At 44.0% G+C, this 57671-nt stretch carries 46 protein-coding genes, 3 tRNA genes and 1 pseudogene; 23 read left to right on the top strand and 27 right to left on the bottom strand.

What is annotated here, in order from left to right; translation table 11 throughout:
- Window positions 1–111 precede the first annotated feature (111 nt).
- Both BW976_RS26630 and BW976_RS26625 read right to left on the bottom strand, forming a co-directional pair.
- Window positions 112–600, bottom strand: a complete 489-nt coding sequence (locus BW976_RS26630) for a T6SS effector amidase Tae4 family protein (RefSeq protein ID WP_076378329.1) — start codon at window positions 598–600, stop codon at window positions 112–114.
- A 4-nt stretch (window positions 601–604) separates the two neighbouring features.
- Entirely contained in the window at window positions 605–1081 is a 477-nt protein-coding gene (locus tag BW976_RS26625; protein WP_139332436.1) for a hypothetical protein, read from the bottom strand.
- A 206-nt stretch (window positions 1082–1287) separates the two neighbouring features.
- Between BW976_RS26625 and BW976_RS26620 the strand changes: the two genes are divergently transcribed.
- Together BW976_RS26620 and BW976_RS26615 are read left to right on the top strand one after the other, a co-directional pair.
- On the top strand, window positions 1288–1908 hold the full coding sequence (locus BW976_RS26620) for a hypothetical protein (protein WP_245834791.1): 621 nt from the start codon (window positions 1288–1290) through the stop codon (window positions 1906–1908).
- On the top strand, window positions 1905–2207 hold the full coding sequence (locus BW976_RS26615; RefSeq protein ID WP_076378323.1) for a winged helix-turn-helix domain-containing protein: 303 nt from the start codon (window positions 1905–1907) through the stop codon (window positions 2205–2207). The genes BW976_RS26620 and BW976_RS26615 overlap by 4 nt, the downstream gene beginning before the upstream one ends.
- 11 nt (window positions 2208–2218) lie before the next feature.
- Here BW976_RS26615 and BW976_RS26610 read toward each other — a convergent pair whose 3' ends face one another.
- Window positions 2219–3757 carry a carboxylesterase/lipase family protein gene (locus BW976_RS26610; protein WP_084192365.1) on the bottom strand — a complete coding sequence of 513 codons (1539 nt, stop codon included), beginning with the start codon at window positions 3755–3757 and terminating at the stop codon, window positions 2219–2221.
- Window positions 3758–3936: 179 nt separating this feature from the next.
- On the opposite strand from BW976_RS26610, the gene BW976_RS26605 reads away from it, so the two are divergent.
- Window positions 3937–4248 (top strand): hypothetical protein, encoded by a 312-nt coding sequence (locus BW976_RS26605; protein ID WP_076378319.1) that lies wholly within the window; start codon window positions 3937–3939, stop codon window positions 4246–4248.
- Window positions 4249–4400: 152 nt separating this feature from the next.
- On the opposite strand, the gene BW976_RS26600 is transcribed toward BW976_RS26605, so the two are convergent.
- Entirely contained in the window at window positions 4401–6740 is a 2340-nt protein-coding gene (locus BW976_RS26600; RefSeq protein WP_076378317.1) for a glycoside hydrolase family 3 protein, read from the bottom strand.
- Between the two features lie 422 nt (window positions 6741–7162).
- On the opposite strand from BW976_RS26600, the gene BW976_RS26595 reads away from it, so the two are divergent.
- The 3 genes from BW976_RS26595 to BW976_RS26585 all read left to right on the top strand — a co-directional run bounded on the left by BW976_RS26595 (window position 7163) and on the right by BW976_RS26585 (window position 10795).
- Window positions 7163–8248 (top strand): Gfo/Idh/MocA family protein, encoded by a 1086-nt coding sequence (locus BW976_RS26595; protein WP_076378373.1) that lies wholly within the window; start codon window positions 7163–7165, stop codon window positions 8246–8248.
- A gap of 5 nt (window positions 8249–8253) precedes the next feature.
- Window positions 8254–8985 (top strand): 6-phosphogluconolactonase, encoded by a 732-nt coding sequence (locus tag BW976_RS26590; protein WP_076378315.1) that lies wholly within the window; start codon window positions 8254–8256, stop codon window positions 8983–8985.
- An 85-nt stretch (window positions 8986–9070) separates the two neighbouring features.
- Window positions 9071–10795: a GMC oxidoreductase gene (locus BW976_RS26585; RefSeq protein ID WP_076378313.1), complete on the top strand. Its 1725-nt coding sequence runs from the start codon at window positions 9071–9073 to the stop codon at window positions 10793–10795.
- Window positions 10796–11164: 369 nt separating this feature from the next.
- Here BW976_RS26585 and BW976_RS26580 read toward each other — a convergent pair whose 3' ends face one another.
- From BW976_RS26580 to BW976_RS26525, 13 genes are all read right to left on the bottom strand, one after another.
- Window positions 11165–11629: a phosphatidylglycerophosphatase A family protein gene (locus tag BW976_RS26580; RefSeq protein WP_076378311.1), complete on the bottom strand. Its 465-nt coding sequence runs from the start codon at window positions 11627–11629 to the stop codon at window positions 11165–11167.
- 110 nt (window positions 11630–11739) lie between these two features.
- A complete protein-coding gene (locus BW976_RS26575) occupies window positions 11740–12561 on the bottom strand; it encodes a TerC family protein (protein ID WP_076378309.1) in 822 nt (273 codons plus the stop codon).
- Between the two features lie 35 nt (window positions 12562–12596).
- The gene (locus BW976_RS26570) at window positions 12597–13517 is read right to left on the bottom strand and encodes a hypothetical protein (RefSeq protein ID WP_245834790.1); all 921 of its coding nucleotides are present in this window, start codon (window positions 13515–13517) and stop codon (window positions 12597–12599) included.
- 336 nt (window positions 13518–13853) lie between these two features.
- The gene (locus tag BW976_RS29610) at window positions 13854–14027 is read right to left on the bottom strand and encodes a hypothetical protein (RefSeq protein WP_175614186.1); all 174 of its coding nucleotides are present in this window, start codon (window positions 14025–14027) and stop codon (window positions 13854–13856) included.
- 57 nt (window positions 14028–14084) lie between these two features.
- Entirely contained in the window at window positions 14085–15233 is a 1149-nt protein-coding gene (locus BW976_RS26565; protein WP_076378305.1) for a toxic anion resistance protein, read from the bottom strand.
- A gap of 92 nt (window positions 15234–15325) precedes the next feature.
- Window positions 15326–15940 carry a TerD family protein gene (locus tag BW976_RS26560; RefSeq protein ID WP_076378303.1) on the bottom strand — a complete coding sequence of 205 codons (615 nt, stop codon included), beginning with the start codon at window positions 15938–15940 and terminating at the stop codon, window positions 15326–15328.
- Between the two features lie 6 nt (window positions 15941–15946).
- A complete protein-coding gene (locus BW976_RS26555) occupies window positions 15947–16501 on the bottom strand; it encodes a TerD family protein (protein ID WP_076378301.1) in 555 nt (184 codons plus the stop codon).
- Complete coding sequence (locus BW976_RS26550) at window positions 16491–17336, bottom strand: phosphoribosyltransferase family protein (RefSeq protein WP_076378299.1); 846 nt, start codon at window positions 17334–17336, stop codon at window positions 16491–16493. Before BW976_RS26550 ends, BW976_RS26555 begins: the two co-directional genes overlap by 11 nt.
- Window positions 17337–17442: 106 nt before the next feature.
- Window positions 17443–18147: an HAD family hydrolase gene (locus BW976_RS26545; RefSeq protein WP_076378297.1), complete on the bottom strand. Its 705-nt coding sequence runs from the start codon at window positions 18145–18147 to the stop codon at window positions 17443–17445.
- Between the two features lie 121 nt (window positions 18148–18268).
- Window positions 18269–18937: a TerD family protein gene (locus BW976_RS26540; protein ID WP_076378295.1), complete on the bottom strand. Its 669-nt coding sequence runs from the start codon at window positions 18935–18937 to the stop codon at window positions 18269–18271.
- A gap of 97 nt (window positions 18938–19034) precedes the next feature.
- Complete coding sequence (locus BW976_RS26535) at window positions 19035–19610, bottom strand: TerD family protein (RefSeq protein ID WP_076378293.1); 576 nt, start codon at window positions 19608–19610, stop codon at window positions 19035–19037.
- Between the two features lie 226 nt (window positions 19611–19836).
- The gene (locus tag BW976_RS26530; RefSeq protein ID WP_076378291.1) at window positions 19837–20298 is read right to left on the bottom strand and encodes a DUF1801 domain-containing protein; all 462 of its coding nucleotides are present in this window, start codon (window positions 20296–20298) and stop codon (window positions 19837–19839) included.
- A gap of 46 nt (window positions 20299–20344) precedes the next feature.
- Window positions 20345–20788, bottom strand: coding sequence for a DinB family protein (locus BW976_RS26525; protein WP_076378289.1), 444 nt, complete (start codon window positions 20786–20788; stop codon window positions 20345–20347).
- Between the two features lie 86 nt (window positions 20789–20874).
- Here BW976_RS26525 and BW976_RS26520 point away from each other — a divergent pair, with 86 nt between their 5' ends.
- The 3 genes from BW976_RS26520 to BW976_RS26510 all read left to right on the top strand — a co-directional run bounded on the left by BW976_RS26520 (window position 20875) and on the right by BW976_RS26510 (window position 24133).
- Window positions 20875–21729 (top strand): AraC family transcriptional regulator, encoded by an 855-nt coding sequence (locus BW976_RS26520; protein ID WP_076378287.1) that lies wholly within the window; start codon window positions 20875–20877, stop codon window positions 21727–21729.
- A 76-nt stretch (window positions 21730–21805) separates the two neighbouring features.
- Entirely contained in the window at window positions 21806–22498 is a 693-nt protein-coding gene (locus BW976_RS26515; RefSeq protein WP_076378285.1) for a ferredoxin reductase domain-containing protein, read from the top strand.
- Window positions 22499–22573: 75 nt separating this feature from the next.
- On the top strand, window positions 22574–24133 hold the full coding sequence (locus tag BW976_RS26510) for a DHA2 family efflux MFS transporter permease subunit (RefSeq protein ID WP_076378283.1): 1560 nt from the start codon (window positions 22574–22576) through the stop codon (window positions 24131–24133).
- A 1147-nt stretch (window positions 24134–25280) separates the two neighbouring features.
- Here the strand turns inward: BW976_RS26510 and BW976_RS26500 are convergent.
- On the bottom strand, window positions 25281–26861 hold the full coding sequence (locus BW976_RS26500; RefSeq protein ID WP_076378371.1) for a TROVE domain-containing protein: 1581 nt from the start codon (window positions 26859–26861) through the stop codon (window positions 25281–25283).
- Window positions 26862–26969: 108 nt separating this feature from the next.
- Between BW976_RS26500 and BW976_RS26495 the strand changes: the two genes are divergently transcribed.
- Window positions 26970–27311 carry a hypothetical protein gene (locus BW976_RS26495; protein ID WP_084192364.1) on the top strand — a complete coding sequence of 114 codons (342 nt, stop codon included), beginning with the start codon at window positions 26970–26972 and terminating at the stop codon, window positions 27309–27311.
- Between the two features lie 155 nt (window positions 27312–27466).
- On the opposite strand, the gene BW976_RS26490 is transcribed toward BW976_RS26495, so the two are convergent.
- Window positions 27467–27649 carry a hypothetical protein gene (locus BW976_RS26490; RefSeq protein WP_076378279.1) on the bottom strand — a complete coding sequence of 61 codons (183 nt, stop codon included), beginning with the start codon at window positions 27647–27649 and terminating at the stop codon, window positions 27467–27469.
- A gap of 507 nt (window positions 27650–28156) precedes the next feature.
- Between BW976_RS26490 and BW976_RS26485 the strand changes: the two genes are divergently transcribed.
- The 4 genes from BW976_RS26485 (at window position 28157) to BW976_RS26470 (ending at window position 30050) form a co-directional block, all read left to right on the top strand.
- Window positions 28157–28230, top strand: a tRNA-Pro gene (locus BW976_RS26485).
- 11 nt (window positions 28231–28241) lie between these two features.
- A tRNA-Ile gene (locus BW976_RS26480) sits at window positions 28242–28314 on the top strand.
- Window positions 28315–28526: 212 nt separating this feature from the next.
- Window positions 28527–28600: transfer RNA gene (locus BW976_RS26475), tRNA-Cys, on the top strand.
- Between the two features lie 457 nt (window positions 28601–29057).
- Window positions 29058–30050 (top strand): hypothetical protein, encoded by a 993-nt coding sequence (locus BW976_RS26470; protein WP_076378277.1) that lies wholly within the window; start codon window positions 29058–29060, stop codon window positions 30048–30050.
- Window positions 30051–30099: 49 nt separating this feature from the next.
- Here the strand turns inward: BW976_RS26470 and BW976_RS26465 are convergent, their stop codons facing one another.
- Both BW976_RS26465 and BW976_RS26460 read right to left on the bottom strand, forming a co-directional pair.
- A complete protein-coding gene (locus tag BW976_RS26465; protein ID WP_139332435.1) occupies window positions 30100–31707 on the bottom strand; it encodes a glycoside hydrolase family 99 protein in 1608 nt (535 codons plus the stop codon).
- Window positions 31708–32015: 308 nt separating this feature from the next.
- Window positions 32016–33518 carry an RtcB family protein gene (locus BW976_RS26460; protein WP_076378273.1) on the bottom strand — a complete coding sequence of 501 codons (1503 nt, stop codon included), beginning with the start codon at window positions 33516–33518 and terminating at the stop codon, window positions 32016–32018.
- 160 nt (window positions 33519–33678) lie between these two features.
- On the opposite strand from BW976_RS26460, the gene BW976_RS26455 reads away from it, so the two are divergent.
- Entirely contained in the window at window positions 33679–34740 is a 1062-nt protein-coding gene (locus BW976_RS26455; protein WP_076378271.1) for a helix-turn-helix transcriptional regulator, read from the top strand.
- Between the two features lie 35 nt (window positions 34741–34775).
- Entirely contained in the window at window positions 34776–36389 is a 1614-nt protein-coding gene (locus BW976_RS26450; RefSeq protein ID WP_076378269.1) for a rhomboid family intramembrane serine protease, read from the top strand.
- On the opposite strand, the gene BW976_RS26445 is transcribed toward BW976_RS26450, so the two are convergent.
- Window positions 36386–38191, bottom strand: a complete 1806-nt coding sequence (locus BW976_RS26445) for a cytochrome-c peroxidase (protein WP_076378267.1) — start codon at window positions 38189–38191, stop codon at window positions 36386–36388. The two genes, BW976_RS26450 and BW976_RS26445, sit on opposite strands and share 4 nt — an antisense overlap.
- Window positions 38192–38318: 127 nt before the next feature.
- Window positions 38319–39689, bottom strand: a complete 1371-nt coding sequence (gene acpA / locus BW976_RS26440; protein WP_076378265.1) for an acid phosphatase — start codon at window positions 39687–39689, stop codon at window positions 38319–38321.
- Between the two features lie 858 nt (window positions 39690–40547).
- Between acpA and BW976_RS26430 the strand changes: the two genes are divergently transcribed.
- From BW976_RS26430 to BW976_RS26405, 6 genes are all read left to right on the top strand, one after another.
- Window positions 40548–43688 (top strand): SusC/RagA family TonB-linked outer membrane protein, encoded by a 3141-nt coding sequence (locus BW976_RS26430; RefSeq protein ID WP_076378261.1) that lies wholly within the window; start codon window positions 40548–40550, stop codon window positions 43686–43688.
- Window positions 43689–43699: 11 nt separating this feature from the next.
- Window positions 43700–45517, top strand: coding sequence for a RagB/SusD family nutrient uptake outer membrane protein (locus BW976_RS26425; RefSeq protein WP_076378259.1), 1818 nt, complete (start codon window positions 43700–43702; stop codon window positions 45515–45517).
- A gap of 18 nt (window positions 45518–45535) precedes the next feature.
- Complete coding sequence (locus tag BW976_RS26420) at window positions 45536–46240, top strand: DUF3823 domain-containing protein (protein WP_076378257.1); 705 nt, start codon at window positions 45536–45538, stop codon at window positions 46238–46240.
- A gap of 21 nt (window positions 46241–46261) precedes the next feature.
- On the top strand, window positions 46262–46921 hold the full coding sequence (locus BW976_RS26415) for a hypothetical protein (protein WP_076378255.1): 660 nt from the start codon (window positions 46262–46264) through the stop codon (window positions 46919–46921).
- Between the two features lie 83 nt (window positions 46922–47004).
- Entirely contained in the window at window positions 47005–48000 is a 996-nt protein-coding gene (locus tag BW976_RS26410) for a family 43 glycosylhydrolase (protein ID WP_139332434.1), read from the top strand.
- A gap of 47 nt (window positions 48001–48047) precedes the next feature.
- Window positions 48048–49346, top strand: a complete 1299-nt coding sequence (locus tag BW976_RS26405) for a glycoside hydrolase family 99 protein (protein WP_076378253.1) — start codon at window positions 48048–48050, stop codon at window positions 49344–49346.
- 291 nt (window positions 49347–49637) lie between these two features.
- On the opposite strand, the gene BW976_RS26400 is transcribed toward BW976_RS26405, so the two are convergent.
- From BW976_RS26400 to kbl, 3 genes are all read right to left on the bottom strand, one after another.
- Window positions 49638–51902, bottom strand: coding sequence for a glycoside hydrolase family 3 N-terminal domain-containing protein (locus BW976_RS26400; RefSeq protein WP_076378251.1), 2265 nt, complete (start codon window positions 51900–51902; stop codon window positions 49638–49640).
- Window positions 51903–52047: 145 nt separating this feature from the next.
- Entirely contained in the window at window positions 52048–53328 is a 1281-nt protein-coding gene (locus BW976_RS26395; RefSeq protein ID WP_076378367.1) for a glycoside hydrolase family 99 protein, read from the bottom strand.
- A 743-nt stretch (window positions 53329–54071) separates the two neighbouring features.
- Window positions 54072–55259, bottom strand: a complete 1188-nt coding sequence (gene kbl, locus BW976_RS26390) for a glycine C-acetyltransferase (protein WP_076378249.1) — start codon at window positions 55257–55259, stop codon at window positions 54072–54074.
- A gap of 451 nt (window positions 55260–55710) precedes the next feature.
- On the opposite strand from kbl, the gene BW976_RS26385 reads away from it, so the two are divergent.
- Window positions 55711–56982, top strand: a complete 1272-nt coding sequence (locus BW976_RS26385; protein ID WP_217696299.1) for an alpha/beta hydrolase-fold protein — start codon at window positions 55711–55713, stop codon at window positions 56980–56982.
- 311 nt (window positions 56983–57293) lie between these two features.
- Here the strand turns inward: BW976_RS26385 and BW976_RS29605 are convergent.
- Window positions 57294–57671: pseudogene (locus BW976_RS29605) on the bottom strand (IS4-like element ISSysp3 family transposase); the annotation flags it as partial.

The following is a 57671-nucleotide window of genomic DNA, read 5'->3' as shown; positions in this document are numbered from 1 at the left end:
AAAATCATCATTAGAGATACAGGTAATATACCTTCACCGGACATTCCCGTAAAAGACACATTACCTGCACTTTAGAGTTTTTATAATTAATTTATTTGTAGCTACAAATAATCAACATTTCCACAGCGAAATAGCGGTGGTTTGTTTCATGGCAAAATAGTTATGATCGCCGCAATAAACACATGACAAGCCATCCCAAAACGTAAAATGCCCGCTCGCATCACTCCAGCCGCTTACATCAAATTTTATAATGCCACGTACACCCTGAATGGATTTCAGATCATATTCCCCGTCTTTTCTTTTCAACACCATTGTTGGCTTGCTGTATTGATGTTGCAAAAATGTATTAAACTCGCCTACCCTGAGCGCATAATTCAATTTATCACCGCCTTTAACAGTTAGCATGCCATGAAAATTGGAGGGTATATCAAAAAGACTCCCGCTATTGGCATAATTAAAAGCCCGGCTCATCCTGATTACACAAGTATTGGTAAAGTTTGGCGATTGTATTTCGCCTTTGATCAGCTCTTTAACCTGGGCAGCGCTGTATTCGCTCCCCGGGTAATTTGTTATTAAACTTTGATACGTGGGTAATAGCATGGTATTATTTAAGTTTTGAAATATAGTTCTTCAACGAATCGCTATATGTAAATTCTACGTTTGGTTCTGAACGCCCCCATTGTACACCTTCGTTATAAAGCTGGCGATCCTGGGTATTGGGTTTAAGAAATATGATGAGGTCTTTTCCTACAAATTCTTTGTAATCTCCTTCTTCTAAAAAAGCCTCGTATTTAATGGCCGCATTAGCCGGCTGTTTCCCTTTATAGGCTGTTAGTAATCTGGCGCTAACAATATATACCTCCTGACTTTTTACGGCATTAATCACATGAATTTTAGCTACCAGGCCAGACTTGACATACAGATCCTTCACCAATGGTTCTGAAAACTGCACAGAATCGGCTTTAACCGGATTTGCATTTACCGACTTAATGGTGTCTTTTACTGATGTAGATTTTTGATCGGGGCTCTTACAGGCAGTTACGAATAATAAAAAAACAGACAGGAATATAAAAGTGCGCATCTGATTGGTTAAAGTGTTTTCATGTAACATTAACCTTAAAGAAAAGTTTTGATACCAGCTTAACTCACTCCTATATACTTTAAGTATTGTTAATAAAATCATCCTGTTTTGCCTAACCGGTAACTACCACGGGTAATGGTTCTTTTCGCCGTTTATCACTAATCCTTTTCCAATCTCTCTTGCCATTTCCAAATATCTTATTAACTTTGAAAATCAAAGCACTTTCAATGGAAGAAAAAGACATTCACGCCGAACTCAGCTCCATCCGCGACCTGATGGAGCGTTCGGCTAAGTTCATTTCGCTTAGCGGCCTATCGGGCATTATGGCAGGCATTTATGCCCTTATTGGTGCGGGCATTGGTTACAGCCTGCTACAAACTGGCGACTATGAACATAACAACATCGTGTCCATCGCCGAGCTATTTCTGGTAGCCTTCGCTGTTTTGATTCTCTCCATTGGTACAGGTGTCTGGTTATCCTACAGAAAAGCGCAAAAAAATGGTCAGCCCTTCTGGAGCACGGGCAGTAAAAGACTGCTGATCAATATGGCTATTCCGCTGGTTAGTGGTGGCTTGTTTACTTTTATCCTCATTTACCATGGTCATTATGGTATTGTTGCACCGGCTACATTGATATTTTATGGCATGGCTTTGGTTGCCGGTAGTCATTACACCTATTCGGGCGTAAAGAGTTTGGGGATCATAGAGATTTTATTAGGTTTGCTCGCCGCACTGGTACCCGGATATGGCTTGCTATTCTGGACCATCGGCTTTGGCGTGCTGCATATTATATACGGCACCGTGATGCACTTTAAATACGATTCGTGAAAATATCGTTAGACCAGTTTGATAAAGCATTTGAAAACCGCATACGCCTGCAGATCATGAGCGTATTGGTTGCCAACGAAAGCTATGATTTTAACTCGCTTAAAGAGTTACTGGAGCTTACCGATGGCAACCTGGCTTCGCACTTGAAAGCATTGGAAAAGGAGGCTTACATGGAAGTGCAAAAAAGCTTTATCGGCCGTAAACCCAATACCCGCTACTCGGTTACCGAAAAAGGTCGTGCTGCTTTCAAAAAACATTTGCAGGCATTGGAAAATCTGATCAAACAGCAGAAGAATTAATTTACAATATTCTATTTTCCGCCCACCTCTTTTAGCATAAAATCCAGAGCGGCCTTATCAGGCAAAGTGGTCGCCGCTGGTTTTTCGCTCAATATCATGATCTGGTTATTATGCGTATTGTAGGCGGGCCACACGGGTAGCCCTTTCCCGTTGGGGTTACCCGTTTTGGCAAAGTTCACCCAATAGGCTGATATCGTCACCGCCAGCTGGTGATCAACCTGCTGCCATGGGCGGTTTAAAAACCGGAGGTTATCATAGGCATAAGCTACTTCGCCAGAGTGGAAGGCGCCGTATTTTACAAAATCTTCCGTAGCGGGCACTCGTCGGGTAAATCGATAAACATATACTTTTGACCGCCCTTTTTCGCTTTGCGTATTGGCCCAGGTATAATTTTGTGTTCCAAACAGCCGGTCGCGGTTTATCCTGATTTGTGAAGTTGCTGCATCAGCATCTGTATTTGCAGGGTAAAGCTGTATAAAAGCATTGGACCTGATCCCATATTGTTCCAATACTTCGGCCCTGTAATCCGTCGTGTTTTTCAATTTACCCACAAACGCATCGTCCTCGTTCCACCCAGTGAGTAGCGGCACATCGTTCTGTTTGCTTTCGGCAAAGATGCGCGCTATATTTTGAGGCAATACATAACCATCTACAATGGGACGGTTTTGCTGACCTTTGCCCACCAGTTCGGCTGCCGGTTTTGCCCTTAATTCGGCAATGGAATTAGCGCCCAAGGCCTGTGCTGTTTTTACGCCATTGGCTTCGGCCTCGGCCAGTTCGGAGTCTCCCTGACCGATAAAGCTGGCGCCGCTTTCGGCAATAGCCCTTTGAAACAGCCCTTTACCTAATGGCGAGGCCACCAGGTAATTTACACTTATGGAACCGGCAGATTGCCCGGCAATAGTTACATTATCCGGGTCGCCACCAAAAGCTTTGATGTTTTGTTTGATCCATTGCAATGCGGCCAGCTGATCCATCAACCCATAATTTCCGGATGCATTATGACCCGATTCTTTGCTCAGTTCCGGATGAGCCAGAAAACCAAATATCCCAACCCGGTAATTGATCACCACAAATATTACCCCCTTTTTCGCTGTAGCTTCGCCGTCATAAAGAGGTACCGCTGCCCCTCCTGTCGAAAAACCTCCGCCATAGATATAAACCAATACCGGTCGTTTTTCTGCCGATGATCTGGCGCCTGTCCATACATTTAAATACAAGCAATCCTCGCTGATAGGTTCACTGGGGATCAAAAACTCACGCGTGTAAACGCCAAACTCATGAGGTTTAGGCTGCATGGGGCTAGCCGAAAACGCTGTGCATTGTTTTACACCTTCCCAGGGTTGTACCGGCTGGGGCGCCTTCCATCGCAGATCACCAACGGGTGGCGCGGCAAAGGGGATCCCCTTAAATATATGTATATCTCCTGCAACATTGGTACTGCCCGAAACAAGCCCTGCATCGGTTTTAACGATGGTCAGATCGGCTTTTTGAGCGCTGGCCAAAGTGCAGTACAACAACATTACAGATAATAACAAGCAGTTTTTCATAATCATATGTTAAGGTTTACCATCAGCTAATTTATAGTTTTACCCCTGCCCTTTTATATTTAACCGCACGGGCATATTGTACTTTGTCGCAAAACACCCTGTAAAAAGTCTTTTTTGCCCGTTTTACAGCTGACATTTAGCCGTTATTTTTACTCATCTAATCATCCAAACCAATCATTATGAAAATAGTAAGAGTACATTACACCACCACGCCCGAGTTTGCCTCTATAAACCAAGCCAATATTGCCGGCATTGTAAAAGAATTAAAAGAGCTTAACCACCCAGGAATTAAATACGGTTGCTGGCTACTACCCGATGGCAAAACATTTATGCACTTTGATCAACTTGAAAATGAGGCGGCTCATGAGGTACTGACATCTTTAGCATCATTCAAAAAATTTGATACCGAGCTTTGGGCCAGCAATCTTGAAATTGAACCTGTGCTCGACCTGCTTTCCCCGGTTGCTTCTACTGAAGAATTTTGGGGATAAAGTAAAAACATTCAGAAGAGATAAAAAAGTTGTCATTTCGAACGAGGCACGAGGAGAAATCTTTTACGATTTGCAATTGAAGCCTTGCACAATGCAGAAGATTTCTCCTCGTGCCTCGTTCGAAATGACATTGAGTATTCTTAATATCTAATTTAAGGCTTTACCCCTGTCTTCTTATACTTAGCGGTACGGGCATCATTAATAACGCCTTTCCAGTTCAGACCGAAACCAAAATCATAAGTATTGCCTTGGTCATCTACATAACATTTCATATCATGGGGCACATCTTCAAACTGTTTTTCAACCGTGTGCATATCAGCAGGCATTTGCAGTGGCAGTAATGCTGATGGTTCGCTGTTGCCCGTCAGTATATCTAATGTCGCCTGTCCCTGCACACCAAAATCAACTACAATGGCGTTGGTATTTTTTTCAAACTCCGAAAACACCATCGGGTTGGCCATATTAACTGAGACAATCACCGGCTTACCTTTCATCTTGGTATAGGTATCGTTTACCATAGCCAGATCAGTTACATTGATGGCCGTTGCCGATTTATCTTTATAAGTACGATTGGTGAATTTTTCCAGCGGATCGCCGCCGGCTATACTGGTTGCGCGGGCATCAGTCGCAGTATATTTTTGGTATTGCAAACTTACAGGTACATAACCGTTGCCGCCATTTTTGGCATCGTCGCTGTTATAACCGCCGCCGCTGTTAGGACTGTTGATAAACACCAGCGCATAATCAGCTTCATCAGGATTTTCAGTCACTTTAAAATATTTCTTTACCGTTTCTATATTCACCGGGTATTCCAGTTTTTCGGGAGTTTGCATACCGAGGAAGTTTTTACCTGCAGGGGTAAATTGCTTAGGTACATATACCGTTTTGTTTTTGGTAAGCGGCAGCACATTGTTCTTATTCTTCAACATCACAATAGATTTCAGTTGTGCCTGGTAACCGGCATTCATAAAATCGGGATTACCTACAATACTTTTTGATACCTGCGGATCAAGGTATGGGTTTTCAAAAAGCCCGGTTCTGAACAGATTACGCAGCAACCTTACTGCCGACTGCTCAAACCTTGCCCGCATAAAGGCTTCGCCATGCTCTTTTACCCCCATCTGGTAGGCAGCCACCACTGGAGCCACTTCATTATTACCCCCAAATTGATCGACGCCTGCCATCAGTATTTTATAGTGTCGTTGCGCAACCGTAAGCCCTTCCACACCCCATGATTTGCCCGACAGAAACTGATCGACCGCGGTTTCATCACCGGTAACCAGCCAATCGGTACATACCACGCCATCAAAATGATATTTCTTTCGGAGCAGATCATTAATGATATAGGAGTTATAATTATTCGCTACATTTTCCTTGTTTTTGGTATCCTGATTAAAGGATATGGTATAGTAGGGCATTACCGATGCGGCCATGCCAGTTTTACCGTTCAGCTTAAAAGCGCCTTCGGTAAAGGGGATCAGATGTTGCTTAAAGTTGTTGCCCGGATAAACGGCGTACTTGCCATAACCATAATGCGCATCGCGGCCACCCTCACCAGCGCCACCACCGGGCCAGTGTTTTACCATAGCGTTCACGCTGCCGTATCCCCAGCCTCCGGTAATTTCCTTGTCGCCAACAGACGTTTGGAAACCATCAATATACCCCCGCGCCATATCGGCCGATAGCTGCGGATCTTCCCCAAAAGTACCACTCACCCGCCACCAGCGCGGATCGGTAGCGATATCTACTTGTGGCGAAAGCGCTGTAGCAATACCTAGAGCCCGGTATTCCAGCGCAGCGATATGACCAAAATCTTCTACCACCTTGGGATCAAATGTAGCAGCAAAACCCAGCGACCCGGGCCACATGGAGATTGATCCCCCCGCACCCGCATTAAACTCAGCCGTAGCCACGGTGCCATGCCGCGGGTCGGAGCTGTTATTATTGGGGATACCCAAGCCTAAACCTTCCACAAATGCCTGGGCATTATTGTTCCATTGCGCTGCCACCTCCGGACTTTGAACCGAGGTAATGAGCACATGTCGCACATTATCTTTTTCCAGAAATTGCTTTTGCTGATCAGACAGGTCATAAGGTTTAGCGCCGCTTTCGGCAAATACCTTACCGCCATACGTCCCGGCGAAAGGTCCAGCTGGTGCCGCTGGTATAGGCTGATGCTTACTGTACAGCATCAAACCGGCAATTTGCTCTACGCTCATTTTTGAGGCCAGGTCCTTTGCCCGTACATCAACCGGCAGGCGCCAGTCCTCGTACTTATCCAGCTTGCCGTTCTTGTTCAGGTCTTTAAAAGCGAAGCCATCCACCGTTAATATTTTTACGCCGGATGTGCTGGAATACCCCAGATTTTGCCCGCCGCTATTGGTCACCCAGACAACGTCGCCCGATTTGTTTTCTGTCCATTTGGTTTGACCCATTACTACAGTTGCAGGCAGCAGTCCCAGTAAAGCCAGGAGTTTAAATTGATTCGCCATAAAATTTATACAGGTTATGTACAGTTTATAAATGCCATGACAACAGATGATGCAGCACTGGCAGAGTTTTGGTTTATAAATATCTAATTAACAACAAATAACAATCATTGTGTCAATATTACACAATAATATGTATTAACTTTTTAAATTGCAAATGTTCATAAGCAGAAATAAGTTGGCGGATTGGTGTAAGGTCATTCAAATGCGGCCTGTTGCCGATGCTAAATCCTTTTTAAAACTTTAATTAGTTTTTTTGATTTAGTATTTAATTCAGTAATCTTGAATAAACCTAACAGTGCCTGGCTTTACAAGTATTGAGAATGAAGTTTAAATAAGAGACGCATGTGATGCGCCTTTACGCACTGTTTTTTTGTGGAGACGCATCACGTGTGTTTCCCGAACCAATTAATATAATTATGCCCATGAACAGAACCAAAGTAGCCATACTCGGAGCCGGTTTTATTACCGATATCCACATGGAATCATACCATCGCTTTATACCCGAAGCCGAAGTAGTTGCCGTATACGCCCGCAACCCGGATAAAGCCAAAGCCTTTGCCAAAAAACATGAGATAGCCCAATGGTTTGATGACATTGATCAGCTCATTGCCGAATCGGGTTGCGAGGTGGTGGATATCTGCCTGCCCAATTATCTCCATGCACAGGCCACCGTTAAAGCAGCCAATGCCGGTAAACATATCATTATTGAAAAGCCACTGGCTGTAACGCTCGAGGAGGCCGACGAAATGATAGCTGTCTGTAAAGCCAATAACGTAAAGCTGATGTACGCCGAAGAGCTATGTTTCGCGCCTAAATATGAGCGTGCCCGGCAATTGGTTAAAGATGGGGCTGTAGGGGAGGTATTTATGCTGAAACAGGGCGAAAAACATTCGGGCCCGCATAGTGATTGGTTTTATGATATTAACCTGGCTGGCGGCGGTGTTATTATGGATATGGGCTGCCATGCGCTGGGCTGGTTCAGGTGGATGCTTAATGATGCCAAAGTGAATAATGTGTACGCCACTATGAGCACCGTATTTCATAAAGGCCGTACCAAAGGCGAGGATAACTCGGTGATTATTGTGGAATTTGAGAACGGCGTGACAGCTGTGGCCGAAAACAGCTGGGCCAAACACGGCGGTATGGATGATCGCTGCGAGATCTATGGCACCGGCGGCGTTATTTATGCTGATCTGTTTATGGGCAACGCAGCCGTTACCTACAGTCGCGAAGGTTATGGTTATGCCATGGAAAAAGCAGACACCTCCAAAGGCTGGAGCTTCACCATTTTTGAAGAGGCCTTTAATCAGGGTTATCCGCACGAACTGAAACACTTTATTGATTGTGTACGCCATGATAAAACCCCGCTAGTAACCGGCGAAGACGGCCGTGCCGTGTTGGAGATCATTTATGCGGCCTATGCTTCGGCTGGGCAGGGCAAAAAGATTAACCTGCCATTTTCGGCTAAAGTAGCCAAACCTATCGATCTTTGGTTAAATCATCAATAAGCAGCATGACTATACAACGGTATAAAGATTACGATTCGTTATCATCCGCAGCAGCTTATTTAGTATGGCGACAGATCAAACAAAAGCCTGATTCACTGATCTGCTTCCCTTCGGGCGATTCACCGACGGGGATGTTTAAGTTTCTGGTACAATATGCCAAAGAGGGGAGGATAGATTTTAGTCGCGCGCATTTTGTGGGTTTGGATGAGTGGGTGGGTATGGATAAAAATGATGAAGGTAGCTGCAGCCATTATCTGCACAAGAATTTCTTTTCGCTGTTAAAAATAGCGCCGGCACAAGTGCGTTTTTTTGACGCGAAGGTTGCTGACCTTGATAGAGCGTGTCAAGAAATGGATGAGCATATTACTAATCTCGGAGGGCTGGATATGATGATTGTAGGTATTGGCATGAACGGCCATATCGGCCTGAATGAACCCGGTACGGATTTTAACGTTTATGCCCATCACTCCGCATTAGCTCCCGTAACCATCGATGTAGCCAAAAAGTATTTTACACAGCAACCGCGACTGACCGAAGGAATCACGCTGGGCCTCCGTCATTTGGCCGAAGCCCGGACACCGGTGCTGATTGCCAGCGGCTCGAAAAAGGCAGGCATTATAGCACAGGCCCTGAACGGCCCGGTAACAACTGATGTACCGGCTTCTATCTTTCAAAACCTACCGAACACGCAGATCTTTTTAGATCATGGTGCGGCAGAAAAGCTGAATAAAGAGTAAAATAAAAGAATAATTACACACCGATATCGACAAAATCTATATAAATAAATCATTGAATAGTTTTTACATATAATCACTAATCACCATGCCCGATCAATCAAAAAAACCACTGCAAACATCAGATCATTTAACTTATGATGCCATTGTTATAGGCTCGGGTATTAGCGGTGGTTGGGCTGCTAAAGAATTATGTGAGCTGGGTTTAAAAACCCTGGTGCTGGAGCGCGGTCGTAATGTGGAGCATATCAAAGACTATCCCACCGCTACGCTGGATCCCTGGCAGTTTAAACATCGCGGACAAATGACCCGGGAATTTCTGGGGGAGAATCCACTCATCAGTAAGGCTGCAGGTTTTGGTGAAGACGACGCGCATTTTTTTATAAAAGATAAAGACCATCCCTACATACAGGAAAAACCTTTCGACTGGATACGGGGATACCAGGTTGGCGGCAAATCGCTTACCTGGGGACGGGCCTGCCAACGCTGGAGCAAATATGAGTTTACCAATCCCGAGCGTTTTGGCTATGGTATTGCCTGGCCCATCGGTTACGATGATGTAGCTCCCTGGTACTCACACGTAGAAAAATTCATAGGCGTATGCGGTAATAAAGATGGCATTGAGGCCATGCCCGATGGTGAATTTCTGCCGCCCTTTGATATGAATTGCGTGCAGGAAGTGATCAGCAAGAAGATTAGTGAAAACTATCCCGACCGGCACTTGGTGCACGCGCGCTGGGCACATCTAACCAAGCCCAATCAGCTCCATCTGGATCAGGGACGAGGCAAATGCCAGGCACGCAATATATGTATGCGCGGCTGCCCGTTTGGTGGTTATTTTAGTTCGGTAAGTTCCACACTGCCCTGGGCCAAACGCACAGGCAATTTAACCGTCAGACCATTTTCAGTGGTTCACTCTGTTATTTATGATGAAAAACTGGGTAAAGCAACAGGCGTTAAAGTGATAGACACTAATACCAAAGAAGTAATAGAATACAAAGCAAAGATCATTTTCATGAATGCCTCGGCACTGAATACCAACCTCATCCTATTGAATTCAACCTCAGCACGCTTCCCTAATGGGCTAGGCAATGACAATGGACTACTCGGCAAATATGTGGCATTCCAAAACTACCGGGCATCAGTAACCGCCGGCATAGACGGATTTTTAGACCGATACTATTTTGGTCGGAATCCTACGGAATTGATCCTGGCCAATTACCGCAACTTGCAGCGGCAGGAAACTGATTACAAAGGCGGCTTTACCACCTTTATGGGGGCTTATCGACACCAGCATCCGGCTGAAACTGCTACAGATGAAATAGGCGGCGACTACAAAGATTCGTTAACCGAACCAGGGGGATGGCAGGTGTATATGTACCTGCAAGGCGAAACCGTTCCTAAAGAAAGCAACCATGTACGCCTCAGTAAAGATCAGAAAGATCAATGGGGTATCCCGCTCCTGATCACCTCGGTAGAGTACGATGATAATGACGAGCGCATGATACAGGATTTTTTAACCCAAAGCGCCGACATGCTGCAAAAAGCCGGCTGTACCAACATCGAGAAGCATGAGAACAAACAAGCACCCGGGCTCGACATTCATGAAATGGGCGGCGTACGCATGGGCAAGGATCCCAAAACATCACTGCTTAATCAATGGAACCAATTGCACCTATGCAAAAATGTATTTGTTACCGATGGCGCCTGCATGACCAGCACCGGCAACCAAAGTCCGTCGATACTGTATATGGCCTTAACCGCACGGGCCGCTAACTATGCGGCGGGGGAGATTAAGAAGGGGAATTTGTAATCAATTAGCAGATCGAATTAAAAATTAAAAAAGCTTGGGTTGTGCGATTCCCTTCCCTCGGGAAGGGAAGGTAGGGGTTTCGTAAGCATTCTGGGGTTCTATCGCACGTATAAACCCCTCCCTGCCAAAACATAATCCGACGCCCCCCTCACGTCAATGTCATTAAGTTAAGCACATGGATCCCCACCTAAATCCTCCCCGGTAGGGAGGACTTTAAAAAACTGAAGCTAAGTCTCCCCTTCCGGGGGAGATTATTACATGAGGGCTTCGCCGTTTAGAGGGGGCTTTTGCGGAATTTCTTTTGCGTTTCCCCTTAACTTAATGACATTGACCCTCACGTGAGGAGGGAATTATAGAAGGAATACGGACCTACCCACCAAACTTGAGCCAAAGCAGGTAGCCTACCCACACCAGTATATTGGAGTAAACGCCGGCCAGTACATCGTCCATCATTACGCCGGTACCGCTGGGCAGGGCTTCCATTTTGCGGATGCCCAGGGGTTTTACAATATCAAAAAAGCGGAACAGGATAAGCCCGCCAATCAGGGTATAAATATTCATGGGCACAAACACTACCGCTATCAGCATACCGGCAACTTCATCAATCACCACCCGCGAACTGTCTTCGCCCCAATCAGGCTCCACTTTGTTACTGACATATACACCCAGCAGGGTTATTATAATGGTAATCACAAACAGGTACCAGGGATTTTGCCATACCGGGCTTTGCCATAACAGCCAAATAAACCCGCAGGTTACTATAGCCGCATAGGTACCACCTCCTTTTAAAAAACCGATGCCAAATATGGAGGCGATTATTTTATTTAAGTTCATCTTTTTTGAGTCATTTGGTCATTGAGTCATTCAGTCATTAGTATTGGTAGCCATGATAAAATCATATCACCTAATTCAATGACCAAATGACGTAATGACTCAGTGAATAATTATTGCTTATCCAGCACATCTTCCGCTGCTTCGGCTACTTCCGGTTCGATGGTGTGCCTTTTAGGGAAGTTGAATAACAGCGATGTGAGCACTGGGATAATAAATACACCTACCGTAAATATCGAGGTGAAAATATCAGCTTTTTCACTCTCCATAAATTTGGAGAAGGACGACGTTTCATTAAAGTGTACAAACAATGATGCGGATAATTTAATCCCCAGAACACCGATCACGATAAAGGCCACGGTTTCCAAAAAGGTAAACTTTTCCATCAGTTTCACAAAGGCCTGGGCCACAAAACGCATAGCCAGTATACCAATGAATACACCGATGTATATCAGCACTACGTGGTCTGTAAAGGCCACGGCAGCAAACACGTTATCGATAGAAAAGGCCAGGTCCATCAGCTCTACCAAAGCGACGGTGGCCCAAAATACGCCAAACACACCTACGGTTGAGCGGTACAGCCAGTTCTTGCTTTTATCCACCTCTTCCTCTCCTCCTTCGCTATTGGCAGCCTGAATTTTACCCTTAAAATAATTAAAGCTTAGGTACAGCAGGTATAAGCCTCCAATAGGTTTTAACCACCAGATCTTTACCAGCCAGGCTGCTAAAAACAAGCATACCCCACGGAGTATATAGGCGCCTAATATTCCGTACCTTAACGCTTTTTTACGCTGAGCCGGAGGCAGATCCAAAACCATGGTAGCCAGTACCGCGGCGTTATCAACCGAGAGTAAACTCTCAATAACAATTAAGTTTAAAATGATGAGCAAACCGGCTTTAATATCGGGGCCCAGGATGGTGTGTAAGAAATCCATAGAACAGGTAAGGAATTAATTTGGGGTTAAATAAACTAAATTAAATCGGTATTCAACATGCTTTTTAAAATATTGGCCTGCACATCAATGTTACTGATGTTTTCCATAAAACTTATGTCTGATATCTTTTTATAATTGTCGGCCAGCAGGTTTTTGATCTCGGTGGGCATAGCTGCTTTCATGGCCGAAGCGTTACCTTCCAGCTTGTCGTTCTTATCCCGCAGTTCGTGTACCAGTTTTTCCTTTTTTGACATATTATTGGCCATGTCTATGCTGGCTATTTTTGCAATATCCAGAAACACGAACAAGTTATCCGACAGCGAATAGATCAGGTACCGGTCGTCGTCTACAAATTTATAGACTTCGGCCACCTGGGTACCCGCTTTTAATCCGCAGTAAAACTCGGTTTTGAATTCATACTTGCATAAAACCCCCATTAGCTTACGCTGAATAGTAGCATACTCATCGGTGTAAACGTCCTTGTCGTTATAGGCCGTTATCTCTTGCAGCAACTCGGGAGCAATAGGATAAAAAAAGTCGGCCGCAAACCTGGAGCTAAACGCGTTGATGTTTTTTGACAGCGGATTATCGGTCGAATTATCCGACAGTACCTGGAACAGCTTCCGCAGTGATAAATTGACTTTCAGCGCCTGCCGTTGCTTTTCGAGGTTGAAATTAGCCAGGGTATAGTAGGGGTCGTTCAGCCTGTCGATCATTTCCTTGTTGATCTGGATCTCATCGAAAAGCATGCTCACGTTGGTTTCGTTGTTCTTTTTGATCTTGCGGAGCAGATCGATGAGGCTTTGGGTAAATTGCAGGTGAAACAGATCGAGCTTGTTGATATCCAGCTCGGGGTTGGTTTCAAAAAGCTTGTGGATCACCTGGCTGCGCAGGTATATTTTATAAATGATATCATCACCAAAAAAAACAGAAAGCAATTGCAGCTTACTGAGCATTCGGTTTGACTGATTTAAAATATTTAACCTGCTTTCATCCATCAATTTGGCGACCTCAAATTTTGATTAAATGCAAAAGTGACTCTTTTATCCATCACGTCATTGCGAGGAACGAAGACAACCGACCAGCGGGAGCTCATTAATATCCTAAAAAGATAATTAACTACATTAATAATCCCCTTTATACAGGGCGAATAATGCAAGTCGTAGAGCGCTCAATTGCCGCTAAGGCTGTTACTTTTGTCTTGATACAAAAGTAACCAAAAAATCAAGTCAGCAGAAATGCTTCTTTACACTCTTGGCCTTTACCCTGCAAACAGGCAGAACCACGGGCTGCTAAACCTTACCTCTACTTCGTTCGCTCATTCCCAATGCTTCGGCAAGGTTTGCTAATGCCCCTGCCTCAACACAAGCCATCATGTTCTGCCTGTTTTCGGCCGAAGCTGTTCTGCTGACGGGGAAAAGATTAAAATAAAAAATGTCATTCTGAGGAACGAAGAATCTATTCACAAATTATGTTAATTGTAGAATAGATCCTTCCCTGCCGCTCAGGATGACAAATTGTGGTTACCCGTTGGTAACTGTTTTTTTCAGTTCCACTTCCAGGTTTTGCAGTTCGGTGTTGAGTGTTTTGCGGTTGGCGGTACCTTCTTCGTGAATGCGTTTAACCTCGGTAAGCGTTTCAATAAGCGACGCTGTTGTTATTTTCAAAGTATCCAGCGACACTACGGTTTTCTCATTTTCTCTGGCAACGTCAATACTGTTTTGTTTCAACAGTTCGGCGTTCTTTTGCAAAATAGTGTTGGTGGTATCCGATATCTTTTTCTGCATCTCCACGTTTTCCTTTTGACGGTTCAGGGCCACGGCAATGGTCAACTGGTTTTTCCAAACCGGGATAGTGGTTGATACAATAGACTGTGCTTTTTCGGCAATGGTGGTATTGTTACTTTGCACCACGCGTATTTGCGCCAGCGATTGCAGCATAATGAAACGTACCACTTTCAAATCGGCCAGGCGCTTGTCTAAACGGTTCACAAAATCGCGCATATCGGCAATTTCATAATCATTATAAGCCGATGGGTTGGCATCCATCTGTGCCAGCTGCTCGCTCAGCTCGTTGTATTTTAACTGGCCAGATATGATCAGCTCTTCCATTTGGTGGATATAGCCTACATTACTGTCAAACATGGTTTGCAGCGAGCTGTTATCCTTTAATGAATTAACACGACCGGCTTTGATCTTGTTGGTGATCTGATCAATGTTGTTAATTACCGTATCATACTTCTGGAAAAGCTTTTTGGCATCAACCACCAGCTTTTTCATAAAAGGGATGTGCGATATAAAGGAGGTGAACGCGTTTTGGTTCAGCTCATCCACATCAATATAGTTCAGTTCAGTAAGTAAGTCATTGATGAGGCCACCAACCTCGCCCGAGTTATAGGTACGTACCGAAGTAAGGAAAGTATTACTATACTTTTCCATAGAGTTTTGAACATCTGTACCATAATTAAGGATGGAGTTTACATCCTTGGGATTAAGTGCTTTGGCTACTTCGCCATATTTTTGCACCTCGGCCTGGGTAATATTGGCCAAATCAACATTACCTTCTTTATCAAGCAACTTCGCCGGTGTATTGGTATTAGTAGCCGGAGCCGGATTAATATCTAAATTAACCGGCGTTATATTTAGTTCGTTATTTCCTGGTGTACCTTCCATTGTATTGAGTTTTAATGTTGTTGGGGATCGTGGTTCGTGTTGCGCGGTTCGCGTTGAATAATACCCGAACCGCGCAACACGAACCCCGCTCTCTATAAATAATTTTGTGCCATGGTTTTAACCGACTCTTCCAGTTTCCTGTCGCGGGTTGGTTCGCCAATGGCGTTAAATTTCCATTCGCCGTTCTTTTTGTAAAATACGCCCATCGCCATTGATACATGGCCGGCAAAATCTTTGCTGTGCGCAATATCATAAGTAGCAAATACTTCATTTACCCGGGTTGGGGTACCTTCGTAAATGCGGATGGATGCAAACGGGATAGTCCCAAAATCCTGCCCGCGGAAGCTATTGAGGATAAAAGCCACGTAACCGACAGAGCTGCTCAAGGCCGACAGATCAACGGTGATCACTTCATTGTCCAAGCCGTCGTCACCAGCCATATCGCCGGTCAAATCGTCACCGCTGTGCCTTACCGCGCCATCCTTTGATTGCAGGTGACCGAAGTAAACTACATCTATCAGTTGTTTATTATCGTCATATAAAGCGCAGCTGGCGTCCAAATCAACCGCTTCTTTTGTAGTGCCAAAACCAAACAGGCCCTTCTTTTCAATAGCGCCCCAGTTAATGCCTACACAAACAGTTTGCAATTTGCTGCCGTTACTTTTCTCCAGACTAATCCGTTGTCCTTTTTGAAGATTGATAGCCATAGTATATTATTGGTATTTGGTTAAATAATCCTGTAAACCGCCTTTCATGCCAACACCTACAGCTTCAAATTTCCAGTTGTTATCTTTTTTGTAGATACGGCCAAATTCAACAGCTGTTTCTATCGAAAAATCTTCTTCCAGCTCATATTTTAAAATATCGGCTCCGGTAGCAGTGTCAAATATCCGAATGAAAGAGTTGCGTACCTGGCCAAAATTTTGCTTACGGGCCTCGGCTTCGTGAATAGTTACCACGATGCTTATTTCAGATACTTTAGAGTCAATTTTTGACAGGTCAACCTTAACCTGCTCATCATCGCCATCACCATCACCGGTCAGGTTATCACCTGTATGTTCCACCGCGCCATCCGGCGATTTCAGGTTGTTGTAAAAAACAAAATATTCGTCGGCTATAATTTTTTTATTATCGCCCAATATAAAAACAGAAGCGTCCAAATCAAACGCGCTCCCTGTTGAAGACGTGTTGGTATCCCATCCCAGGCCAATGGTAAATTTGGGGGCATTGATGCTTTCCCGCTGACCTTTTTGCAAGTTAATTGCCATGTTGAATTAATTTATGATTGTTTAAAAATAGGTTTTCTTTTATAAAGTTCAGGTTAAGTGCATAGGCTTCAATGGTATGGTAGCCATTACCCAGGGACATATCATAAAGCAAGTTTATAAAATCAAACGTTTGATCCTGGATAAAAATACAAAAACTCTCAAAATCGTAATTTAAAATATACTTTACGATACGGGTGTTGATGCAAAAATTATTGCTTTTGATGATGCCATCCAGATCAAAAATGTTTTTTACCTGGTGATAATTTAAATGGTTCTCGATATTAGGGTGAATGTTCTTATTCACCAGCTCGGCAAAGTACAGCATAAATATATCGTTGCTGAGCCCATATTCGCTCACCATTTTCATGATCATGCGCTCGTGGCTGCCGGTTATTTTAATATCATCCAGAAATATGAGCGTTTTACCTTCCAAAAAGTCCTTATCGATATGAAACGAATCGTTACCAATCAGGCTCATTCTTTGCTCGGCATCCAGTTCGCCATAATCCTCTTTATAGGTAATGGTGCGGTGCACTTTGGTTTCCTGCACTACGGGATAGCCATGCCGGGCAAGCCATCGATTAAGCCGGGCCACAAACCAGTTTTTCATGGCGAAGGTAGCCGTTGGGATAAACGAATACGGGCTTGATATCACCACAATTTGTTGTTTGATGGAATTTTCGGTTAGATAATCCCGGATAAAGCCATCGGCCAGGTGCGTGCCAAAATATTTGGCAACAGCATCATCGCCAAACTTAAAACGGCTGTAATCATCGGGGTTAAACCCAAATGCCTGCACATTGTTGATATGATGTAATGAATAGGTGGTGTTCATTCGTCAATTATTGAATTAGTGATTTATTGGATTAGTGATTTTTATAGCTTCGTACGCGAAAAAATCATTACTCCAAAAATCTTTGTTCATTGTTCCAAAAATCCTTTTATCTATAATAAGTTAATAATGAAGAAATGGATGTGTTGTTTGAATTGACAAGCAAACTTTTTATGCCTGCTGCCGTAGCACCTTCAATATCAGCCTTAGGGTTATCGCCAATGTGAATGATGCCGGTTAAAGTTATATCTTTTTCTTTATTGATCTGTTTAATATTTTGAAGCATCAAATTAAAAAACTCCAGGTTGGGTTTCGACATGCCTACCGCGTCTGAGTACAGCTGAAAATCAAAGTATTTATCCATCTTTAATTCGGCCAGTACCTTTTTTAATGTTGCTCCTTTTATAAAGCCGGTGTTGCTTAGCAAACTAAATGTTGCACCGCTTTTTTCTTTTAGATTATCCAACACCTCAATTGTTACAGACTCATAAACCGTGGGCAGATGCTTAAACACCAGCAACTCCATATCGGCATAAAGCTTAAGCGTGTCGATACTATTCAAATTCAGTTGATTATCATTAATCAGGCTGATCACCATCAGGAACATCTCTTCGGCATCGATATTTTTGCCGGTACGCTCATTAACAGCATTGCACATCAGGTCGACCGTGCGGAATGCTTTGGCCACCTCATCTATGCTTTTACCGGAGGGGTTAAAATCGCGGTGAAAGATGCGGGTACGCTCGATTTTATAATCAGGATTGGAACGGATCAGTGTAAGCCAAAGATCAAAAGAATAGTGCTGGTAGAACATTAGGTTCGGGTTATATGGGATCGGGGTTCGGGGAACGAGTTGCGTGTTATGAGGATCGGGTTGCGAGTATATAAGAGCATACCATTTAAGCCCCGAACCTCGCAACACGCTCCCCGAACCTTTAATACTGTTTAAGTATTTCTAAAAAATTGTCGGTGTTGTGCGGTTCGCCGATGGCTCGGAATTTCCAGGTACCATCTTTACGGTAAACCTCGGCAAAGGTCATGGAGCACATGCCATTGTAAGTGGAATCACCGGAAAGACTGAACTTGGCTATCTCCTTGCCGTGATTATCTACCGCGCGGATAAAAGCATTATCAACCATACCAAAATGCTGGTTGTTTTTGCGTCCCTGGTAAATGGCTACTATAAAAAGAATACGGTCGAATTTGGGGTCGAGCGAATCCAGTTTAACGATGATCTGTTCATCGTCGCCATCACCGGCGCCGGTACGGTTATCGCCGGTAAGCCAGATATGACCCGATGGATGCTTCATGGAATTGAAATAGATCACATCGCCTTCGTACAAGCTTACCTTATTGCCATTTGGCTTTTGAAAGGTGCGGCCTCTGTCAGCCACCAGTCCGTTCTTATCCAGCAGGAAAGCAATGGCATCCAGGTCGTACTCAGCTTCTTCGCCGCCGCCAAAAAGCTTGCCCAAAAAGCCACCGCCGCCGCTTTGTTTTACATCCCAGCCTAAGCCAATAGTAACCGACGACAGATCAAAACTTTCGCCTTTATCATTTTTACGCAGATCAATTGTTTGACCTTTTACTAAATTAATTGCCATAGTTGTATAATTAAAAGTCCCTCCTAAATCCTCCCCGGAAGGAAGGACTTTAAATAAAAAGTCTCCCCAACAGGGGGAGATTTAGAGGGGGCTTGTTCTACTTAATAATCTGCCCTTTAAAATATTTACTTAAAAAGAAGGCCAGATCTTCTTTATAACCCACACCCGATGCTTCAAATTTCCAGGCGCCGCCGCGACGGTATAATCGGCCAAACTCGATTGCCGTTTCGATCGAAAAATCTTCGCCCAGTTCATATTTACATACTTCGCTGCCGGTCAGTTCGTCAATGATACGGATGTAGGAATCACGCACCTGGCCAAAATTTTGCCTTCGGGGCTGCGCCTCGTGAATGGTTACTACAAAAAGTATTTCCTGTATTTTAGGATCTACCTTGGTCAGGTCCACGTTGATGGATTCATCATCGCCGCCATCGCTGTTGCCGCCTGATGGATCATCACCGGTATGATGAACGGCAGAGTCGGGCGAATCTACATTGTTATAAAAAACAAAAAATTCATCCTGCGGAACAAACCTGTTCTCGTCTATCATTATGGCGGATACATCCAGGTCAAAGTCGTAACCTGTACCTTCGTGTGGGTTCCAGCCCAAACCAACTGTCATTTTTGATAAACCGATATCTATTTTTTGTCCCTTTTGTAAGTTGATAGCCATGTTAAAAGTATTTTATTAAAACTTTAGCATCCCTATAATATTGCAGGGGCCAAGTTTGTTTTGTTGGTAAATTGATATTTTAAATATTAGTCTAATATATATGCTTTTTTAATCCGTGCATCCAAAACAACATAACAAATATGTTAGGATTACATCTGTGGATTGTGACTAAGGGAAATGCGGAATGTTACAGGAGGGAATTACGATGAAGGATAAACGAGAAAAATCATTTTCCCCTTTGCTTGGCCGAAATTGATTTGGTAATAGTTTTACCCTGCACCATTTGCTTGGGGTCTTTTACCAATTTAAGCGAGTTGATCCAGGCCTCCAGCAAAAGCTGTTTAATATAAATAACAGGAAACTCTTTAATATCCGGAACGGTGATGTATCGGTATTGCTTACCATTACCTATCAGCATTTTTTCGGGATCGGTAAGATCGGCGCCATGGTAAAAGCCAAACTGCAGGTTATTGTTTGTGCGAAAAACGGCGATACTACAAAAGGCATGACCTACCTTTTCCGTAGGCGACCAGCCAAAAGCCAGCGCATTATAATTATCATAAATGAGCTCATTGGCCTGCGGAAACAGGTCCCAAACAAAATCACGCAGCCACAGGGCCCTCTCCTGCACATCAGTGCGGAATGGGGTAAGAAATTTCAGCAGGTCGGTTTTTTCTTCTTTGGCCATAGGTTAAGTGAGATGAGCACTACACAAAAATAAAAGAGCCTCCCGATTATTCAAAAACCCGGCGGATATAATTTACCTGCCCCAAATGATAATTCAAATGAGCCAGCAACTGCACCAATACATAACTGACTGACGTATGGGGTTTGTCGAAAAATCCAGGGTACTCTGCCTCCATTTGTTCCGGGGTGAAACCGTTTATGGCACGATTGATCATTAAAATAAGTTTCTCAAGATCGGCCACAAGCTCTTCTCTTTTTACACCCCTACTTCTAAACTCCAGATCGCGGTTACGAACATAACCGGAATGGGCAAGTGTGGCACCAATAAGATGGTTGAGGCCGCCAATGAGGTGCAATACGAGATTTCCGGCCGAATTTTTCACCGTTCCCTGCGTTCGCCAAAGGTCTTCTTCATTTTTAAATAAGTTTACTTCCTCTATCAGCTTGCGGAGGTCGCGCTCATAAAAACCGGCCAATACATCATTCAACATAATATTTACGGGTAAAATATTTTATGTGAATTTATAAAAACTACCGCTTTCCTCCCACCAATATCCAAAATGATTACTTTTGAGCAATGAGCAACATCCCTCTTCATTTATTAAAGGATAGGACCGACTTTGGCCTGCACCTGAAGCATTTTAAAAAGGGCGATCCTGTGGAGATGGACCCGCGCGTGCTTGAGGCGCACCGGGATGATCATTACATTTTCTTTGTGATAGAGCAGGGTTCCGGCTCTTTGATGATCGATTTCAACGAAGTTCAGTTATCAGGAGGTATGCTTTATTATATTCTGCCGACCCAGGTACATCAACGCATCCGTAACGAACATACAGACGGCTGGTTTATTGGGGTTGATACCTCGTTGATTCCACCTCAATGCCGCAATGTATTTGAAGGCCAACTACTCCTTCAAGAGCCTTATACATTTAATGACAACCAGCTCAGGCAATGCAAAAGCTTGCTTTCGCTGCTTCTCGAAAAATATAATGAGGACGATGCCGATCCGTTTTATGCAACAACCATCCATGCTTTACTAAAATCTTTTTTAACCATTGCAGCAGGTTACTATAACGGATATTTAGGCACAAATTTAAAGGTATCCCGCCCGGCCCAACTTACCAGTCAATTCAAAAGTCTGCTGGTAGCAGAATTACGATCAAATAAAAGCCCTGCTGATTATGCCTCCATGCTCAACGTGTCTGAAGCTTACCTGAGCGAAGCGTTGAAGAAGATCACCGGGTTCCCGGTAAGCTATTGGATACAGCAGGAAGTAACCATGGAAGCCAAACGCCTGTTATATTATAGCCAGCTTACGGTTAAAGAGATTGCCCATTCTTTGGGCTTTACCGATCATTCTTACTTCTCCCGTTTGTTTCGTAAAGTAACGGGGACTTCAGCAATCGCCTTTCGAGAACAATACCGAAAATAGTCCTATCATTACGCCGAAGTCGCCATTTCTTTATACTTAAAAAGAAGGTTTCTTTGTATCATCAAAAAAATGTTACATGGAAACATCTATTTTACAACAAATAAAAAACAAAGCGGGAAGACTCATCGGGCCGCAGCTGCTCCATACCGGGCGGGTGCTGGAAGTACGTGTTTGGAAGCCTGCTACCATCATAGAGATCGACCTACATTTACCCCTTGTTGATATGCGCCAATGGACCGAAGTTCCCTATATTAAATTCAGGGTGGGCGACTCATGCTACCGCGATTATACCCCATTTGGATGGGATGCGGAAACAGCCACCTGTTCGATACTGATCGATGCCGCACACGAAGGCTGCGGAAGCAACTGGGCGAAGCAGCTTCATGCCGGCGACGCTGTTCAATACATAAAAATAGGCGATACCCGTCAAGCACCTCATCCTACCAACCTGGTTGTGGGCCTTGGTGATGCCAGTAGTTTGGGGCATTTATTGGCCTTACAGCAGCTCACCCTGCCCAGGATTCGTTTTGACGGCGCCGTATTACTGGGCAGCCAACACGTTGGGCAATTGGTTAAGGATTATTTCCGGTCGCCACTAAGCATACTGACCAGTCCATATGAACTGGCCGACTGGCTGGCAGAGCAAGGTTACTGCACCGCGCATACCTCATTTTACCTGACAGGAAACCGTCAGTTAGTTGTGGAACTGCGCGCCTTATTAAGAAACCTGGGACATTCAAACATCCAGACAAAAGGGTTTTGGTCATGAACTGTCCAATTATGGTAATTCCATTCGATTGCATGACTAAACCCTTGTTTATTTAAAAACATATACATACCCTTTATGGAAACCGGTTTCAGAAAGTGGATCATCGTTATCACGATCATTACTTCAACCATTATTGAATTGATAGATACTACCATTGTGAACGTATCCATCAACACCATGAGCGGGAACTTAGGCGCTTCGTTAGAAGATACCGCCTGGGTGATCACGTCCTATGCTATTGCCAACGTGATCATTATCCCCATGACCAGCTTCTTAGCCGAAAAGATTGGCCGGAAGCAATATTATATTGGCTCCATCTTATTATTTACCCTGGCATCGGCCATGTGCGGATTCTCGGATAATTTATGGGAACTGGTAGCCTTTCGTTTCCTGCAGGGTATAGGCGGCGGCGCATTGCTATCTACCTCACAATCCATCCTTTTTGAAACGTTCCCGGCTAAAGAACGGGCAACCGCCAGCGGCATATTCAGCCTGGGTATCATTATCGGCCCTTCTATCGGTCCGGTAATGGGTGGCTATATTGTGGATAATTTATCATGGCAGTGGATCTTTTATGTCAATATCCCTATTGGGATTGCGGCAGCACTGCTGTCATACATCTATCTTAAACCTAGCAAAAAATCAACAGACGGCCGAAGTATCGACTGGCTCGGTATTTTCCTGCTCACCATAGGCGTGGGCTCGCTCCAGGTAGTTTTGGAGCGCGGCCAAACCGACGATTGGTTCGCGGCAACCTACATCCTGGTACTCAGCATCATTTCGGCATTATCAATAGCCATTTTGATCTGGTGGGAACTGCGGATCCCCTTCCCGGTAATTAACTTGCGGGTACTGAAAAGCACTACCTTATCCATTTCGGCCATCATGACCTTTGTTTTGGGCTTTGGGTTGTTTAGCAATGTGTTTGTTTTTCCTTTGTTCTCACAGCGCATCATCGGTTACTCTGCCTTCCAAACCGGCACCATGCTACTACCCGGGACCTTAATGGCAGCCATGATCTCACCTTTTTTGGGCAAGATGCTGCAAAGCGGTTTGCGGCCGCAATACCTCATCATTCTGGGATTTGGGTTATCAGCAGCGTTCGGGTATATCATGTCGGGATCAAACCTCGCGACAGGAGGTGCTTACTTTTTTATCCCCTTAATCTTTAGAGGACTTAGCGCGGCGTTGCTTATCGTTCCGTTAACAGCACTGGCCGTTTCGGAATTGAAACCGGCGGAGATACCACAGGGCGCGGCACTTAATAACATGATGCGACAAATGGGCGGATCATTTGGTATCGCTTTAATCAATACCTACATCGCGCACCGGGAGGCAGCCAACCGCACAGCCCTGATCACGCATGTTACCGCTTCGGACCCGCAAACCATCATGCGGCAGCAATCGCTTATCCAAAATTTTATGGCACATGGTTCCAATTACCTCCGTGCTATGCAGCAATCCATCGGCGCGCTGGAAAACATTGTAGTAAGGCAAACTTTTTTACTAAGCTATATGGATGCGTTTTTGCTACTGGCCATTTTAAATGCCTGCTGTATCCCTTTGGTGATCGTCACCATAAAAAAAAGAAAAGAAGTAAAAGCCGCAAAGGTAGTGGTACCAGATGCGCATTAAGAGCGATGCAAGGTGATTTTGGGGTCATAAATTAATAAAAGAGCAACAGGCAGCAGGTGTACAGATCGGGACTCGAACCCGGACCGCTTTCACGGCCTCAACCAGGCGAAGTAACACCCGCTTACGGCATCTTTTACGTTTCAGGTTTAGGTATAAAACATTAAAAAGGGCTATAAGCAAACGGCAAAATAACTGAGCTACCAAGGCGGGATTTGAACCCGCGGCCTCCCCGATATCATCGGGGCGCTCTAACCGAAGCATCGCCATTTTACGGTACCTTTTATGTTTTTAAAAAAGAAGAGCAAAAAACGAATAGCGCTTTTTGAGTTAAGGTTTCGAAGTAACACTAGTCTACGGCATCTTCTTTGTTTTAATTAAGGGCGATAAATCAATACGCGCATGATCTGCTCTACCCGCTGAGCTACCCCGGAGGTTTGAATTCCGGGAGCCGGAATCGAACCGGCGACTCGAAGTAGCGCGCATTTACGGCACCTTAGCCCCCCACCCCCTAAAGGGAGAGTTAACGGAGGGAATAGCATTCATTAAAAAAGGGTTACAGCCAGGAAGTGTTTTGCTCTCTACGTTTTAACCATCTCAACTACCCTTTCGGGGCCGGAATCGAACCGACGCCTTAGCTTTGGATTGAAGTAACACTCCCATACGACACCTTTTTTATTTTCAATTTCATTTAAAAAAGAAGGGCAACAGACAGCAAATGACCTTGTTTTCCCCTGCTCTACCAATCTGAGCTACTTTAGCCTAAACTAAAGACCGGATTCGAACCGGCGACCTGAGGGTCATAATCGAAGTAACACTTGTTTACGACACCTTCTTCTTTTTCTGATTAAAAAAAGAGCTACAATTAATCAGCGTTTGGTTTTGCGTGACAGGCGAAGTAACGCTGACCTACGGCATCTTTTTATCTTCAATTTCATCTAATAATAAGGAGCAAAAAGCGAAAAAGGAAGCGGGGGCTGTCAAGCAGGGACTCGAACCCTCAGCATAGCTTTACGCAACACTGCCCTCCCCTAAATGGTGACGAAGTAACCCTTTTCTACGGCATCCTTATATTTTTAAAAGGTTATACGTTCAACGTTGTAAGTAATACGTTTTTCAAAACGTAAAACGTATAACGTATAACCTCACATTATATGACTATACCATTGATAGTCTCCATTGCCGAGCTTCCGTTTTCTAAGGCATCAAGCACCTCAAAAACTTTATCGCTCCAGCCGGCTACCAGGTAAACATCATTTTGCATTAACTGCAGCGGCGCTTGTCCGTAACCTTTCAGGTCAAACAGATACAGCTTTGCATTAGGCGCTACATTACTTTTGTATTGCGCCCATAACGAGTTGATATGATAACCAACACCCGCGCTGTTCCACAACTGGCAATCGGTAAATAAAAACACTTTGTCCATTTTCACCTTTCGCGCCAATATATCGTTGATAACCAGGTGGCCATTGGTGGCATAACCCACCTCGCCCTCGCGGCGATAAAACTCCTGCACGTTACCCAATATGTTATTGCGCGGCACGGTTATGGTTTTCCACCTATCACCAAACATACCCACCTCCACGTTTTTACAACGCGACTGCAACAGCATGGCCAGCATCAAGCCCACATCGTACAACAGTATTTTGGACTTTGCCGATACCGGCATCTGCATTGATCCGGAAACGTCGCATGCTAACAGCACACGGGTTTCATAACCAAAACCTTTGATGTTGGCAGCGCTTGCCTGTACCGCTTTTTCCAAAGCATCCAGCAACTCGCCGGTATAACCGGTATTGTTACCCTGCACTAAAGCGGTTAATTTTTTAACCAGACTTTGCACAGGCACTTTGGTAACCGGATTGATCAGCTCGCGATAAGCTGCCAGGTAACGGAACGGAAACTGCTTTGCTTTAGCCACCTCATCGGCATCTGCCAAACGGGCACATACCTTTTGGAAATGCGCGTAGCTTACACCCGCCTCCTGTATGTTCCGCAGGTTTCGTAGTAAAGCCATATAACCCAGCTTGCCGCTGTCTATCAGTTCTTCCCATTTAGCCTTAAACGCTTCGGCTTTATGCTTTTCGCTGTCGAACCCAACCTGCCCCAGGGCCGACAGTTCGGTTTCCCAGGTATAAGGCGTTTGCAGGGTGCCGTTCACTATTTTATCAAACAGTTGTTGCTGGGCCGTATCCTTTGCCTTCGGGTGCACCAGGAACAACGCATCGCGCAGTTTGATGGCCCCATCGCGGTTATATTTAGCAAACTGGTACTCGTCAAAACGGTTAAAAGCTGCCTGTAAACCTTTTTGCAATTGCTTGCTCAGTCGGTTCAGTTTTTTTGTACCGGTACGCTTGTTTAGCAATTGGTAACAGGCCAATAGCTCGGTGATCTCATCGGCACGGTTCACTACCCCGGCAGTAACCCGGGCAACCAAATCGTCGCCCGAGTGCAGCTTAGCCAATTCGGTAGCCAAAACCAGCGGAACCGAACGCAAATACATTTTTGTACGTGCATATACAGCCAGCTTACCCACAAATACCGGGTTACAGGTATGTATCAATGTGCGCAGGCGTTCCATACGCACATCGTTCTTCTCGTAAAAGGAATCATTTAAGCTCCAGGTAACAACCGCTGTGTATAGTTCCATTTCGGAACTCATCACAAAGGCTTTTGCGCCTGCATGGTTTACGGTTTGTGTGTTGGTACGGCTTAATAAGTTAAATTTCATTGGGAACCTCCCTTCTTTTTTTGTTTGTTGATACAAAGGTGGAGAGGCACTGCGCAGTGTATTTGCGTAGTTGAAAAATATTTTATTTTTTTTTGAGATATTTATAAAATGGGAGATATCACGATAGAAAAAGCCGATTACATTATAGCCCATTACACCGATTTACTGACTTTAGCAGAGCGAAAAGCATTAAGACACCATGTATCAACAATTAAACTGGAAGGTACAGCAGATGGGAGGCTAACCCGCCTATATTTAAAAACAGGCTGGCTAACTGATGATCCATTGATATTAAACTACCTGACCGAAGGATACATTCGGTTTACGCTGAACTGCGCAGAACGAATTCTGAAAGATAATCCGGAAAAAATATTTTTTAATTTATGCCCCCATATGCAAAAAGCTGGCCCGTACGCCGTACGCCAAACAATGCCGTTGGTGTGGGCATGATTGGCATTAATACTACTAAATAGCCTGATACAGGGCAAAAAGCAAATAGCATAGGCGCGTTAATTGCATAGAATCTTTTACCAGGTAAAGGCAGAAGAAGCAAATTGGGTACTTGTGAGCACCCACACAGTAAACATTTTTATAAACGCGGGCTCTTAAAAACAGGCCGGCCCGTGGCTGCTGCCAAATGGAAATTTGTTAGTCCTCCCATGTGTATAATGATCACACACTTTATGATCACGGTACATTTTAGGGTTGTTTGGGTGATTGGCGAATAATTCTGGGTGGGTAGCTTCAGTCTTATCAGGCTGAGGAGCTATGGTAGCTTTTTTCTTCATGATGAATCCTCCTGAAATTAAGGTCTTAGAGCAATTGGTTATATAAATTTAAGCATAAAACTTACTCATTGCAAGCATTTTATGAAGAAAATATTATTTTATTTATGAAAAATATTTCCGGGACCTAGGGATCAATAGCTCATAAAAAGTTGTAACCCAAAAAAGGGCCATACTGAGCGCCGTCTAAGCATAGTGGAGCAGGACACTGCGCTCGCCCTTCAACGGCACTCAGGGTGACAGCCATTATTTAACATTACCTATTCATTATATTTAATTATCAGCCATTCCATTACAAGCCTTAACACAACATCCAAATAATATTTTTCAGAAATTTCTTGATTTACAAAATAATTATGTATCATTGTGCCATGAAAACAACAACAATACCATGCTGTATACCGCAACCGATTTATCGGAGGGGATAGCTATGTATTGAAAAAATATAATCAAACACGTGAATCCTCTTAGATAAATCTAAGGGGATTTTTTGTTTTAGGGAGAAATTTCAGGGTAGTATATCAATTGGCCAGATTACCTGCTTTGGGAGCAGGAGGCTCCCGGTTCGAGCCCGGGTTACCCTACTGATTATAAAGGAAATATAGCTCAATGGTTAGAGCGGCACCCTTATACGGTGTTGGCTAAAGGTTCAAGTCCTTTTATTTCCACGGTGTTATTTTCCTATGGTGCAATAGCAGCACATCAGATTCTGGATCTGAAAGTCGTGGTTCGCCCCCACGTAGGAAAACGGGAGTATTTAAAAATAATAGTGGTTGTTTTTACCCAGATTTGTTTTGCTTAACCGGCCTGCGCCGGGTAGGGAGAGGTGCGCGACGAATTACAGAAATTTCTGTAATTCAATTATAATAAAATAAAAAAAGGCCGGTTGCCCGAGTGGTTCAAGGGAGTCCTCTGCAAAAGGAATGTCCGCAAGTTCGAATCTTGTACCGGCCTCGGGATAATTAATGAATTAGTGAGTTAATGAATTATTGAGTGCTCTTTGATAAACAATAAAAAAGACAGTTCTCCACTTAAATGCGTATATTTATATATATCAACAGCCCAGATTTTCTGATCAAAAAGGAAATCCGGGCTGTTTTGTTAAGGAGAAATATAGCCCAAAAAACGGACATTTGGCATGTAATTATTTAACAATCAAATACTTAACACTTTTTAAAGTTTTAAAAATCACTTAAAACCGTGTTAAAATTTGTTAAAAAGTGTTAAAATGAGGGTTTTCTGATGATTTTTAAGCCTGTTTTCGCTCGTTTTCGGACAGAAAAGTGTTAAAATTTAAGGTTTAAAAAGTTTTTGAAGGCATCTCTTAATGTTTGAAGTACCTCCGTCAGGGCATTTGACAATATGACCGCAAATGACTAAAATAGTACCTCCTAATTAATTAACATTAACGATGAAATTTAAACCATCCTTATCGCAGATACTTGGCCTTTTGCTCATCATAGTTGCCCTGCAAAGCTGCGAACCCACACAACCCGGCAGCTGGAAAAATGAACAGATTAGTAGTCCGGATAAATTTCATCAGCTTAACACAGAGCTCTTTAAACAACTGAAAGTGAACGATGAAAAGCAGTTGGAGAATATCATGTCGAGGGATTTTATTGACCACCCTTATAGAAACAGAAAAATAGAACTGGTAAGCAACCGGGTAAAAGTAAACGACTATACCCTGCTTGATGAATATTATGTGGTGAACCGTTATATAAGCAGCGATACCATCAGCTCAGGTATCAAAGGGCCCAATGGTTATTCGCTAACTTACCAAGGCGCAACGCACGAAATGTACTTTGCCTTTTTTATACCAATAAACAAAGCCATACCCAACCAGGATATGATCACAGCCGTTTACTGTAAGTACAATTATGGCTGGAAATTGAGTCAACTGGATGTGAGCCACTACAAGTTTAACGGCAAAACAGCTCCCGAACTATGCGATCAGGCCAAAGAATGCTATAACAAGGGTTTTCTGATAGATGCTTTAAACATAGCCTCCTCGGCCATGGATTGTTCGAGTCCCAATGATCTGTGGAAATACAATGGAGATGAGGAGATAAACAGCTTTTACAATAAAGTTTTAAAAGAAGCTTACAGCATATATAAATTCCCGATGACTATTAAGCTGGTTTCAACCCATCCGCACATCATCAGGATAATGAACCAAACTACACCAGAGGGTGTTTTTCCGATGATCTATTACGTATCATCTATCAAACTAAAAGATACAACAGCCCTCAAGCAGGAGAACGAGAACATCAGAAAAGTGATCAATGAAACGTTGCCCGGTATTGATCAGGATAAAAAGTATGTGCTATATTCCGCGTTTAATGAATCGCCAACAGGCAGAAAAACTGTTGATCATTTTGATATGACCGCGAAACTGAAATAGATCAAAACAGCATATCGGACAATAATTTGTCTGATATGCTGTTAAAAATTTAATTAAGCGTCCACTGACTGCTGTCGGCAGTAGCGCCAATAGCGGTGCACTGGGCAAAGCCGCTTTGATTCTCGAGATTCAGGTAAGTATTCTGCCACTCGTTACGGAGGCGTTTGTAGCCATTGTAATCTTCCAGCACCCAATAGCTGCTGTAAAAACTATCCGGAACGGCGGTACATTCGGCATAGCTATACAGATGCTCGATGTTGAGGTAATGACCGGTACTTACATTTTTGATGCGGGTATGACCGTTAACCTGCTCCAGCGTCCATTTGCCATTGGCCACAGTACTTGACGAACTGTATTTGGCCTGCCCATTATCTTCATACAGGTAAGTATTTAACCATTTGTTTTTGATGCTTACACCGGTGGTTACGGGAGGAGTGGTACCACCACCGCCAATAGTATTCATTAGGTTTTCGGCATCAACCGGCTGTACATTGGCAAAATAGGTAAATACTTGGTTCAGCTGATTTTGCACGCTGGAGTTACCCTTATATTGCTTGCGATATTGATATAAACGATAGATCTGCTCCAGCTCATGCTGATGGTAAGGCACACCCAGTTTTTGCTGCATGGTGGTTAAAAAGCCATAGCCAAACTCAACGGTTGGTTCAATCATGGTGCCTTCGCCATAATCGTTCCAGGTAGCAAATTGAATAATGCCAACGCTTGATGCCAGGGCTTTATCCAGCATGGTACTAAAGGTTGAAGTGCCGTTATAGGCAATTTGCCAGGTTGGCCCACTAGCACCACCGGCCGCGTAAAAGGAATTGAAACCCGGGTATACTACCCCTACAGAAATCGGAAAATTGGATGCCTGGGCGTAATAATTATCCACCACAGTTGGATGATCCTGGTATATCCAGGGGAACTCACCACCTGCATTATTGGCACCAACCTGACTGGTAAAGCCAAATAACGGAATAACTTTGGGTTTGGGACTCAGCCCGGCCAGTATCTGATCCCATTCGCTGGATGAATGGAAAGTTATCGGGCCAAAGTTGAGTACTACCGGCACATTGTTCACCTTGAGGTAATTACCCTGGTTAAAGTAGTTGCTTTGCATGTAGGTAAAATCGCCGTGGGCACCGCTGGTTTGGCCGGCATCCCAGTTGCGGTCTTCCTCCACAATAGAAAACTGCAGACCCACCGCGTTCAGCTTGGCGATGAGGGCGTTGGAGTTGTTAAGATTATCAGGATAATCGTACTGCACACGGGTACCCGGCCAGTCGATAGTAACCCCATCAACTCCTGAGTATTTCATGAGCAGGAGCTGATACTCAATAATATCGGGATCGCTTGATGCATAGGGACCGGTTTGCGGGTAATAATAAGCGGCAATTTGGCGGCGACCGTTGGTAATGATGTCTGGATTTTGGGTGTTCATTTTCCAGTGATAGCCCCAGGCTCCTTTTGAGTCGGGTGTTTCAAACCAGGGCATCCAGTGCATAAAGATCTTTTTGGAGGTGGATTTCCCTACCGGAACAGCGGCAAGCGTTTTGTTTTTAATGGAATTTGGCTGATCGAGCCGGTTTTCCGATGAATTTTTCTTACAGCCAAAACATAGCAACGCCATAAGCATACAGATAGTGAGCTTTTTCATAAGGTAATTGGTTTTTAATTGGTTACAGCTGCCGGGCTTTAGGGTTGCCCGGTATTAATACAAAGGAGGGAAGTATATAGCGTAATACGCAGTAAAAGCCAGGAAGGCTTGTGAGAATATAAATCAATATCTAATTGAATTTATATATAATAAGCTTAATATCAATAATATATATAGATATTAAACACTTATGAAGGCATGAAAAATATAAACTATTAGAATTATAAATAATGGAAAAATAAGATCGGCAAGGTTTAAATCCCCGAAAGCCAAATAACCGCAAGCTCCCGGCTTGCGGTTATTCCACTCTAATCCTCCGGCTTTTCTTTCGGGTCCGCCATCCTTACGATACGGGGTTCAAACTTGGCCAGCACTTCAACCAAGTCGGTTTGGGCGGCCATTACGGTGTGGATGTCCTTATAGGCCATTGGCGCCTCGTCAATATCTGAGCCCATGAGCGTAATACGTTTATCCACCAGGTTAGCAGCAACCACGGCACGGTCGATAGTTTTGAAGGCAGCGCTACGACTCATCAATCGCCCAGCACCGTGTGAAGCCGAATTGATAGACCGTACATCGCCCTTACCACGCACCACAAAGCCGGGTGTGCTCATACTGCCGGGAATAATACCCAACACGCCTTCACCGGCAGGGGTGGCTCCTTTACGGTGTACCATTACTTCGGTACCATCGGCCAGTTGCTCTTTCCAGGCAAAGTTATGATGGTTTTCGATGCGGGTAAGCGGTGTTAAGTTCAACACTTTGGCTATCTTATTATGTATCTCATGATGGTTGGCACTGGCGTATTCGCCGGCCAGGTTCATCGCTATCCAGTACTCCTGCCCCTCATCCTTATCCAAATCGAGCCAGGCCAGATGTTTGGCTTCGGCAGGAAGCTTAGTTTTGCTCATGGCTATTTTAGAGTAATGATCGGCAATGCTACCTCCAAAACCACGTGAACCAGAGTGCGAAAGCAGAGCCAGGTAATTACCGGCAGGTATACCTTCCAAAGCGCCATCAGCCAGGCTAAGCTCGCCCCATTCCACAAAATGGTTACCGGTACCTGAAGTACCCAGCTGGGCATAAGCTTTGTCTTTCAACATACGGATCACCTTGGTTTCGCCCCAGGTACGGCTATCAAATAAGGAGCTGTCATGATGCACTTTGGTAGTACAACCCATACCAAAATGAGTATGATCGCTCAGCAAATTTTTTAGCTTATCTGTTTCAGTATCCACTACAGTAGCAGGCAGATCAAAAATGCTCAGGCACATACGGCAGGCAATATCCACACCAACAGCAAAGGGGATAATGGTATTAGCCGTAGTAGCCAGCACGCCGCCAATAGGCAAGCCATAACCCTGGTGGGCATCGGGCATCAGGGCTCCGGCAACGGCTATAGGCAATTTTACAGTTGTTTTCATCTGTGCTAAGGCGCCCACTTCAATATGCTCCAGGCCATAAACCGGAAAATCGGCCATTTCTGTTTTTAAGGCATGTACGGTACGTTGCTGTTTCATGAACTTGCCTTCCTTACGCAGATCAACAACGCTTTCGGCCAGGTTTTTGAACTTACCACCTTTTTTCATGGCATATGGTATGGGATCGTCTATCAATGCTTCCAGGTTGGCCAGTATAGTTGGTTTATCCATCACTCCATGTTTCAGCAATCCGTTAGCTACGCGACTAAAGCTCTCTAATATTTTAACATCGTTAATACCTAAGGCTTTTAACTCATTGTTGCTTACTTTTTCTTTTTGCCCCCCGGCCCCCTGAAGGGGTAGGTTATGAGCGTTATTTTCTTTTCTCATGATACAAAGTAAAACACCAACTGCGCAACGTATTTGCGCAGTAAAAATAAAATCATATTTTTATTAAAAAATAAATCCGAAACGGTGAAACCTTCTTTAACACAATTAAAAACTAACAATAGTTAAAAATCTAACATTCCACATCCGAAATAACAAAATCATGCCTGTAAACCGCAACGCTCTTATCCGCTATCGAACCATTGACGGCTGTCTGCAAAATCGTCAAAAAAAATGGACGCTCGACGATCTGATAGATGCGTGCGCCGAAGCGCTTTATGAATACCAGGGTATAGACAGCGGCGTAAGCCGCCGTACCATACAGGCTGATATCGAGATGATGCGCAGCAACAAACTCGGCTATGAAGCGCCCATCATCGTTATTGATAAAAAGTATTACACCTATGCCGATAAGGGCTACAGCATTACCAATATCCCGCTTAACCAACAAGATATGCAGGTATTGGGCGAGGTATCTGATCTGCTCAAGCAGTTCAAGGGCTTTAACCATTTTACCGATCTGAACGAGATGGTGAGTAAGCTGGAAGATAAGATCTACACCCAAAAAACACAGCGTGCCCCGGTAATTGATTTTGAAAAGAATGATAACCTAAAGGGATTGGATTGGATAGAAACTATCCGCAAGGCTATTGTAGCCCGCAAAGCCATGTGTGTAACCTACCAATCGTTCAAAGCGAGGGCTGCCAGCACTTTTTGTTTTAGCGGATATTTATTGAAGGAATACCGTAACCGCTGGTTCGTACTAGGCAGATCGCACAACCGTTATTCACCACTTTTAACCCTGGCGCTCGACCGTATACAGGCCATCGAAGAGCACGAGGACCCTTATCGTGAGAATAAGGATATCGATCTGGCTACTTACTATAATGACGTACTGGGCGTTACCAAAAGCCTGGGGCAGCGCGATAATTTGGTGGTGTTTTGGATAGATGCGGCCAATGCCCCTTACGTAATCACTAAGCCCCTGCATCACACGCAAAAACTATTAAAGGAAGACGAAACCGGTAAAATATTCAGCATTAGAGTAATCATGAACTTTGAGCTGGAACGCGAGTTACTGGGCTTTGGTGCCAAAATGCGAGTGCTTGGCCCGCGTTTACTGGTAAAGCAGATCAAGCAACAGCTTCAAAAAACACTTGATCACTACAATATTCAAAACCCCGAATTTCCTCATGAAGATAACGGAGAAGTAACCGAACAATAAATAGATTTATAACCTACCCTTTCATTTTTAAAACTATGCCCAATTTTTTTACCAAACTAAAGCTTATCTATCTACCATTTTTAATTATCGCCCTACTTGTCATCACTATTTACTCGCTTCTAAACTGGCTCTTGATCATAAAAGAGCAGCTACCCCTTAATCAGGAGCTTGTTAATCTTTGGTTACCTATCGGATTCAGCATTTTATCCGTGGCTATATGGTTGCGTCCTCGTGTTAAACTACTTTCCCTGAAAACCAAAAAGGATAATCTTCCATTTTTATATTATTTTGTGGCAGCTGGCGCCATCTCCATATCAACCATAACTACCCAGGAGTACCTACTCACAGCAACGGGTGAATTAACATCATTACAAAATATTAGTCAGCTTAACACAGCGCACCTAACCAAATATTACCATATACAAAAACACTTTATAGATAAACAACATATCGCTGTTTATTACCGCACCGAAGTGAGCGGAAGAAGCAGCGAGCATCTTACTTTTTTTATTGACGTTGCTTGCCCTATATTAAGTGATTCCATTAGTAAAAATAGCATACCTGTAGCCTGGCTTGGTACAGAGTACAGCAAAACTATTAGCAATAACTTAAATCTCGAAGAGAAGAAAAGCTATTCTAAAGAGTTCACCCAGGAGGCTAATGAAGAGTTTAAGAATCAGAACCTTAATTACTTCACTTATCTAGATCGTGTTGGCTATACCAGCAAACAACGGGGGTTCATAGCAGGTATTAAGACTTCAAATATGTACAATGTGGGTGATCCGATTATTATGGAGGCTAAAACAACTCCCTTTGAAGACCGGAACGGAGATAAACTGGAATGGATATTTTATTCATTTGGAATAGGTGCAGGGATATGGCTTATTATGATAGCTATTCCTAAACTCAACCTCGCCGCATTAAAAAAATATGACCACCGTAGCTGGCAGGCCGATATAATGGCGTTTTTCTCGCCATTTACAGGGATGAAATGGCAAGATTCCGGCATCACTGCAATATTGATCGGGTTAAATGTGCTCATCTTTCTCGTAATGGTTTTTGTCGGCTTAGGGGTAGTGTCTTTTGATACGGCCGACCTGTACAAGTGGGGAGCCAACTATGGCCCTGCCGTTAAAAATGGTGAGTGGTGGCGGCTTATTACCTGTATGTTTTTACATGGCGGGCTAATGCACTTGCTAATGAATATGTTTGGTTTGGTATTGGTGGCAGCTTTCTTAAAGTCGTTGTTGGGCAATTTTAAAATAGGTGTAGCTTATTTTTTATGCGGACTGCTGGCCAACCTCACCAGCATCTGGTGGCATCCGGCTATCATAAGCGTTGGTGCATCAGGAGCTATCTTTGGGCTATATGGTGTCGCCATTGCGCTGCTGACTACCAATAAAACCGGTGAAGGAAATAAGAAAGGAGTTTTGATCAGTTTTGTTTTCTTTATTGGTGTTAATTTATTGTTTGGCCTTTTAGGTAATACGGATAACGCGGCTCACATTGGTGGATTAATATCAGGATTGATCATGGGTTATATCTTGTACTTCTTTATAGAAGCGCCAAAACCACCCAGAAAAAGACGAATAAAAATAAAACAGGAAACAATAATCCCGGATACAGGGCAAACGGCACAACAGACTTAATATTTGCTATCTAAACTCTTAATAAACGCGATGATATCCTTGCTTTCTTTAGCGCTGAGATTTAATTTATCAAACGGCAGGGTCTGATTATCAATTTTTATACCCAGACCAGTACCGCCTCCTTTGTTGTAAAAATCCATTACTTCATCAAGTGTTTTAAACACCCCGTTATGCATATATGGGGCCGTGCGCGAGGCATTACGTACTGTGGTTACTTTAAAGGCATGTTTAAAGGATGGCGTTTGTATTATATTAAACCGGCCCAGGTCGTCATCAATTACATGTGCGGTTGCCGATTGCGGTACACCGATCACCTCGCTTTCCATTTTTATAAACCGGGGTGGGAGATTGCCGTTAAATAATGGCATATAGTGACAGGTGCCACATTTGGCCTTACCCATAAACAGGTTAAAGCCATGCAGTTCGTCTTTGTTCATCGCCTTACTATCACCACGCATATAGGCATCAAAGCGACTGTTCAGTGCGGTAAGGCTGCGCACATAAGAGCCAAGGGCATTCATCACCTCAAGCGTATCTATTGCTGCACGTTTCTCTACCGGATATGCCTTCACGAAAAGTTGTCTGTAGATTTTATTTTGCCATAATCGTTCGGCAGCAGTGGCCATTGAGCCATGCATTTCATCAGGGTTTTGTACAACATTGCTCACCTGATCTTCGAGCCTGGTTGCCCGCAGATCGTAAAACTGTGATGGCTGTAAGCCCGCGTTTAACAAGGTTGGTGTATTTCTCTTCAATGGTTGTTTAGTACCAATCACCGTGTTTTTAATCAATCCATCGGCAAAGGCTTTTTCAGGTTGATGGCAGGAACGGCAGCTTCTTGTTTTGGTACCCGACAATATCGGATCAGAAAATAGCATTTTGCCCAACATGACTTTTTGTGGGGTCGATACTGCATCGGCATTCGGTACGTAGGCATTTACATCGAAAGCATTGGGGTCAAAAAGCGTTTTGGCATCCTGGCGTAGCAAGCGATTGTACCTGATCACGTGGATCTTTAAATGCTGCTCTAAATCTGAAATACTCCGGCTGATGGGATTGCCATACCGGGTTATAAATTCGGCCCGGTTAAAATTATCAAAACCAGTGTGCGTTTGCAGATAAACAGTAGCAGCCGAAATTTGCGATATTAATTTTTTAGAAGCTTCATCATTACCCGTATAATACTTCAGCACGCTTTTAAGGCTTTCCAGGCTTACAGCGCTTTCGGTCATGCTTTTCTGCGTTAGCGGATCGTCAAACCCGGCTATGCCCAGGGTTAATATCCTAAATACTTCGAGCCGGACGGCATCAAACACCTGCCCATCCAGAATATCAATATTGCTGAAATAAATTTTGTATTTATTACAGCCATACTGTATGGTTTTAAGTTGTTTTAGCAGATCTTTTTGCTTCGTGGCGTCGTACCGGGGGAACAGATACCCCTCTATAATCTGCAACCCTGCTGGTTCAAACACTTGTCCGCTGCCCATTTCCACCTCTGGCACAGGTGGTCCGTTTACCGATCTGGTGGTAGCAGCGTCAAAATATTCGGCGGCCCATTCTATTTTTTTATACCGCAGCCTGGCCTGCAGGAATAACTGCTGTAACTCTTTTTCGTTGGGTGAATTACTTTCAGCCGCTGTCTGGAATTGATCTTTCAAAAAAAATGAAAGGTCATCTGCCTGTGTCAATAACACCCGTGCTATCGCTTTTGTTGGGGTTACTTTCTCTTCCCCGCTTGACAGAAGAGCATAGCTTACTACTATGACCAGCATTATCCCTATCAAAACAACTTTCTTCATGTACAACAACAGCTATGCCTGTAAATTACTTTTCCTCCCGGTATCTGGTAAAAAAGCACAGGGGCAATTCCATCGAACTGTCCCCTGATTAATATTATTTTATAAAATCGCTGTACTTAACCCAAGTCTAAAACTCAAACGCATTAAGCATTGGATCTGCGTTTTTATCCCGGTCAGTAAGCGGCTGTAAATTCCATCTTTTTTCGATGAATGATAATATACTCACCGTTTCATATTGCGTATGATCTACATATCCTTTTTTAGCAAACGGCGAAATGATCAATGCAGGTACACGTGTACCAGGTCCCCATTTTTTATCAATTACAGGCGGGGCAACATGATCCCAGAAACCACCATTTTCGTCATAAGTTATAATTATTACGGCGTCTTTTCCATTCGGGCCGTTTAGCACATCGTTTATCAATTCAACGGTGTGGCTTTCGGCGCCCTGCACATCAGAATAACCCGGGTGCTCATTATTAATACCCAATGGTTTTATAAACGAAACGCTTGGCAGGGTGCCATTTTTGGCAGCTTCAATAAAAGCGGTTTCGTCTTTTAAGTGATCCTTTTTGGCCTGCGTACCATCGGCATAGTTGGCAAAATAAACAAATGGTTGATGATGAAACTGGAAGGTAGCATCTGGTTTACCAGCCAGGGCATTATCCCATCCGCCGGCATACCATGCCCATGAAATATTTTTATCACTTAACCTATCACCAATAGTCGGCGCGGTTTGATTTGGAACCAGCGTAGCGGCATTAGAACCGGCTGGATGCGGTGCATTCACACTGTAACAGGTATTTACCACATAACCATCGGGTGTAACCACGCCATCGGTAGTTACCTTATCATCGGCATCGATTTTAGCAACCATATTGGCCGGCGCATTTGGGAATACCGGGCTTGCGGCAGCGATAAGCCATTGATGATTTAAGAATGATCCTCCGAAGGCGCTGTGGAAGAAGTTATCGCACAGGGTATATTTTTGAGCTATGCCCACCAAAGGCAACAAACTGGTTTTATAAAAACCCATGGCCAGGCCGGCCGTTGTATTGTACAAAGCAAATTTGTCCATTTTGCCTCCGTTTATCTGCATTTGTTCCTGGTAGTAGCGGTGCAGTACATCGGGTGTTTCCTGATCTGAAGGAATATACTGGTCGATATTAAAATAGGTGTTTGGCAAATTAGTAGGGAATAAGCTTGTACCTGATATCGGAGGCAAATAAGCATAAGCCTTTCCGCTGGCATCAACCTGGATAACATGATCAATGGCCGCTGTTGATAATCCGTTGGCACCAGAAAACTGGCCGTACAAGTTATCAAAGCTATGGTTCTCTAAATAAATAACTACTACGTGACCAACTTTATTGATGTCTGGATCGGAAGTAGGATTGCTCTTATTTTTGAAGCTAATCAGGGCCGCGCCAACAGCCACAGTACCCATAGCTGCAATCAGTAGCGTTCCGATTTTTAAATAGCGCGAGTTAGTTTTCATAATGAGGGGAGGATTTTCTATCTATTAAATTTCCGCTGCAAAAAACAACCTTAAGCATCAATTGAACATTAGTTTAAGATAATCTTTGTGTTAAGATAATATTCTTTGACTGGGTTTTCAAATTTTCCTTATTCAATGATATTGTATTAAAAAACGGTTAAGCATAATCCCTGAGCAGGCGGGCCATTTTGTTAAAAGTGGGTTTACATGGTTTACACAATTTATGGTTAACATTAATTTATATAATTGAAAATCAAATATTTAAATAGATTTTAGTGCTATAAAGCTGATTTACATGTTAACCCAAAAATTCAAAATTCATTACATCCTCCTAAGTTTATAAACTGTCACCCAATTCATTAGCAAAAGCTTTCCCAAAGTGTAAATTCTTAATTCCTGCGTTAATAACTCGTTTACAAATTATTGTTCTGGGATGCCACCAAACAATATTGATCATTTCAACCGGCACGGTACTCATAACATGACCATTAATTAGCACTTTAATTAAGCTTACCATCATCACATACAGATTAGTAACCACCATTAAATCAGTGCTTAATAAATTACATCAGTAATTATTAAAAATAATTACAATCGATTGCGACAAAATTCAAAATGAGCCTCATATTAATCAATTATTTATCTTTTATTAATCGTCTGCTATTGTTTTGTATGCAATTATAAACCAATTGCACACTGCTTTTGCCAACCCACCGGCAATGAGTTAGTGTATCAGATTAACCGATATAACCATGAATCACTATCAACAGTACCCGCCGTAGGTATGCTGCCGCATTACACCTACTACCCTAACCAGGTAACCAAATAATTTAAACTTAATCATTAACGAGAAACAGTATGAAAAAACTTAAATACTCACTTATTCTATTTTTCCTTTTCCCGCTCAGTTTGTTAGCCCAGCAAATTTCAATTAGCGGAAAAGTAATTGACTTAACCGATGGGTCGGCACTTCCGGGGGTAAGTGTAAAAATTAAAGGGACAACCACAGGCGCCATCACCGATGTGGGCGGAAAATTCCAACTCAACGTTCCCAATACCGATGCCATTTTACAATTATCATTTCTTGGTTATGTAACCCAGGAACTGGCTGTGAAAGACATTAAAGGTGGTGTTATAGCCTTAAAAGCTACCAGTAAAAGTTTAGATGAGGTGGTAGTTGTAGGCTATGGTGTACAAAAAAGAGCTACCATAACCGGATCTATATCCACATTACAAAGTAAGGAGATTGTCACCACCAAAAACGAGAGCGTGATTAATATGCTTACCGGTAAAATCCCCGGAATACGTATTGTTCAAACAACTGCCGAACCGGGTTCCTATGCTAACAATTTAAACATCAGGGGTTATCAAAGCGCTCCTTTAGTGGTAATTGATGGTATCATTGGCGGCGACCAATCCACCATTGGCCGGATGGATCCCAATGAAATTGAAAGCATCTCAGTATTAAAAGATGCTGCCGCCTCTATATATGGTATGCGGGCAGCCGGGGGCGCTATCCTGATCACCACTAAAAAGGGATCGAAGAATGGAAAAATCAATATCAATTATTCTGTTAACGATGCTGTACAAACATTTTTAGGTATGCCTCAGGGAGTGGATGCCGTGGATTACATGATGCTGACCAATGAAAAAGTTAAACGCGATTTTGCCAATAACTTTATATCCAACGTTACCCCCCAATTTTCCTATGCCGATATACAGCCTTACCTTAATGGTACACGCAAAACGGCCGATTGGGTAGATCTGGTTTTCAAGAAAACAGCCAACCAGATACAGCACAATTTAAACATCGATGGGGGAAGCGATAAAATAAGCTATTTCTTCAACTTTGGTTATCAAAAACAAGATGGTGTTTTTAAAACCGGCGATCTGAATTACAACAAGTATAATTTTCGCTCAAACGTTACCGCAAGCATCAGCAAAGGCCTTAAGGCACAGGTGTTAACATCGGCATGGATGGATGAGAAAAACCAGCCTTATACCGATGAATGGACTGTTTACAAATACACCTGGAACCAGATCCCTACACACCAGATATATGCTAATGACAATCCCTTATACCCTGCTGTAATGGACGACAATATGAACCCGTCTATCATTACCGATGCCAGTAAAGTGGGTTCAAAACGGTTCAGAAATAAAAACATTACCAGCCAGTTGAATTTAACTTATGATATTCCTGGCATAGAAGGGTTAAGCGCCAAAGCTTTGTTCAATATTGATTATGGCACGGCAGATAATAACCAAATCAAAAGATCCTTTTCTTTATATACTTACAGCGCGGCCAATGATACTTATATACCCAGCTTAGTTAACTCGCCATCGGGCATAACCCGCTCTTATTATACACACTTTAACACCCTGGCCCAGGTAACATTAAATTATGCTCACACCTTTTTTACAGATCATCATATAACAGCCATGGCTACTTATGAGCAAAGCCATGAAACCGCCGATAATTTTAACGCCTACAGAGATACCGAAATCCCAGTTGATTATTTGTTTGGCGGCTTGCAAAACTCCAACATGTCTGGCGGTATGGATGCCGGCGCTTTGCAGGATCGTGCGCACAAGAGCATCATCGGCAGGTTCAATTATGATTATAAAGGCAAATACCTGGCCGAGTTTAGTTTTCGCCGGGACGGTAACAACCTGTATCAACCCGGGCCCGATCAATGGGGCTTTTTCCCTGGCGGATCAATAGGCTGGGTGTTGACTAAAGAAAGCTTTTTTCGTAATCTGATACCGGAACATATCCTTACCAATTTAAAGATCAGGGCATCATATGGTCAAACCGGTGACGAAGCCAATGCCCCTGCATTCAATTATGTTAATGGATATACCTACCCTACAGGTAGTTATATTTTTGGTGCGGGTGCAGTAAACGGATCGGCGCCTAAATTGGGCAATCCCGGTTTAACCTGGTCTGTTAATACCATCAAAAACATTGCGATGGACTTTAGCCTGTTTGGCGGGAAAATAGATGGTACCATTGAGGTTTTCAGAAACGACAGAACCGGATTACCGGCACAGCCTTCTGTAGCCTTACCAGGAACGGTTGGTGCTGATGTACCGCAGATTAATTATAACAGCGACAGGGTGCAGGGCCTTGACTTTAGCCTGGCGTATCGTACCACCTTTGGTCAGGTTGGATTAAACCTTAGCGGTAACATAGGTACTACACGGTTAGAAGCACTGAATGTTCTTCGTGGCAAATCAGGCAACGAATATTTAAACTGGAAAGAAAACCAAACCAACAGGTACCAGAACGTTTGGTGGGGTCCTGAATACGCCGGGCAATTCACCAACTACAACCAGATATACAATTACGGCGTTAACACAGGCGGTGGCAATAACAATGTTGTTCCCGGCGATTATTACTACAAAGACTGGAACAATGATGGGGTGATAGATGATAAAGACAGCCACCCTATTGCCACTACCGATATCCCCTTGTATAACTATGGCCTTACCATAGGCTTAAGCTATAAAGGCTTTGATATGAATATGCTGTTACAAGGTGCCGCAGGCGTTTATGTACAATACGGTGAGCAATTTGCATCACCGTTGATGTATGGCCGAAGCGCCCTCACCCGATTCCTCGACAGCTGGCACACAAAAGATCCCTACGCCAATGTTTTTGACCCCAACACGGTATGGGTTCCCGGATTTTATCCTGCCATGGGCTCCCCTGATGCACAGGGCACAAAAGCTATACAAAACGCCAGTTACCTGCGTGTAAAATCATTAGAGTTTGGGTATTCGCTATCTCCTTCTGTTTTAAAAAGCATAGGTGTCAAAAAGCTCAGGGTATATGTAAACAGCTACAACCTGTTAACCTTTACCGGATTAAAGAACTACGATCCGGAGCACCAGGGGCCTAACCCAAGAGACAACGGCAATTTCGGCGTAGCCCTGGGAGGATACACCTACCCAATGAACAGAACCTTTAATCTGGGCGCTAACGTTTCCTTTTAACCTATTGACATATGAAAAGTATACATAAATTAATCATAGTTATCTCTATAACAGTTGGCGCTTCGGTAACATCTTGTCAGAAGCTGAACATTCCGCCAACCAATATATTTACGCCCGATGTTATATATGGCAGTGAAGCGGGTGTTAAATCATTTTTAGCAACCATATATCAGAATTTACCTATCGAGGACTTCAAATACAGGCCAGATCAGGGATTTAAAACCGGCAGTAACGATTGGGAGAATTTTTACAATTCGGCCGGGGTAACTGGCGAAGAAGTTGGGCCCTGGGGGGGCGTAGACATTGCCGGGGGGTTCGGGTACTGGCCATACGGCGATATCCGGAATGTGAACATCCTGATATCTGAATTACCTAAACACGTTGCCACATTAACTCAACCAACCGTGAACGCACTTTTAGGCGAGGCTCACTTTTTAAGGGCTTATTATTATTTTGGTTTGGCCAAACGTTACGGCGGGGTACCGCTTATTAAGGAGCCACAAGATCCGGCTGCTCCATTGTCAACCCTCCAGGTGCATCGTAATAAAGAACAGGAAACCTGGGATTTTATTGGATCGGAACTTGATTTAGGCTACCAGATGATGCCCGAAACCAGTGATGCCGGCAGGGCCAATAAATATGCGGCCATAGCCTTAAAATCACGAATCATGCTATATGCAGCCTGTATAGCCAAATACGGTTCTGTAAATTTTGTTGACGGCCCGGCGCGTTCCGCAGGATTGGTAGGTATCCCAGCCGATCAGGCAACTAAATATTTCCAGGCAGCTTATGATGCCGCCAAAGCATTGGAAGGTCATTATTCCCTTTACAATGCCAATTCAGACAAAGTACAGAACTATGTTGATCTGTTCCTGAAAAGCGGGAGCCCCGAGAACATCTTTATTAAACAATATTCTATTGCTAACCAAACTGCTCACAGCTGGGATGCTACCATGTCGCCGCGTTATATGACAGCCAACGCGCTTTCACGCTCCTACCCAACGCTGGATCTGGTACAACTTTGGGGAAATTTGCAAGTAACCAATGACGACGGCACTCCTAAGCGTTTTGATAACCGTGCCGACCTCATGCAGGGTCTTGAACCGCGTTTATTGGCTACCGTTTATTTCCCGGGCACTACTTTAAGAGGGCTCACCTTTGATATGCAAAGGGGGATATACCCATCTTTTAGCGGAACAGCCGCCGCCGAAGTGGCTAAACAGCCCAACTCACGCTCCTACATACTTGCGGGCGATACCAAAACCCTGTATCAGGGTAAACAGGTTATCGGCTTTACCGGCCCCTGGACCGGCGGTGATGAGTTAACCCGTACAGGCTTTTATGTACGTAAATATGTTGATTATAACAAACCTCAGGCAGCAGTTGATTTGAACAGAAGCGAGCAACCATGGATAGACCTTCGCTATGGCGAAATATTGCTGAACCGCGCCGAAGCCGCTATAGAATTAGGCAACCCTACAGATGCTTTAAGTTCTATTAATCAGCTCCGCACACGGGCCGGCGCTACGCTTTACTCTTCCATCGACCTGACTAAAGTGCGTAACGAACGACGCATGGAGCTTGCCTTCGAAAACCAATACTACTGGGACCTGAAAAGATGGCGTACTGCCGATGTGGTGCTAGACCGCGCGCATTTTAAAGGCCTGATGCCTTATTACGTTTTTAACGAAAATAAATTCATTTTCCTGGCCGAGCCCGAGCTGTTTAACCGCGAATACACCTTCCAGAAACAATTTTATTATGAAGGTATCCCCGGCGGTGAGATCGGCAAAAACCCTAACCTGCTTCCCAACAACCCTAACTATTAAGCATTAAAAATTTTAAATATGAAAAAGTTAATCAGCAATTTTTTAGTGGTCGCAGCTATTCTCACCATCTCTGCTTGTACAAAAATAGATAACTATGACGGCCCTAACGCCTCATTCCAGGGCAATATCATTTCATCTGCAGGTGGTAATTTACAAACATCCAGCGGCAGTACACAGATCAAGCTCCAACAGATCGGCTGGACAACCCCGCAAACCATCCCCAGCAAATTTGATGGTACGTTTGAAGATACCAAGCTGTTTAAAAGCGCCTATAAAGTGGTGCCTACCGGGGGCGCTTTCTGGCCTGTTACCGATACTATAGTGGTGAACATTGCCCAGGGCACCAAGCACGATTTTACGGTTACCCCATACATCATCATCAAAAATTTCACTACAAGTTTAAGCGGTACAACCTTAACGCTCAAGTATACTATTACCGCGCCTATTGCTGCAGGCCTGCCAACCATTAAGGACACACAACCTTATGTTAACACCACCAAACTGGTAGGTGCAGGTGCCTCTATCCGGGATTTTTCGGATGTAAACGCGGTAACTATCAACAAAAATTTTACGGACATGAGCGACGCCGACAAATCGATAACCTTAACCGTGCCCAACCTGCTGCCGGGCCGTACATTTTTTGTGCGGGTGGGGGTACGCTTGAGCGACAGCTTCAACAGCTCCAATTTTTCGGAAATAGTGCAGATAGATGTTCCTAAATAATTAACCTAAACAAAAAAGGAAATGAAATTTATAAAAACACTGATGGTATGTTCCATCCTCATAACAGGCCTTATCATTGCCGGCTGCAAAAAAGAAAAATACACGTCGCGGGATACATCGGGGCTTAAACCGCCGCCGGTTGATACAACTAAACCACCGGTTATTGATACATCGGTTGTAATTGACAATGCTGATAAAACCGACGGCTGGCAGGTGGCAGGTGGCGATCCCGTTTTGGTAACAACCGGCCAAAAGGAAGGAAAGGGTTATATCCAGGGTACAATTAAATCGGGGCAAAATTTTATGCAGTTTATTAAAACGTTGCCCGCCCCTGTCAATACAAAAGTAACCTTAACAACAGGCGAATTAAAATTCTGGTTGTATGTTCAGGATGTTTCTTTGCTTAGTACAGATGGGCAGGTACAGTTTAGCAGTGCCGCCGATCCGGATAAAAAACGTATTGGCTGGGGATTCGATAAGATACTCCCGACATTAAAAACCGGATGGAACCATTTGGAGCTGAAATTTACTGACGGACAACCAACAGGAGATGGTGGCCCCGATTTAACAGCCATGAACTTTATAAAAATTTTCTTCTCGACTACTGCAAAAGTGGCAACAGATCAAAATTATGGCATTGATGATATCAGGGTAGCGGTTGTGCCGCCATCTACAAAATAGTTTTTATACCTAATTCTATCAATTTAAACAACCAAAATGGCAGGGAGAAAAAATCTTCCTGCTTTCTAAAAAAAAGTATAACCATGATTATAAATAATAAAATGAAGGGATTAACGAGGATAGTCAAACTCCGATCAGTTATACTGTTTGCTGGTTTAGCTACGCTATCGATAACATCGGCACTAGCCCAAAACAAAGCTGATACCGCTTTAGGTAATCCGTTCATCAAAACCATGTACACGGCAGATCCATCGGCCCATGTTTGGAAGGATGGTCGTTTGTACATATATGCCTCGCATGATATTTCACCTTCACGCGGCTGCGATCTGATGGATCAGTACCACGTTTTCTCGACCGATGATATGGTGCACTGGAAAGATCATGGCGAGATACTACGCGCCAGCCAGGTATCCTGGGGCCGTCCCGAAGGCGGCTTTATGTGGGCTCCCGATTGCGCTTACAAAAACGGGACCTATTACTTCTACTTCCCCCATCCCAGTGATTCTAAATGGAACGACAGCTGGAAAATTGGTGTAGCCACTAGTAAAAATCCGGCAAGTGGCTTTACCGTACAGGGCTATATCAAGGGACTCAAACCCATGATTGACCCCTGCGTTTTTGTTGACGATGATGGCCAGGCATACTTTTACTATGGCGGCGGCGCCAAATGCGAGGGCGGTAAGCTAAAAAACAATATGATGGAGATAGACGGCGAAATGAAACCCATGGAAGGCCTGGAAGATTTTCACGAGGCCAGTTGGGTACATAAACGCAATGGCATCTATTACCTGTCCTACTCAGACAATCACGATGTAGACGGTAAACATAATCAAATGCGCTACGCCACCAGTAACAGTCCGCTGGGGCCATGGAAATCACAGGGCGTTTATATGGACCCGACCGATAGCTATACCAATCATGGTTCCATTGTTAAATACAAAGGCCAGTGGTATTCTTTTTACCATACCAGCGCTATCTCGCACCAGGATTGGGAAAGATCAGTTTGCGTAGATAAGCTTTATTATAACGCTGATGGAACGATTAAAAAGGTGATTCCAACCACGGGAATAAAAAACTAACCCATTAATCCAACCCTACCAATCTACCTGAATTAAAACCTAAATTAATGAGAAAGTATAAATTCGGCACCTTAAGCCTAATAGTCTTATTGGCCATGATTAGTAGTTGCTCCATGAGCAGTTGCTCCAAAAAAACAAGTGATACTTCAACAACATCTCCTCCTGTGGTCACTAAACCTGATCCAACGCCTCCTGTTACCCCTTCGCCGGTTGGCGATGTGGTGGGTAAGGTGGTTGTGGGTTATCAGGGCTGGTTTGCTGCTATAGGTGATGGATCGCCCATCAACATGTTCTGGCATTGGTCAAACGACTGGTCAAAACCACCTTCACCAACCAATAAAGCCATATATGCCTGGCCCGATGTACGCGACTATACCAACACTTTTAAGACCGATTTCGCCAATTTGAACAATGGCAGTGAAGCGCGTGTATTTTCGTCCTATACTGACCAAACGGTTGATGTACAGTTTAAGTGGATGAAAGATTATGGCATTGACGGAGCCGCCTTACAACGCTTTAATCCCAGTGGTCTGGAAGGCCCCGTACGTGATGCGATGGCGGCTAAAGTAAAAATCGCTGCCGAAAAAAATGGTGTAAAATTTTACATTATGTATGATGTAAGCGGCTGGACAAACATGGCCACAGAAATGGAAACCGACTGGACCAATAAAATGTCGGCCTATACTTCCTCAACGGCTTATGCCAAACAGAATGGTAAGCCCGTAGTATGTATCTGGGGCTTTGGCTTTAACGATGATAATCATAACTTTTCTGCCGCTTCCTGCCTGGATGTAATCAACTGGTTCAAGAGTAAAGGTTGTTATGTTATAGGCGGCGTGCCCACGCATTGGCGTAAGGAAGAAAGCGATTCCAGACCCGGTTTCCTGGGCACCTATAAAGCTTTTGATATGTTATCTCCCTGGATGGTGGGCCGTATAGGTAACGTTATCGAATCAGATAATTTCTACAATACTATTAATGTTCCGGACGAAGCTTATTGCGCTGCTAACGGCATTGATTACCAGCCCTGTGTTTTGCCCGGCGATTTAAGTGCACAGCAACGCGCCCATGGCGATTTTATGTGGCGCCAATTTTACAACATGAAACGGGCCGGCGCACAAGGTATTTACATCTCTATGTTCGACGAGTACAACGAAAGCAACCAGATTGCCAAGACCGCCGAAAGCCAGGCTTTTGTACCGGCAGGCTCGGGTTTTAAATCGCTGGATGAAGATGGTACTCCCTGTTCATCAGATTATTACCTGAGATTAACCGGCGACGGTGCTAAAATGTTCAAAGGACAGATTCCCTTAACGACAGTGCGCCCAACTGTACCCAAGCCATAAGCCCACATTAACCATTACACAATAAGAGCCCTGCTGTTAGTAACAGTGGGGCTTTTTATTTGTCTATCGGGAGACACATGTGATGTGTCTCTACACCTATTTTTCATGTAGAGGCGCATTATATGCGTCTCATCGTCAACCAAAATTAAAAATATGCCCGGATCTCACCCCGGGCATACCCGTTACCATCATATCGGTAACATCAACTAAATCCCGGATAAGTTTACTTACTCCAGAATATTTTCACATCATCTGCACATCTGAAATCTGCACATCCGCACATCAACAAGCCTATTTCACCCAAAAGCTACCCCGCTGCCTGATATCTTCAGACGAAGAGCCTACCATCACCTTAAACTCGCCTGGTTCTACCACGTGCTTCATCTCCCGGTTCCAGATCTTTAACTCTTCTGTGCTTAATTTAAACTGAGCCTTACCGCTTTCGCCAGGTTTCAGGCTAATGCGACTAAAGCCTTTTAACGATTTTATTGGAGTAGTAACACTGGAAACTACATCCCGGATGTAGAATTGCACCACCTCTGTACCTGCTACCTTGCCGGTATTTTTTATGGTGACGCTGATATTGACCGAACCATTAACCGGTATACTCTTTTGACTAAAATTTAAGCCCGAATACGCGAATGCGGTATAACTTAAACCATGACCAAACGGGAACAGGGCAGAGGTATCCTGATCAACATATACGTGTCTTGATGTAGGTTTATGGTTATAATAATAAGGTATCTGCCCTGTTGATCGCGGGAAGGTCATCGGTAATTTACCTGATGGATTGATTTTCCCGAGTAATACATCGGCAATAGCCGATCCGCCCGCCTCGCCCAGGAACCAGGATTCTACAATGGCAGGTATTTTTTTAGCCACAAAGTTGATGCACAATGGTCTGCCATTAAAAAGCACCACAGCAATAGGCTTACCAGTTTGTTGAAGAGCTTCTATCAACCGGGTTTGCCGCTTGTTAAGATCAAGGTTTGACCTGTCCTTTCCTTCGCCTACCTCGCCTATATCTTCGCCCAATACCACCACAGCTACATCGGAGTGGTTTACCAAGCTAACAGCCTTTTGCAGTTTGTCGCTTTGCTTTGCGGCAGAGGTGTCTTTTGTAGAATAACCAGCCTCATATTCAATTTTCATATCGCTGCCTGCCTTTTGTTTTAAGGCATCCAATATGGCCACACCTTTACCATCAGTGTTAGCATAACCACCCAAATAGGTACTGGCAGCCAACGGACCAATAACCGCCAACGAATGCACATTGGAATTAAGCGGCAGCAGCGCGTTATCATTTTTCAGCAAGCTGATACCCTCCTGGGCCGCTTTCAGGGCCACAGCCTGACTCGCTTCGGTGTGAAACACTTTTTTTATCCGGCTTTCATCTACATAAGGATGATCAAACAAGCCCAGCATAAATTTAACCCGTAGCACATCACCTACAGCACGATCAAGCTCGGTCATGCTCAATTGTTTGGTTGCCAATGCTTTTTTGATGGCACTCATCAACTCCGTATGCGGAAAATCATAAAACTGCATATCCAGCCCGGCGGTGAGCGTTTGGGCCAAGGCGTCGGCGGTATTGGCTGCTACCCGGTGGTTGATCATCGACATTTTAATTGCCCCCAGATCTGACAGAACAAAGCCTTTAAAACCCCATTCCTTGCGCAATACATCCTTCAACAACCATTTATTATCTACACAGGGTATACCGTCAAGCTCGCTATAAGCAGCCATCATCCCCAATGCACCGCCCTCTTTGATGGCCTTTTCAAATACATATAAAAATGAGGAGCGGGCCTCACGTTCACCCATGTTTACCGGGGCGGTATTACTGCCAGCCTCGGGTATGCCATGAACAGCAAAATGCTTGGGTTCGGCCAGTACGGCGTCAGGATCACTTACTTTATTCCCTTGCAGTCCCTTTACCATAGCAACACCATTGGTGGCTGCCAGATAGGGATCTTCACCATAAGTTTCTTCTACCCGCCCCCAGCGCGGATCACGCGGCAGGCAAAGCACCGGCCCCAGCACCATGGCAACTCCATGCGCACGCATTTCGGTAGCGATGATACGCCCTGCCTGGTGCACCAGGGTAGTATCCCAGGCACCAGCCAGTGCTAAAGGAATGGGGAAGGTAGTGCTCCCTAAGCCCGAGTAGCCATGCAGGCCTTCTTCAATAAACAATACCGGGATGCCCAAACGCGTATGTTCAACCGCATATCGCTGTATCTGGTTGCTGATATCGGAGGTTAAGGGATACAAATCATGTACAGAGCCAATGCCTTCGGTACCTATGCTGATGCGGGCGCTGTCTGAGTAGGATACTGATTCATGACCTTTCATATTGGCTACTTCATGACCGCTGTACATATCCAGCTGTTTTATTTTTTCGGCAACCGTCATGCGGCTCAGCAGATCGACTACCCGCTTTTCAACCGACAAAGCGGCGTTTTGATATGGGTATTTAACAGGTGGTTTAGGCGACTCAAAAGAGCAAAACGCCATTATTAAAATAGCCAGCGCACCGGCATACTTTTTCTTCATAAAATGTACGGTTATCAGTTTTTAATATTTTGTATCTCAGTAATCCGAATGAATTACCTACCGGGAGCTAAACTATGCGCCGCAAATAATAACGTATTAATAAAACATTAACAGGGAGGCATATGAATAAATACCACCCGCTTTTTTATCGTTTTTTGCTGTTAGGCGGTGGTATACTATCCTGAAACGGGATCTGCTTGCGGAGTATTTTGCCTGCATAGCCGGTTAAGTACAGGTAATAATCATTGGGGATACCATCCTCGTACTTCACAAAATTGCTTAAGCCCACCGGTGGATTTTTGGATGCCTTGAGTATGGCCGTACCTTCGTCAACTTCATCAAACATGGCTACGTACAGCATTTCGGCACCACTGGAGATGGCCCCGGTGATCTGTTTCCAGTAAAACTGCCCACGATTACGCGGAATTTGGTTCTGCGGACTGCGCGGGTTCATATTATGCCAGCTAAATCCCGGGAAAACCACGGGTACATAATCCAGCTTATTGGCTTTACACCAGGCTATATCTTCGGCAATACGGTGTTTGAATTGCGGGTACGACGCCTCGTTATACCGGCCCACAAACCAGGGATGTATAATATCGGCCTTGCGCAGTACATCATGCAGATGCGGATCTTTTTCGGTATCGTTCCCAAAATCGCGCCAGTAGGTGGGCACACCCAGCAGAACAGAACAGCCACCATAAACCGGGTCGTTCTTTAAAAAATCAATGATCTTTTCGGCCTCCGTTAAACCGTAGCGCCGATGATCGTTAAAACCGATACCCCATACAGCCACCAGTGGTTTGCCATTATGGTACAGGTAAGTTTGCTTATTGCCCTGGTTGGTTAATTTCAGGCTGTCAACCAGGTGTTTCCAATCTTTGATCACCAACGAATCGCCACCGGCCTGCATGCCCGAAAGATCATACATCACCGATACGGCCCTGTTATATTTCTGAGCATATTTAAGCACATTACCCAGTACCACATCGTTATGCGCCTTGCCATGTCCTCTTTGCACGTCGCCAATAAAACGTTGTACAAACACTCCGTCGATACCGTATTGCTGCATCCATTTAAAGTGGGTTTCCGTAGATGATGCATCGTGCGAACTATACAGATAGGCATAGCTGCCATCTGCATGTTTAAAGGGTGTTTTATAGGTCTTTTTGTACTCGCTTACATCGGGCCATATATCAATATTGGTGTAGCCGGGTTCAAATTTTCCGTGCGAGGTATAGTGGTTCCAGCCACGGCCGCCGCCATCATCAGGGGCATTGAACCAGCCCTGATAGCCGGCCATCACCAGGCCTTTGTAACTGGTAAATGCCGAGGTTTTGCTATGCCTGCTTTGACTGTACGTAAGTGTACCGGTCAGCAGTAGCCACGCCAGCAATATGGGTTGAAGTTTAGAAGAATTAAACATGGGTTTATTATAAAAGGTTATAAAACCCAAATTTGTGATCATTCCTTAATTAATTCTTAAAAAATCATTAATTGAAAAATTGTTTAATAAATAAATGATCCGGCGTTTTGATGTATCCTCCGGAAAAACTTTTTAAACCTTAAATTTTAACAAATTTCTGTCTGGAAATGGACTAAAAACGTTCAGAAATTGGCTTAAAACCATCGATTTTGACGCCTTTAACAAATTCCAACACGATTCTGAGTAGTTTTTAAAACTTTAAAAAGTATTAAATAATTAATAGCCAATCAACTACATACCAAACGGTCGGTTTTCGGATTTTATTTCGCTTTAACTAAACAGCCCGGCTTCCTGTTTTATGGGAGCCGGGCTGTTGTTTCATACAATATACGAATTTTTCAGGAGTAATAAAAATCGCAAGGCACCGATTAGACTCACCCCGACATCTCCGCCAGCTGGCGGATCGTCACCCCTCTCTCCGCTTCGTGCATAGAATGGATTTGAAAGGTTCAATATCATGTTGTCATCCTGAAGGACGAAGGATCTTCTTCACTGAGTATATCGTATAATAGATGCTTCGTTCCTCAGCATGACAATTTATTCACCGCCGTTGTTGGTGTTGTCACCAACAACAATCTGCACGAGTAATTAACCTGCACGTATAATGTTGGTGACAACACCAACATTGGCGGCGAGACAATTTATTTTATAGCACATCATTCCCCCTTTAGGGGGTTAGGGGGCTAAATCACCTTGAGTTCCTTACCTACCTTGGTAAATGCGGCAATAGCCTTATCCAAGTGGTGGGTATCATGGGCGGCTGATATCTGCACCCTGATGCGGGCCTTGCCTTGTGGTACTACCGGGTAATAAAAACCGATCACGTAGATACCTTCTTCCAGCATTTTGGCGGCGAACTCCTGGGCCAATTTAGCATCGTACAACATCACCGGTACAATAGGGTGCACACCCGGTTTGATATCAAAACCGGCTTCGGTCATTTTTTGGCGGAAGTATTGGGTGTTGCTTTCCAGCTTATCACGCAGGGTGGTGGTTTCGCTCAGCATATCCAGTACCGCTATAGAAGCACCGGTAATAGCCGGTGCCAGGGTGTTGGAGAACAAGTACGGGCGCGAACGCTGACGCAGCATGTCAATAATTTCTTTACGGCCCGATGTAAAACCGCCAGATGCACCTCCCAGGGCTTTGCCTAAAGTGCCGGTAATAATATCTATCTGGCCCATTACATTATGGTGCTCATGGGTGCCTCTACCAGTTTTGCCCATAAAGCCCGAACAATGGCTCTCATCGATCATCACCAGGGCGTTGTATTGCTCGGCCAGGGCGCAAATTTTATCCAGTTGGGCAATGGTTCCGTCCATGCTGAAGGCGCCGTCGGTTACGATGATACGGTGACGCAGATCTTTGGTGGCTTTCAGTTTTTCTTCCAGGTCGGCCATATCATCATGTTTATAACGCTGGCGCTGGGCCTTGCACAAACGTACGCCATCGATGATCGAGGCATGGTTCAGCTCGTCGGATATAATGGCATCCTGTTCATTAAACAGGGGCTCAAAAACACCTCCGTTGGCATCAAATGCCGCGGCGTATAATATAGTATCTTCGGTACCTAAAAACTCCGATATTTTAGCTTCCAGCTGTTTGTGAATATCCTGTGTACCGCAAATAAAACGCACGGATGATAAACCATAGCCATGGGTATCCATCACGTTTTTTGCCGCCTGTACCACTTTGGGATTGCCCGACAGACCGAGGTAATTATTAGCACAAAAGTTTATGACTTCCTGGCCACCCTTAACGGTAATATCAGCACCCTGTGCCGATGTAATGATCCGTTCCCTTTTATATAACCCTGCATTTTCAATGTCGGCAAGCTCCTGCTGTAAAACCGGTTTTAGTGTATTATACATATCTATACTGTTTTAGAGAGGGTAAAATTAAACATTAACAGGCTGGAACGAAATTCTAATCTTGTTAATTAAGGAAGAATAATATCGAACACTGAATTTTGAATATCGAACGCCGATTTTTACTCCAATATTCAACATTCGATATTCCGTGTTCGATATTCAAAAGCCCGGGCTCTGTGCGATTCCTTCCCTCGGGAAGAGGAGGAAAGGGTTTATGTCGCGTGTAAATAACCCCTCCCTGCCATAACACGATCCAGCCGCACCCCTCCCGTGGGGAGGGAACTGGGAAATAATACCGAATATCGATTTTGTCAAAAGCTATGTTAAATGATTTTTATAAAAAAAACTACAATTGTAGTTGTGTAATTACAGTAATAGTTTTACACTTGTATTTCCTTACTCCTTTTTACGGGTAAATTTGATGGAGTAATCAATCTAAAGAAGACTAAATATGATGAAGGTAGATCTTATTTCTTTAAAAAAAGCCATTTTCTTCTGCTTTGTGAGCCTGTTTTCGGTAACAGCACTCAAGGCGCAAACTATCAAAAATAACCTTATTGTTATGGGCGTTGTTGATAGCGTTCACTCGAAAATATTGAATGAAACCCGTAAACTCTGGGTGTATGTTCCGGCACGTGATTCAACTTTCGCCCAGCAAAAATACCCGGTGGTTTACCTCTTGGATGGCGACTCTCATTTTCCTTCGGTTACGGGTATGATACAACAGCTCAGCAACACCGTGTGCCCCGACATGATCGTTGTGGCTATACCCAACACTGACAGGATGCGCGACTTGACCACCAATAAGATTGCTGCTTTGAAAACCTCGGGAGGCGGCGAAAACTTCACCTCATTTATCGAGAAAGAACTAATGCCGCACATCGATTCTATTTATCCTACCACCCCTTACAAGACACTCATCGGCCACTCGCTCGGCGGATCGATGGTGATCAACACATTGGTCAATCATCCCAATATGTTCAATAGCTATATCGCTATCGATCCCAGTATGTGGTGGGATCGGGGAATTCTGCTAAATCAGGCCCGTGAGGTACTGAAACAAAAAAATTATTCGGGTAAATACTTGTTCATGGGCGTTGCCAACACCATGCCAAAGGGTATGATGGACACCACCCAAGCCAGGAAAGACACATCGGCTGCAACCACTCATATCCGGGCGATATTAAAGCTCGGGGATATGATTCAAAGTGATACTGCTGCCAACAAATTAAAGTTTGCGTACAAATATTACCCTAACGACACGCATGGTTCGGTGCCCCTGATCACGGAATATGATGCTTTACGCTTTTTCTTTAAAAACTACGGCCTTCCTCAGGAAACCAGAATGAAGATATACAACAAAGATTCAAATCCGGAGGAAGTGTTGGCTGAAATCCAATCGCATTACGATAATATCTCCAAACAAATGGGTTACAAAGTTGCACTACCGGAAGACCTGATCAATAATTTTGGTATTAGCCTTATAACGAGAATTCCCAAAATGGCCTTCGCTTTCTTGCAATTAAACATCAAAAACTACCCCAACAGCTATAACGTTTATGACAGCATGGGCGATTATTACGATGCCATAAAGGACAAAACCAAAGCCATAGCATATTATAGAAAAGCGCTGACCCTTAAAGAATTTGCGGATACCCGCTCCAAGCTGAACAAACTATTGGCCACGAAAGATACGGAGCCTAAGAAATCACAAAAGAAATAGCCTCCCCCAGGGAGTGAGCTTTATCTAATCCCAGAAAACGCTATTTAGCCTGTGGTCAGCACTCGATATTTAAAAAGCGGGGGTGTCATCCTGAGTTTGTCGAAGGACGCGCACAGAGGCCCGCTCACCATGCTTCGACGGAGCTCGGCATGTCACCCTATAAAAGTCCGGGCCTAGTGCGATTCCTTCCCTCGGGAAGGGGAGGAAGGGGTTTATGTGCCTTGTAAACTTGCATCACGCAGAGACCCCTCCCTGCTACAGCACTACCCAGCCGCACCCCTCCCGTGGGGCTACTGTGTGTACACATCTTTTTAGTTATAATCTTGAAAGAGCAGCCATCCTTCATAAACATTATAGAATTTAGCCAGTCCTTTTTGGAGTACAATAGGACCTGGTTTTCTTTGAGAGATATATCCTTTCCATCCACCCATTCTGGCAATTATCCAGGTTGCCCATTTCAGGGTGTTTACTTTTGCGGGATTTCTTAGCTTTTCGGTTGTCCCGTCCATTTTTTTACCGATCATTTGTAAACAGTCTTGCTCTTTTTTATCAAATACCTCGTCTATAGATTGCTCATTATCATCTAAATAAGCAAGCATCATCTGCAATATTCTAAGGCTTGCCATCATCGCCAGCAAGGTAAGTTTACGAATGGCCCATCCTTGCTCCAATTGTGATCTTTCGATTTT

Source organism: Mucilaginibacter lappiensis (assembly GCF_900155965.1).
GTDB lineage: Bacteria > Bacteroidota > Bacteroidia > Sphingobacteriales > Sphingobacteriaceae > Mucilaginibacter > Mucilaginibacter lappiensis.
This window is presented reverse-complemented; position numbering and strand designations above follow the sequence as displayed.

What these genes read in the sequence shown, in the direction of transcription:
- BW976_RS26630 (WP_076378329.1), bottom strand. Translation starts at nt 600, where the DNA reads ATGCTATTACCCACGTATCAAAGTTTAATAACAAATTACCCGGGGAGC.
- BW976_RS26625 (WP_139332436.1), bottom strand. Translation starts at nt 1,081, where the DNA reads ATGCGCACTTTTATATTCCTGTCTGTTTTTTTATTATTCGTAACTGCC.
- BW976_RS26610 (WP_084192365.1), bottom strand. Translation starts at nt 3,757, where the DNA reads ATGAAAAACTGCTTGTTATTATCTGTAATGTTGTTGTACTGCACTTTG.
- BW976_RS26605 (WP_076378319.1), top strand. Translation starts at nt 3,937, where the DNA reads ATGAAAATAGTAAGAGTACATTACACCACCACGCCCGAGTTTGCCTCT.
- BW976_RS26600 (WP_076378317.1), bottom strand. Translation starts at nt 6,740, where the DNA reads ATGGCGAATCAATTTAAACTCCTGGCTTTACTGGGACTGCTGCCTGCA.
- BW976_RS26595 (WP_076378373.1), top strand. Translation starts at nt 7,163, where the DNA reads ATGAACAGAACCAAAGTAGCCATACTCGGAGCCGGTTTTATTACCGAT.
- BW976_RS26590 (WP_076378315.1), top strand. Translation starts at nt 8,254, where the DNA reads ATGACTATACAACGGTATAAAGATTACGATTCGTTATCATCCGCAGCA.
- BW976_RS26585 (WP_076378313.1), top strand. Translation starts at nt 9,071, where the DNA reads ATGCCCGATCAATCAAAAAAACCACTGCAAACATCAGATCATTTAACT.
- BW976_RS26580 (WP_076378311.1), bottom strand. Translation starts at nt 11,629, where the DNA reads ATGAACTTAAATAAAATAATCGCCTCCATATTTGGCATCGGTTTTTTA.
- BW976_RS26575 (WP_076378309.1), bottom strand. Translation starts at nt 12,561, where the DNA reads ATGGATTTCTTACACACCATCCTGGGCCCCGATATTAAAGCCGGTTTG.
- BW976_RS26570 (WP_245834790.1), bottom strand. Translation starts at nt 13,517, where the DNA reads ATGCTCAGTAAGCTGCAATTGCTTTCTGTTTTTTTTGGTGATGATATC.
- BW976_RS26565 (WP_076378305.1), bottom strand. Translation starts at nt 15,233, where the DNA reads ATGGAAGGTACACCAGGAAATAACGAACTAAATATAACGCCGGTTAAT.
- BW976_RS26560 (WP_076378303.1), bottom strand. Translation starts at nt 15,940, where the DNA reads ATGGCTATCAATCTTCAAAAAGGACAACGGATTAGTCTGGAGAAAAGT.
- BW976_RS26555 (WP_076378301.1), bottom strand. Translation starts at nt 16,501, where the DNA reads ATGGCAATTAACTTGCAAAAAGGTCAGCGGGAAAGCATCAATGCCCCC.
- BW976_RS26550 (WP_076378299.1), bottom strand. Translation starts at nt 17,336, where the DNA reads ATGAACACCACCTATTCATTACATCATATCAACAATGTGCAGGCATTT.
- BW976_RS26545 (WP_076378297.1), bottom strand. Translation starts at nt 18,147, where the DNA reads ATGTTCTACCAGCACTATTCTTTTGATCTTTGGCTTACACTGATCCGT.
- BW976_RS26540 (WP_076378295.1), bottom strand. Translation starts at nt 18,937, where the DNA reads ATGGCAATTAATTTAGTAAAAGGTCAAACAATTGATCTGCGTAAAAAT.
- BW976_RS26535 (WP_076378293.1), bottom strand. Translation starts at nt 19,610, where the DNA reads ATGGCTATCAACTTACAAAAGGGACAAAAAATAGATATCGGTTTATCA.
- BW976_RS26530 (WP_076378291.1), bottom strand. Translation starts at nt 20,298, where the DNA reads ATGGCCAAAGAAGAAAAAACCGACCTGCTGAAATTTCTTACCCCATTC.
- BW976_RS26525 (WP_076378289.1), bottom strand. Translation starts at nt 20,788, where the DNA reads ATGTTGAATGATGTATTGGCCGGTTTTTATGAGCGCGACCTCCGCAAG.
- BW976_RS26520 (WP_076378287.1), top strand. Translation starts at nt 20,875, where the DNA reads ATGAGCAACATCCCTCTTCATTTATTAAAGGATAGGACCGACTTTGGC.
- BW976_RS26515 (WP_076378285.1), top strand. Translation starts at nt 21,806, where the DNA reads ATGGAAACATCTATTTTACAACAAATAAAAAACAAAGCGGGAAGACTC.
- BW976_RS26510 (WP_076378283.1), top strand. Translation starts at nt 22,574, where the DNA reads ATGGAAACCGGTTTCAGAAAGTGGATCATCGTTATCACGATCATTACT.
- BW976_RS26500 (WP_076378371.1), bottom strand. Translation starts at nt 26,861, where the DNA reads ATGAAATTTAACTTATTAAGCCGTACCAACACACAAACCGTAAACCAT.
- BW976_RS26495 (WP_084192364.1), top strand. Translation starts at nt 26,970, where the DNA reads ATGGGAGATATCACGATAGAAAAAGCCGATTACATTATAGCCCATTAC.
- BW976_RS26490 (WP_076378279.1), bottom strand. Translation starts at nt 27,649, where the DNA reads ATGAAGAAAAAAGCTACCATAGCTCCTCAGCCTGATAAGACTGAAGCT.
- BW976_RS26470 (WP_076378277.1), top strand. Translation starts at nt 29,058, where the DNA reads ATGAAATTTAAACCATCCTTATCGCAGATACTTGGCCTTTTGCTCATC.
- BW976_RS26465 (WP_139332435.1), bottom strand. Translation starts at nt 31,707, where the DNA reads ATGAAAAAGCTCACTATCTGTATGCTTATGGCGTTGCTATGTTTTGGC.
- BW976_RS26460 (WP_076378273.1), bottom strand. Translation starts at nt 33,518, where the DNA reads ATGAGAAAAGAAAATAACGCTCATAACCTACCCCTTCAGGGGGCCGGG.
- BW976_RS26455 (WP_076378271.1), top strand. Translation starts at nt 33,679, where the DNA reads ATGCCTGTAAACCGCAACGCTCTTATCCGCTATCGAACCATTGACGGC.
- BW976_RS26450 (WP_076378269.1), top strand. Translation starts at nt 34,776, where the DNA reads ATGCCCAATTTTTTTACCAAACTAAAGCTTATCTATCTACCATTTTTA.
- BW976_RS26445 (WP_076378267.1), bottom strand. Translation starts at nt 38,191, where the DNA reads ATGAAGAAAGTTGTTTTGATAGGGATAATGCTGGTCATAGTAGTAAGC.
- acpA (WP_076378265.1), bottom strand. Translation starts at nt 39,689, where the DNA reads ATGAAAACTAACTCGCGCTATTTAAAAATCGGAACGCTACTGATTGCA.
- BW976_RS26430 (WP_076378261.1), top strand. Translation starts at nt 40,548, where the DNA reads ATGAAAAAACTTAAATACTCACTTATTCTATTTTTCCTTTTCCCGCTC.
- BW976_RS26425 (WP_076378259.1), top strand. Translation starts at nt 43,700, where the DNA reads ATGAAAAGTATACATAAATTAATCATAGTTATCTCTATAACAGTTGGC.
- BW976_RS26420 (WP_076378257.1), top strand. Translation starts at nt 45,536, where the DNA reads ATGAAAAAGTTAATCAGCAATTTTTTAGTGGTCGCAGCTATTCTCACC.
- BW976_RS26415 (WP_076378255.1), top strand. Translation starts at nt 46,262, where the DNA reads ATGAAATTTATAAAAACACTGATGGTATGTTCCATCCTCATAACAGGC.
- BW976_RS26410 (WP_139332434.1), top strand. Translation starts at nt 47,005, where the DNA reads ATGATTATAAATAATAAAATGAAGGGATTAACGAGGATAGTCAAACTC.
- BW976_RS26405 (WP_076378253.1), top strand. Translation starts at nt 48,048, where the DNA reads ATGAGAAAGTATAAATTCGGCACCTTAAGCCTAATAGTCTTATTGGCC.
- BW976_RS26400 (WP_076378251.1), bottom strand. Translation starts at nt 51,902, where the DNA reads ATGAAGAAAAAGTATGCCGGTGCGCTGGCTATTTTAATAATGGCGTTT.
- BW976_RS26395 (WP_076378367.1), bottom strand. Translation starts at nt 53,328, where the DNA reads ATGTTTAATTCTTCTAAACTTCAACCCATATTGCTGGCGTGGCTACTG.
- kbl (WP_076378249.1), bottom strand. Translation starts at nt 55,259, where the DNA reads ATGTATAATACACTAAAACCGGTTTTACAGCAGGAGCTTGCCGACATT.
- BW976_RS26385 (WP_217696299.1), top strand. Translation starts at nt 55,711, where the DNA reads ATGATGAAGGTAGATCTTATTTCTTTAAAAAAAGCCATTTTCTTCTGC.